Source organism: Lysinibacillus sp. GJ-1, from assembly GCF_021166035.1.
In the GTDB taxonomy this organism is placed as follows: domain Bacteria; phylum Bacillota; class Bacilli; order Bacillales_A; family Planococcaceae; genus Lysinibacillus; species Lysinibacillus sphaericus.
In genome coordinates this window covers 1,038,085-1,095,755 of record NZ_CP088912.1, presented here as the reverse complement: position 1 = coordinate 1,095,755, position 57,671 = coordinate 1,038,085, and the positions used below count along the sequence as shown (strand labels likewise).

Sequence of the window (57,671 nt, the reverse complement as noted above, 5' to 3'; positions counted from 1 at the left end):
AATTTGTACAGCTAATGTACGAATATATGTGCCTTTGCTACATGAAATCCTTACAGGGAATGTAATTTCATGCCCTTCGTAAATTTCCTTATCATCAAGTAACTCTAACGCATAAATGGTCACCTGTCTTGTCGGTCTTTCCACCGTTTCGCCTTTACGAGCATATTCATATAGCCGTTTCCCATTGACTTTAACAGCTGAAAACATCGGTGGTGTCTGATTAATAACACCCGTTAAGGAAGCTAAGACATCCAGCAACTCGGCACGCGTAAACGCCTTATTTGTAGTATCTTCCTTAACCGTTTCCCCTTCTGCATCTTCAGTCGTCGTTGTTCGCCCAATGGAAATAACTGCCTCATAGGTCTTCCCTGCATCCGTTAAATATTCGGCAATACGTGTTGCCTGTCCGATACAGATGGGCAGAACCCCTTCTACTCCTGGATCTAAAGTGCCCGTATGGCCAACTTTTTTTGTTCGCAATATTTTTCGTAATTTAAAGACGCAATCATGACTCGTCATGCCACGTTCTTTCCAAAGCGGTAAAATACCGTTCATCTAAATCCCCCTTTTAGTACCATCACATGAAAAAAGCCTGCCTGCATGAAGATGCATGTGGCAGACTTTTACTGTTGTTATTCTTTGTGTAAACCACGTAGTAATGAATCAATGCGGTTACCATACTCAATCGATGAGTCAAATTCAAAGATTAATTCTGGTGTTCGACGTAAACGAATACGAGAACCGATTTCAGAACGGATAAAACCAGCAGCTTTTACTAAAGCTTTTAGCGTTTCCTCACGTTCACGTTCATTGCCTAATGATGTAATATAAATTGTCGCTTGTTGTAAATCACCTGTTACATCTACACCAGTAACAGTAACGAAGCCAACACGCGGATCTTTAATTTTACGGCCAATAATATCACCAAGCTCTTTTTTCATTTGCTCAGCAACACGGTTTGAGCGTAGAGACATAATTAGTCACCTCTATTTCGATGTTCAGCTATTTGCGTTAAGCGAATGACTATGTCAATAAAAGGTTTTAAACAAACCTAACACTTTCATTGACAATAACCATCCTAAATCTTACAAATAACCTTTGCTGCTTATAAATAGTCTCGCCACACATTAAGTTGTTCCCAAGACGGATTTGACTGCAAATAATGAAGGGCGTGATTGATTTCACGCTCTGCTGCGTCCTTCGAGGAAGAAACAGCAACAAGCGCTAATTTCGTACGCTGCCATACATTTTGATGGTCAATTTCGGCAATGGATACATTAAACTTCTGTTTTGTGCGCGTAATCATACGCTGTAATACAGCGCGTTTTTCCTTTAACGAATGGGCAGTTTGGATAATAAATTCTACCTCAACGTATACAATCATTATGCACGTTTAACTTCTTCCATAATGTAGGCTTCAATGATGTCGCCTTCTTTAATGTCATTGAAGTTTGTAATCGTAATACCACATTCGTATCCTCTTGCTACTTCTTTTACTTCATCTTTGAAACGTTTTAATGTATCTAATTCGCCTTCGAAGATTACCACGTTGTCACGAATTACACGGACACCAGAATCACGTGTTACTTTACCTTCTGTTACGTAAGAACCTGCGATTGTACCAACTTTAGATACTTTAATTGTTTGACGAACTTCCGCTTGACCGATGATTTTTTCTTCAAATTCTGGGTCTAGCATACCTTTCATCGCTTGCTCAATTTCTTCAATTACTTTATAAATAACGCGGTGTAGACGAATATCTACGCCTTCTTCCTCTGCTGCACGTTTTGCATTTGTATCTGGTCGTACGTTGAAACCAATTACGATTGCATTCGATGCTGCGGCAAGAGAAATATCTGATTCTGTAATTGCGCCAGCGCCAGTATGAATAATTTTCACATTTACGCCTTCTACATCAATTTTCATTAATGAAGCAGCCATTGCTTCTACAGTACCTTGAACGTCAGCTTTAACGATTAAGTTTAACTCTTTCATTTCGCCTTGACTCATTTGTTCAAATAAGTTATCAAGCGTGACACGTTGTTTTTCAGAACGTTGTGCTTGAATAGCTGTCATTGCACGAGTTTCACCAACTTGACGAGCTGTTTTTTCGTCTTCGAAGACAACGAAGCGGTCCCCAGCTTGCGGTACATCGTTTAAACCTGTAATTTCGACTGGTGTAGATGGACCAGCTTCTTTTACGCGACGCCCTTTATCGTTAACCATTGCACGAACACGGCCATAAGCGTGACCAACTACGATTGGATCACCAACTTTTAATGTACCGTCTTGTACTAATAGTGTTGCAACAGAACCACGGCCTTTATCAAGCTGTGCTTCAATTACAGTACCAAGTGCTAAACGATCTGGATTTGCTTTTAGCTCTCCCACTTCGGCAACAAGTAATACCATTTCTAGCAATGTATCAATACCTTCACCTTTTAATGCTGAAATTGGCACGAAAATCGTATCGCCACCCCAAGCTTCAGGTACTAAACCATGCTCAGTTAATTCTTGCATTACACGATCAGGGTTTGCTGAAGGTTTATCCATTTTGTTGACAGCAACAATAATTGGCACTTCTGCAGCTTTTGCATGGTTAATGGCTTCAACTGTTTGAGGCATCACACCGTCGTCAGCTGCTACTACTAGAATTGTTAAGTCCGTTACTTTTGCACCGCGTGCACGCATTGTTGTAAATGCAGCGTGCCCTGGTGTATCAAGGAACGTAATCTTTTTGTCGCCTTCTGTTACTTGGTAAGCACCGATATGCTGTGTAATACCACCAGCTTCTCCAGCTGTCACTTTTGTATGACGAATTGAGTCAAGTAAAGTCGTTTTACCGTGGTCAACGTGACCCATAATTGTTACTACAGGTGGACGTTCTGATAATTCAGCTTCATTGACTTCTTCTGTTTGCTCGAAGTGAGTTTCTAAATCCGTAATATCTACACGGATTTCTTCTTCAACTTCTACACCGTAGTCTGCGCAAATTAATTCAATTGCATCCTTATCTAATTCTTGGTTAATTGTTGCCATTACGCCAAGCATAAATAATTTTTTAATGATTTCAGATGGTTCACGATATAATTTTTTTGCTAATTCTGCTACTGAAAGCGACTCAACAAAAGTAATTTTTTCTGGTAGTTCTTTTTGTTTAATTGGTAATGTTGGTTGATGCGTTTTTGGATGACGGCGTTTACCACCGTGGATTCCTGGTTTTGGACGTTGGTTGTATCCACCACCGCCTCTGCGATTATTATTATTATTGTTATTATTATTATTTTGTGTCATATTTCTATTTTGATTACCTTTAGTATTCTTAGATTTTTCGTTAGACGAATTTGAGTTTTGTTGCGTATTATAATGATTTGCTTTCGGCGTCGATGTAGCAGATTGCTGCTTTTGTCCATCTTGCTTTTTCACCGATTGCTGTGGTTTTTGTTGTCCATTCGCTTGCGAACGTTGTGTTACATTTTGAGTAGCTTGCCTTGCCTCTCTTTTCTCTGTCGGTGCTTTAAATGATTGATTTAACTTTGCCACAGTATCTTTTTCCAACATAGACATATGGTTCGTTACACTCACATTTAATTTACTTAGCGCTTCAATAACCTCTTTACTCGATTTATTCACTTGTTTGGCATATTCATGAACTCTGATTTTGGTCATCTGCTCACCCCCGATTATTTTTCGTTGAGTAGACTAGACAATTTACTTGCAAAACCTTTATCGGTAATAGCTAAAGCCACACGGGCTTCCTTACCTGTAGCATGTCCTAGATCATAACGATCGCCAATTACATGATACTCAACGTTGTAATAAGTGCATTTATCTTGAATTTTTTTACTAGAGTTTTTAGAAGCGTCGTTTGCAAGCAGTACAAGCTTAGCATTACCATTGCGGACTTCCTTTACTACTAACTCTTCTCCTGAAATAACTTTACGAGCTCTTGCAGCTATACCAAGCAAATTAAACACTGCTTGATTGGTCATAAAATGGCATCCCTACGAATGAGCAACAGTAGCTCTTCGTATATCTCTTCAGGAATTTTTGCATCAAGTTGGTGCCCTAAAACATTTTTCTTACGCGCGATGTCAACCGCCTGTTCAGACTTTGAAACATAAGCACCTCGTCCAGGCTTTTTCCCTGAAACATCTACGCTAACCTCGCCCTCTTTCGAGCGTACAACACGAATCATTGCTTTTTTTGGTAGCATTTCTCCAGTAGCTACACATTTTCGAAGTGGTACTTTTTTATTAACCGCCATAAGAATCACCTTTCCTCTCTGAAGCTTCGTAAGAGGTGGACCAGCCATAACCAAAACGCAAAGGTAGAATTTTGTGATTTGAACATTGCGGAGTACAATCCCGTCTCTCAACATTCAAGACCTTCGCCACAGTTCCTGGCTTTATTCAGTCGGCCCAGGACGCCCACTGAATAAAGCCAGGTGACCAGTCACACGGGCTTTCTTACTTATTCTTCGTCGTCTTGATATAAGTCAACTGTAGCTTCTTCGTAGTCACTATCATCAGCAGGTACGAAAGTGCTTGTTGCAGATGGATAAATCCCTAACTCACGTGCATCTGTTTCACTTTTAATATCGATTTTCCATCCAGTTAATTTTGCAGCTAAACGAGCATTTTGACCACGTTTACCAATTGCAAGAGATAATTGGTAATCTGGTACTACAACAGTTGTTGATTTTTCTTCTTCATTTACTTGCACATCTAAAACTTTTGATGGGCTTAATGCATTTGCTACAAATACAACAGGGTCTTCTGACCATTCAACGATATCAATTTTTTCACCATTTAATTCATTGACAATTGTTTGAACACGTGCACCTTTCGCACCTACACATGAGCCTACAGGATCAACTTCTTCGTTATGTGCATGGACTGAAATTTTAGAACGGTCTCCCGCTTCACGAGCAATTGACTTGATTTCTACAATGCCTTCATAAATTTCAGGCACTTCCATCTCAAATAATCGACGTAATAAGCCTGGATGTGTTCGTGAAACGATTACTTGTGGACCACGTGTCGTACGTTCAACCTTTGTAATATATACTTTAATACGATCATGTGGATGATACGTTTCACCTTGGATTTGTTCATTTTGTGGTAATGCAGCTTCTACTTTACCAAGACCCACGTAAATATTTCGCGCATCTAAACGCTCAACTACACCCGTTACAATGTCATCTTCACGATCTACGTATTGCTCATAAATTAAGCCACGTTCTGCTTCACGTACACGTTGAGTAACGACTTGCTTCGCTGTTTGTGCAGCGATACGCCCAAAATTACGAGGCGTTACTTCCTGTTCAACAATATCTTCTAATTGGTAAGCTGGGTTGATGGCCTTCGCATCTTCTAAAGCAATTTGTAAACGGTCATCTTCTACTTCTTCAACAACATCTTTACGTGAAAATACACGAATTGAGCCTTTGTCTAAGTTTAAGTCAACACGAACATTTTGAGCTTGGTTAAAGTTGCGTTTGTAAGCTGTAACTAATGCTGCCTCTATCGCTTCGATTAACACATCTCTTGAAATTCCTTTTTGTTCTTCCAGCGCCGTTAGCGCATCTAACAAATCACTACTCATTTTATTTTCACTCCTAAATATGCATTATGCTGAAAAATCGATGGCAAGTCGTGCCAAAGCGATTTTTTCCTGTTCAATTGTTACTGTAATTTTGCGTGTTTTAATAGGTACTTCCATCACTAATGTATGTTCATCGTATGACGTTAAGTAGCCTTGGAATTCCTTCATGTCCTTAATGGGCTCATAGGTTTTCACATAAATAAATTTGCCAACGGCTTTTTTAAAATCAGTATCTTTTTTTAATGGACGTTCTGCACCTGGTGAAGATACCTCTAAATAATAATTTTGTGTAATAGGATCTTTTTCATCCAACAGTAAACAAAGTCGTTCACTAACTTGAGCACATTGGCCAATGTCAATTCCACCCTCAGGTGTATCTACATAAACACGTAAAAACCAGTTACGTCCTTCTTTCACAAACTCAACATTCACCAACTCAAGATTTAACTCTTCGACAATCGGTGTAGCAAGTTCTTCAATTAAAGATGGTACTTTGCTCATTGTTTCCTCCTGCATTTTCAATTTCAGGCGTAATAAAACAGAAATTCCACCAGTAATGTTGGTGAAATTTGACGGTCTTACCTGCTGTTAGTCTAAAAAATTTGTTTTGCTTCGGTATAACAACAGAAAAGAGCGGGAATGCCCCACTCTTTTGCTGGAAAACTATCAACAAATTATTACCATAAGGATAGCACAATTTACGTCACAATGCAAACTTCCTTATTTTAGACATTAGAAGAGCGATAACTGGTTCGCATCAGGCATACCTTCTAAACAACCTAATTGATCCATATACTCAATTAATGTTTTCGATACACGTCCACGTTGCTGTAAATCTTCTTTGGATAAGAACTCGCCATTTTCACGTGCCGCTACAATGGTTTTGGCAACGTTCGTGCCGAGTCCAGGAATCGCATCGAATGGCGGTATTAAAGAATTGCCATCAATAATAAACTCACTAGCCTGTGAACGATATAAGTCCACCTTTTGGAAGCTCATGCCACGCTCGCACATCTCCAGTGCAAGTTCCATTACTGTCAGTAAGTTTTTCTCTTTCGTCGAAGCATCTAAGCCCTTCATATTAATTTCATCGATTCTTGCACGAATCATTTGGGAACCTTGCGTCATCGCGATTAAATCAAAATCATCTGCCCTTACGGTAAAGTAGGCAGCATAATACAAGATTGGGAAATGCACTTTAAACCAAGCAATACGTACTGCCATTAAAACGTAAGCAGCGGCATGGGCTTTAGGGAACATGTATTTAATCTTTTTACATGATTCGATATACCAAGCAGGCACTTTATTTGCTAACATCTCTGCTTCAAATTCCTCTGATAAGCCCTTCCCTTTACGCACAGACTCCATAATTTTAAACGCTAGAGATGGTTCAAGCCCTTGGTAAATTAAATACACCATAATGTCATCGCGACAGCCGATTACTTCTTTTAATACACATGTACCATTTTGTATCAGCTCCTGTGCATTACCAAGCCATACGTCTGTTCCGTGTGATAGACCAGAAATTTGCACAAGCTCCGAAAATGTTGATGGTTTCGTATCTTCTAGCATTTGGCGAACAAATCGAGTACCAAATTCCGGAATGCCTAGTGTTCCGGTCTTACACCCAATTTGCTTTTCTGTCACACCTAGCGATTCAGGTGAACTAAAAATTTTCATAACAACCGGATCATCGGTTGGAATTGTTTTCGGATCAATGCCAGATAGATCTTGTAACATACGAATAACAGTCGGATCATCGTGTCCAAGAATATCGAGTTTTAAAATATTGTCATGAATGGAGTGGAAATCAAAGTGTGTTGTTCGCCACTCCGAATCTTGTGCATCCGCTGGGAACTGCACTGGTGAGAAATCATAAATATCCATATAATCTGGTACAACGATAATCCCACCTGGATGTTGACCTGTTGTTCGTTTAACACCTGTACAACCCTGTACTAAACGGTCTACTTCAGCACCTCGGAAATGAAGGTTATTGTCGCTCGCATAGCCTTTAACGTAACCATATGCTGTTTTCTCTGCAACAGTACCGATTGTTCCAGCACGGAACACATAATCTTCACCAAACAGTACTTTTGTATAGTTGTGGGCTTGCGGTTGGTATTCACCTGAGAAATATGACGATAGGTAAGCATTTGAAGTCATCGCTAGCTTTTCCCCCGTCCCACACCGTGCATGAGGCTTTCACACTCACACGGCGTTCCATCGTTAATATTGTTGAAAGTTAGAGGCTAAGCTTTGGATTTCCTACTTCCGTTCTTAGCCTGTTTAGTTTATTAATTGCTTTTACTTCGAATTTACTAATTATCTTTTGATATTCTTTATTTGTTAGTGGGTCTGAATGATGGATAAGCATATGATATTGCTTGTTGATAATAATTAAATTATCATATTCATCTGTGCCACCAAGAGCTATTGGTTTTCTATGGTGGCAAATTGCTTGATGAGGTGTTAATCTCTCACCTGTAATACCACAACAACCTTTTTGTGCTACATATTTACTTAAGCGGTTATTTTCATACAGAACACTTTTCGATTTATATATTCCTTTACGAAACATTTCAATTTCCCTAACAGACACTTGTTTTAAACCTTTATGAATTGCAAGCCGATCTTTTGCGTTATAAATCGTAAAATCCGGTTTGCGTTGTCCTCGTATATCATGTCGAATTGCTTCAATAGGATATACCAATAATCCATTACTTTTGAATCGAGGATAATTATAGTCTCCATAAAACCTATCAATCACTCCATTTGTTTCTTTTGTTCTCACAAAAATGTTTCTGAACATTAGTGATTTGATATTAGGGTGAACATTATGCCTTATTTCATTAAAGTCTTGCGCTATCCTAGTAGCAATCTTGTAGTAATTTTGCAATCCTAAAATATTTGCATTGAAGTTCATTACCTTTTTTGGAGTAGGATTCTTTCTTAGCTTAATAAGTTGATGTCTAATTACAGTTTGTACCTTTTCTTTTGCTTTTGGGTCCATTTTTGAATTTACAATATAACCCGTTTTCGCATTTCCTTTTGATACCGCTCTAAATCGAATCCCTAAAAAGTCTGTACCGTTTTTCCGCAAGTTTGTAATTTTACTTTTTTCTTCACTTACCTCTAATCCCAATCGTTCTTTTAACCATTTTTCAACAGCTATTTTTATCCTTCGGGCGTTTTCATAGGAATTTGTGAATATTTTAAAATCATCTGCGTACCGAACTAAGTACATTGGTTTTAACTTTGTTTTCTTTAGAGCATCGGTTTTGTTGCGTTTTAGCTTATAAGGTACTTTTGTAGGTTTTGTTTCCCATTGATTCGAAATCCACCAGTCTAACTCGTTCAATACTACATTTGCGAGTAGAGGAGATAAAATTCCACCTTGTGGTGTTCCTTTTGACGGTACTCCTTCACCTAGTATTTCAGCTTTCAGCATCTTCTTAATAATAGCTAATACTTTTTTATCCCGAATGCCAATCGTCCATAATTGTCTCATAAGTTTTTTATGATTTACGTTATCGAAGAAACCTTTGATATCAATATCAATTACAAAGTGTTGATAGCTGTGATTCACCATATGATAACATCTTGCCAATGCATCGTGTGTGCTGCGTTTAGGTCTGAAACCATAACTTTGTGGGTTAAATTTTGCCTCCGTAATTGGTTCTAATACTTGTAAAAACATTTGTTGTATTAGCCTATCTTCAATTGTCGGAATACCTAGAGGTCTCATCTTTCCATTTGGTTTCGGGATAAATAATCGCCTAACAGCATGTGGTACATAATCTTCAAGCCTTCTTCGGACAAGTTTGACTAATTTATCAGCATTCATTTTATTCAAGTGTTTAATTGTGTGTCCATTAGTACCTTTCGTTTTACTACCTGTATTGCTCTTTAGGTTTCGAAAGGCTAATAAAATGTTCTGTTCAGAGATAATTATCTTATAGATATCTGTAAAGTATCGACCACTTTTACTTTCTTTATAAAGAATATCGAAAATCGATTGTAAACCGAAATATTCGTTGTTTCTTAGTTTTTGTATCATTAGGTCAGCCAACTAATCACTCCTTTGACGAAGCTTTCGTTCTCTTTAGTCATACTAGAATCTGACTTTAATGTAGGTTTGTTTTCAACATTAACGACTTGTGCCCTTCCCTCTGAAATGTTTTGTCCTCCGACTTATTGGATATTCAGTCATCTATGGCATTTCTTCACTGGTACTACGGCACTACTGCCACTCCTTTTAAGTAAGTTATAGCTAATAGCCTTTCCTTACACCGTCGTCAGCGGAATGCAATTTCCTCTTACGTTAGGAGCTTCACACGTTCCACTATTTCTATCTGTACATCTTTCCTTAGGTTCCCCCTAAATTCCGCTAGGCCAGCATGTGCCTATAACACACGATGGATTTTCATAACCAAACGCTTACTCATCCACACCTAGAAGTCCTATTTGGACCCCGCAGCATTTCTACTACGTGACATTCACGAAAAGTCAGTCGAGGGTTCGTCCCAGTCATTCTACTGATTCTAACCATAGAAAGTTTATAGACGCCAGACCTATCATTCACAAGATTGCTCTCTTTCCACAGCCGTACTGTTTGGGTGAACTTCAGCCTACTTTAACGAGCTTCATACAAGTTTCAATTTTGCAGTTATTCACTTGCATGTCGTAGCTTCAGCGAGTATGTTTCAGGGCGTTACTCCGTCATTCCATACTTTGAAATAGTAGTTCTACCAAATTGGTGGCTAATCTTTTCAATTAGCAACGTGTCGCACTCAAATCGATATCAGGTACTTTATCTCCTTTAAAACCAAGGAAAGTTTCGAATGGAATATCTTGTCCATCTTTTTTATAAGGTGTGCCACATTCCGTACACTCTTTGTTCGGTAGGTCATAGCCGGAGCTAACAGAACCATCATTGAAAAACTCGGAATGCTTACAATTTGGACAAATATAATGCGGTGGTAACGGGTTTACCTCCGTAATTTCCATAAAGGTTGCCACTAATGAAGAACCAACGGAACCACGAGAACCTACTAAATAGCCATCCGCAAGTGACTTTTTCACAAGCTTTGCAGAAATTAAGTAAATCACACCAAATCCATGCCCTAAAATCGACTTTAGCTCTTTCTCAATACGAGCTTTAACGATTTCTGGTAATTCTTCACCATAGATACGGTGGGCCATCTCATACGTTAAATTGGTTACTTCATCATCAGAACCTTCAATTTTAGGTGTATATAAGTCATCCTTAATCGGCTTTACATCGTCAATCATATCCGCAATTTTTTGCGGGTTTGTAACGACGATTTCTTTTGCAAGATCAGGACCTAAAAAATCGAACTCTTGCAACATCTCGTCCGTCGTGCGAAAATGAACCGCTGGCAGCTTGGATCGATTTAAAATATTGGCGCCACCTTGAGAACCAATCAGTATCTGTCTAAACATAGCATCGTTCGGATCGAGGTAATGAACATTTCCTGTAGCAACTACAGGCTTATCCATCTTCTTGCCAAGTTTCACAAGCTTGCGAATAATATCCTCAATAGTCCATTCATCGCGCACGACATTACGTTCAATTAACGGAGCATATACAGCCTTCGGTTGTACTTCAATATAATCGTAAAACCTTGCGATTTGTTCCGCTTCCTCAGGTGATTTATTCATCATCGTCTCAAACAATTCGCCATTACTACAGCCGGAACCAACTAACAGTCCTTGTCGATATTGTTCCAACGTAGCGCGTGTTACACGAGGGACACGATAGAAAGTTTTTGTATGCGAATGAGACACAAGCTTAAATAGATTTTTTAAACCGTCATTATTAACTGCTAAAATCGTACAATGCATCGGGCGCGCTTTTTTATAGGCATCACCGCCGCCAATATGCTTATTGAAATCATCGTGATATTTAATGCCGAGTTCATCCGCTTCTTTTAACAGATGCAATAATAAGTAACCTGTTGCTTCCGTATCATAAATGGCGCGGTGATGTTGCGTTAATTCAATGCCGAATTTTTTACATAATGTATTTAAACGATGATTTTTCATCGTAGGATGGAGCAAACGAGCAAGTTCTAGAGTATCGATTACTGGGTGAATCGTATCTTCTAGACCGTATTTTTTATAACCAGTATAGAGGAAGCCCATATCAAAAGAGGCATTGTGTGCCACTACGATTGCGTCTTCTATAAAGGCATGGAACTCATGAATCACTTGCTCCACTTCTGGCGCATTGCGAACCATCTCATCTGTGATGCCGGTCAATTCGATTGTTGTTGCAGACAATGCATGATGTGGATTTGCAAAACTTTCGTATTTGTCAATCACATGTCCGCCTTTAATTTTTACTGCTGCAAGCTCTATGATTGTATCGTAAGCAGTAGAAAGCCCTGTCGTTTCGACGTCAAACACCACATAGGTCGCATCGTCTAATGCACGATGCTCAGAAGCATACGCAATCGGTACACCGTCATCGACTAAATTAGCTTCTAAACCGTAAATTATTTTTATGCCATGTTTTTTGCCCGCACTATAAGCCTCTGGGAACGACTGCACGACCGCATGATCCGTTATCGCAATCGCTGGATGACCCCATTTCGCCGCTTGAGCCACTAACCTATCTACCGGTGTAACTGCATCCATTTGACTCATCGGTGTGTGCAAATGGAGCTCTACTCGTTTTTCACCTTCTGGCGCCTTGTCTTGTCGTGTTTCTTTTTTAATTTCATTAATATCATTTGCCATCACAATTAAATCACGAATAAAGGTATCGGTTTGAACCGAGCCACGTACTTTCACCCACATACCCTTTTTCAAATGCTGCATCAATTCCGCATCATCGTTATCCCGTGAGAACATTTTTACAACAATTGAATCCGTATAGTCCGTAATTTTAATTTGTAGAAGTGAGCGTCCACTTTTTAACTCTTTAATTTCGGTATCGAACACAAACCCTTCAATAATAACACGACGTTCCTCTTCCACTATGCGCTTAATTTCCATAATTTCATCGTCTTTAATTTGCATACCGAGCTGAAATGGACGATCACCGAGGGCTGCCAATGCCGGATTATCCTTTTTGTCCTGTTCACGTTTTTGGAAGTCTTGCATTGCTTGTTGAGCCATCGCTGCTTCTTCTAAACGTTTTTGCTCGATAAAAGCTTCTTGGGCTTCACGCATTTCTTCTGTTTCCTCTTGCAGCATAAAATCAAAGGCAATTTGCGGAAATCCAAATTGACTGTAACTAAGAGCTAGCTTTTCCGCATATTTCGTTTTCAGCATCATCAGTTCCATTTCCTGCACGCAGGATAACGTAATTTTTTGCCCATTCCACATCGGTATTTGCGATACAAGGCAATTTTTTAAGGTTGGTGCCATATCGTCGATTTGCTCAACAATGGTTAACCAATACGCTTGAATCAGCTCTTCCGTAACATTTTTTTCAACTGTTTCAAAAGTTGTTTCGATTTGGGCTATAGCAGCGAATTTTTCAGCTAGATGTGTACGAAATAGTTGATATAACGGAAATGGAAGTATGCCACGTAATTTAATATTAAAATGCCAGAGTCTATTTTTTTTATGCACAGTAAGACGGGCTAATTCGCCTTCTTCAAAAAAGGACATATAAACATCTTCTGTTAACTCTAGTTGTTGCAAGAGCATTTGAAATCTTTGTCTTGCTTCTTGTTGCTGTTCCAATCAATGACACCTACTTTCACTTTAATGGGCAAGAGTCTCTAATCACCACTTGCTCATTGTTATCTAGCAAATACTTTTTCAACTATGATGCAAAAAATTCGCTCCCTTTCCACGGGCTATTCCAGCAAGCCTCACTTTGCTTTTATAGCAGTGAGATTTGCTTGGTTTCCCGTAGGAGTGTCGCGAATTCGTTTGCTTGTCCTCATTCATCTTCCAAAAGATGTTACTAGTAAGAACATCTATATCTTTTGGCTATTATGTTACCAAAGGATATTAATTTTTGCGGAAAAATTCATTTAAACGATCAATGACTTCTTCTTTTTTCCATTCAAATGTTTCACCTGTTTGACGGAATTTCACTTCGACAACACCTTCTGTTGCCTTTTTACCGACTGTTACACGAACTGGTAAACCTATTAAATCTGCATCTGCAAACTTAACACCTGCACGTTCCGCACGATCATCTAATAGTACATCATAGCGATATGATTTTAATAAGCCATATAACTCATTTGCTAATGAAACTTGTGTTTCATCTTTCGTATTAACAGGTACAACATGAATGTCATACGGAGCTAGTTGTATTGGCCAAGTAAAACCATTTTCATCTTGGAAATGTTCAGCTACGGCAGCTAAAATACGTGACACACCAATACCATAGCAACCCATAATAAACGGCTGTGCCTTTCCTTGCTCATCTAAAAATGTTCCATTCATTTTTTCAGAATAGGTAGTACCTAATTTGAAAATATGACCAACCTCGATACCTTCTGCAAATTTAATGATACCTTGTCCATCAGGAGATGGGTCTCCTACTTGGATAAAACGAATATCCAAGTATTCGTTGACAGCAAAATCTCGCTCTGGGTTAACATTTACTAAGTGGAAGCCGTCGTCATTAGCACCCGCTACCCCGTTACGAATTGATTTAATTGCATGATCTGCGACAACTTTGACTTCTACCGGTAATTTTACAGGGCCGATTGAACCTACGCCACAGCCTAGCAATTGACGAATAGCTACTTCGTCAGCAAGTTCTACAGAACCAGCATCTAGCGCATTTTTCAGTTTAATATCGTTAATTTCGTGATCGCCACGAGCAAGGACTACCACTAATTCGCCATCAACATTAAATACTAATGATTTAATAACATTTGAAGGTGCTACTTGTAAAAATGCAGATACTTCTTCAATTGTTTTTTGATCTGGTGTTGCTACTTTTTCAAGATCTTTTAATGCTTCATTGGCTGGTTGATATTCTACAGTGACTTCTGCCATCTCAATGTTTGCCGCATAATCGGATGTATCAGAGTATGCAATTGTATCTTCCCCAATTTCAGAAAGTACCATAAATTCATGTGTACCTTTACCACCAATTGAACCAGCATCGGCAATAACTGCACGATAGTTTAAACCAAGACGCGAGAAAATATTAGAGTAAGCGCGGTACATATCCTCATATGTTTCATCTAGGCTTTCCCGTGAAGCATGGAAAGAATAAGCATCTTTCATAATAAACTCTCTTCCTCGTAATAAGCCAAAACGCGGGCGTTTTTCATCGCGGAATTTAGTTTGAATTTGATAGAGTGTTAATGGTAATTTTTTATATGATTTAATTTCATCACGTACTAAAGTTGTAATGACCTCTTCATGTGTTGGTCCTAAGGCAAAGTCACGATCGTGGCGATCTTTTAATCGCATTAGTTCTGGACCGTATTTTTCCCAACGGCCGGATTCTTGCCATAATTCAGCAGATTGCAATGCAGGCATTAATAATTCGATAGAATTGATGGCTTCCATCTCTTCGCGAATAATATTTTCGATTTTTGTTAACACACGTTTTGCAAGCGGTAAATACGAATATACCCCACTTGTATTTTGACGAATAAACCCTGCACGTAATAATTGCTTATGTGATTTTACATCTGCATCAGCAGGTACTTCACGTAGCGTTGGGATAAATGTTTTACTTTGCTTCATTCAGTGTTCCACCTTTTTAATAAATAAATTTATACTCTAATTAGCATAAACAAATTTAGCTTTGAACGCAATGTTTCAAAATAATTGCGCTCAAAGCTATTTTACATTTTATTTTCACTTTAGCCTAACTTTGTTTCGATGTTACGTTATAAACAGTCACGCATCATCTAAATATTGGAAATATAAAAGCCAATTGTCATTACGTACTTGCTAGAAGAAGAAACGTTGGATATCGTTCCACGTTACAACCACCATTAATATCATCAGCAAGACGATACCTACAAAGTGCACCATTCCTTCTTTTTGACGATCAATTGGTTTGCCTCTTAAAGCCTCATAGCCAAAGAACAATAATCGGCCACCATCTAATGCTGGAAGAGGTAATAGGTTCATAATACCAAGGTTGATACTTAGCATAGCAGCAAAATTGATTAGGGCGAAAATGCCATATGTCGCCACTTCTTCCGTTGTTTTATAAATCCCTACAGGTCCTGATAATGCATCAATAGTAAATTGTCCTGTAATAAGCATACCTAGTAATTCAAAGATTTTAACCGTCATATTATACGTTTCTTGAGCTCCGTATACCACTGCTTTTAATGGGTTATAAACACGCGGACTTTCATACTTCACACCAATTTGTCCAAACGTCTCGCCTTTCTGCTTCACTGCTTTCACTGTCATATTGAGGTTTTCGATTTGCCCACCACGCTCAACCGTTACATTGATTTCTTGATTCGGGCGATTCTGTACAATGGCAGCTAAATCTTGCCACTTTTCAACTGCTTGTCCATCAATCGAAGTCACCTTATCCCCTGCAAGCATCCCAGCTTGTGCTGCTGGATCATTTGCTACCACTTCTGTAATAATCGGCTCGTATGTTGGTACACCGTTTATTAAACCAATAAGCAAATAGATGAAAAAGGCTAATATAAAGTTAAATAATGGTCCTGCAAAAATGGTCATTGCACGTTGCCCAACGGTTTTTGCGTTAAATTGACGATCATATGGCGCGATTACGGTTTCTCTGCCATTTTCTACAACAACACAATCTCTTGCAACACTGTAACGAACTAAATTTTCTTCCTCATCATAGCCTTCAATAAATAATTCTCGTTCTAAATCAGCTCGTTCCACCTCTAAAAATAATAAATCTGGTAATTGTCTATTATTTTGATTGAAGATAATTTTTTTGGCGATATTATCTTCATCGACAATAAGCCCTACACGGTAGCCAGGCTGTAATTCAATACCATCCATATCTTCGCCTGCCATGCGGACATATCCACCTATTGGCAATAAACGGACTGTATAAATTGTTTCCCCATGCGTCTTGCCATAAATTTTCGGACCCATACCGATTGCAAATTCACGCACCATAATTCCTGCACGCTTTGCAAATAGGAAGTGACCAAGTTCATGGAAGAACACGAGCAAGCCAAATATTAAAATAAATGCAATGGCTGTTTGCATAATACCCCACCTTTAAAAGCGAATAGTTAACGAAAGCTTCCTGTCGTTATTTTACCATGTCTAACACTATTTTTCTTGTTTCTCTGTCCACATGTAAAATTGTTTGCAAATCTGGCACGGAGACATTATTGTGTGCCTGCATGATCCGTTCAATTATTGCATCAATTTCAAGGAACGTTATTTTCCCTTGTAAAAATGCTGCAACTGCCGCTTCATTCGCAGCATTCATTGCCGTTAAAATGGTACCGCCTGTACGCCCTGCTTCGAATGCTAAGCGCAACGCAGGATACCGTTCAAAATCCATTTCTTTAAAATGCAGTTGACCAATTTGCGCTAAATTAAGACGTTGTCCATTTTGGAGCGGCATACGATCTGGATAGCTTAATGCATATTGGATTGGGACACGCATGTCCGGCGTACCAAGCTGAGCTATTACGCTAGTATCATGATACTCAACAAGAGAGTGAATAATACTTTCTCTGTGTAAAAGTACATCAATTTTATCATAAGGCATATCAAATAAAACATGTGCTTCGATTACTTCAAGCCCTTTATTCATCATAGTAGCTGAATCTATCGTAATTTTTGCACCCATTGACCAGTTCGGATGATTAAGTGCATCGGCAACCGTAACATGTTTTAACTCTTCACGTGTTTTGTCGCGGAAACTTCCTCCAGAAGCTGTAATGATTAAACGCTCAATATTTTTCGGGTTTTCGCCATTCATCGATTGGAAAATAGCCGAATGCTCACTATCCACTGGTAAAATTGTAGCATTGTATTTTTTTGCCTCTGCCATAACTAAATGACCTGCTGTGACAAGCGTCTCTTTATTGGCAATCGCAATTGTTTTGCCCATACGAATAGCAGCTAGTGTCGATTCAAGACCAACGCTACCGAGCACTGCATTCACGAGCACCGTCGATTCAGGATGTGTAGCAACCTCTACAAGCCCTTTTGCACCAAATGTAAAGTGTACTTGCGGGTAGTCTTTTGCGAGAATAAGTGCATCTTCCTCAAGCTGAACCGATACCAGTTCAGGCTTTAAAGTCTCTATCATTTCACGTGTTTTTTCTATGTTTTTTCCTGAAGAAAACGCTACAAGATGAAATGCATCACGTTGTTCTTTTAAAATATCATAGGTTTGCCAACCGATAGAACCAGTTGCACCCAATAAACTAATTTTTTTCACGACAAAACGTCCCCTTTTTCTATCTAAGCGATCTATTTCATAATTCGCATTTTCATCCATCATTGCGTCCCGATTTTATTCCAAGCTTGCTCGACAAGCAGCTGGCGTCGCCCTTTGGTGAGTATGTCGAGCTATTTACGGCTCGCTTTTCAAAGTGAGGTCGCCCGCCTTGCGCCCATCGATGACGCTTCCTAACAAGGTCTTACATACTTAGCTACCGAATAAATGTAAAAAATGCAGTAGTGGCACGACAAATAATAAACTGTCAAAGCGGTCTAGAATCCCGCCATGTCCTGGTAAAATATTGCCTGAATCTTTTACGTCAAAATGGCGCTTGATAGCTGATTCCACTAAATCGCCCATCTGACCAATTATCGAAGCAAAAATCGTGATCACAATAAGTGAAACATAACCGTTAGCAAATGGATAAATCGCTTGCATAGCTATAGCAAAAATAACCGCTATAACAATCCCACCAACAAAGCCTTCAATCGTTTTCTTCGGTGATATTTCAGGCCAAAGCTTATTTTTACCTAGTTTTCTACCTACAAAATAGGCTCCTGAATCTGTTGTCCAAACAACAAGTAAACAATATACAACAAATTCAAGACCATAGTTTCGCGTTTCGATTAAATAATGGAAACCTAATCCTACATAAAACGCCCCAAGCAAAATAAAGCCAACTTCATCAAATGTAATTTTATTTTTTACGAGGACTACATAAATAAGTAACAGCATGACCAGTCCGTAAATAACCATTAGAACCGATGAATAGCCGATTGCATGTACTACCTCATTTGCCCAATCTTTTGGTATGACAAGCATAATAAGCGTTAGTAACCCGATCATACCAGGTACTGAAAAAATCGAAATACCTTTCATCTTCAGTATTTCATAAAAGCCTACAACAGCCATTGCTAGTACAAGTAGTGTAAATGGCACCTTTCCATAAATAACAAATGGAATAAACAGTGCCGCGGCAATGATTGCTGTGATGATTCGTTGTTTCAAGATGTTTCTTCTCCCTTCAACCCACCGTAACGGCGATTACGTTTTTGATAGTTTTCCACCGCTTCCAGAAAGTTTTCCTCGCTAAAATCTGGCCACAATGTATCTGTAAACCAAAATTCTGTGTAGGCGAGCTGCCATAACATAAAGTTACTTAATCGTACTTCACCACTTGTACGAATGAGTAAGTCTGGCTCTGGTAGATGAGCTGTCATTAAATGAGCTGTCATACATTCCTCATTTATGTCTTGTATAGTTAATTGACCGTCCTGTACTTTTTGAAGCATCGTTTTCATGGCACTTACCATTTCTGAACGACTACCATAATTTAAAGCAAAGTTTAAAATTAACCCTGTATTATGCTTCGTCTCTTCCATTGCCTCATACAATGCTTTTTGTGTATGTGCTGGCAAGAGTGACGGATCTCCAATCATTTCAACTCGCACATTGCGCTCCATCATTTCCGGTAAAAAAGATCCTAAAAATTCTACAGGTAGACGCATCAGAAAATCGACTTCAGGCTTTGGCCTTTTCCAATTTTCTGTAGAGAACGCATACACTGTTAATACTTTTATGCCAAGATCAGATGCAAATCTAGTTACCTTCCGTACCGTCTTCATACCTTCATGGTGCCCAGCAACACGTGGCATGGCACGTTTTTAGCCCAACGTCCATTTCCGTCCATAATAATCGCTACATGGGCAGGAATCGGCTCGCTTTTCGCAAGGGCAACACGTTCCTCCAATGATAGTGTATCCATATTTACTTGTTTACCTAATAGCTTCTTAAACATGCTAACTCCCCCACTACAACTAATCGGACGTATACTAACCTATCATAACAAACAAAAGTGCTTTTTGTCTTTTTTTTCCCTCTAATTGACTATGTATGAACTAGCTTATTTTAGAACAACACACATCTCAAAGAAAAATCTTGTCTTGCTACATTCAGCAACTGCTAATAAGCCAGAACAATGTAATTCGTATACTACGTGTAAACGAGTTAACCATTACGGCTCGTAGAGAGCAGGTGAAAATTGTAACACCGATAAGAAATGAATACTTTTACAATAAAAGAGAAAAGACGTCCTGTTATGTATAGGACGCCTTCATCTCATCAAAAAGTTCCATCATAGAAATGCAAAGCGCCTGCTTACACTTCTAGAATTTCTTTTTCTTTTTCTTTCGCTACTTGGTCTACTTTCACGATGAACTCATCTGTTAATTTTTGAATATCGTCACCGTATCCACGTAAATCGTCTTCTGTGATTTCGCCTGCTTTTTCAAGTTTTTTAAGATCATCATTAGCATCACGACGAACATTACGTACTGCGATTTTTGCATCTTCAGCTTCTTTTTTCACTTGTTTTACAAGGTCTTTACGACGTTCTTCTGTTAACGCTGGAATCATTAAACGAATAACAGAACCATCATTTGTCGGTGTAATACCGATATCTGACTTCATAATCGCTTTTTCAATTTCACCTAAAATGGATTTATCATAAGGTGTAATCACGAGTAAACGAGCTTCTGGTACTGCAACACCTGCAAGTTGATTGATTGGTGTTGGCGCACCATAGTACTCTACAGAAATACGGTCTAGTAGAGATGCGTTTGCACGGCCTGCTCGGATCGATGCTAATTCACGTGAAAAAGCAGCAATTGATTTGTTCATTTTTTCTTTCGCTTGGTCTAATACTTGTTTAGTCATTGTGCATTCCTCCTAACAACAGTTCCAATTTTCTCGCCCAGTACGGCACGTTTAATATTACCTTGCTCCGTAATTGAGAAGACAATTAACGGAATATCGTTATCCATACATAAAGTTGAAGCAGTTGAATCCATTACTTGTAACCCTTGCTGAATAACGTCTAAGTATGTGAGTGTATCATATTTGATAGCAGTAGTATCGACCTTTGGATCTGCAGAATAGACACCATCTACATTATTTTTCGCCATTAAAATCGCATCTGCGTCAATTTCCGCTGCACGTAATGCAGCTGTTGTATCTGTAGAGAAGAACGGGTTACCTGTACCTGCAGCAAAAATAACTACGCGTTTTTTCTCTAAATGACGAACTGCTTTACGACGAATATATGGCTCTGCTACTTGTGTCATCACAATAGAAGATTGCACGCGTGTTTCGATACCTAATTTTTCAAGAGCATCTTGTAATGCTAATGAATTCATAACCGTTGCTAGCATACCCATATAGTCAGCTGCTGCACGATCCATGCCCATTTCACTACCGATTTTCCCACGCCATATATTACCGCCACCTACAACTACAGCAACTTCTACATCAAGATCTACTACTTCCTTCACTTCTTCAGCAACAGACTTGATAATTTTTGGTGATAAACCGAAGCCAGCCTCTCCTGCTAACGCTTCACCACTTAGTTTAATAACTACTCGTTTATATTGTGGCACACTCATTGTAAACCTCCGTCAGACATTTATTTAAAACTTTTCTTTTCCTTTTCCATTATAGTATATCTAACAATAATTTCTAGTTGTGAATAATGGTAATAGAAAATTAATCCTTTTTTAGCTCATCTCGGAAAAATAGGGAACACGTTATGTTGTGTTCCCCATTTTTGTCTAGAAAATCTAGTTATTATTTGATTAGGATCAAATGCAAGCCAATCCATCAACTGAACTAGTCTACAAATTAGTTACCTTTAACTTGGTTCATTACTTCTTCAGCAAAGTTATCTTCGCGTTTTTCGATACCTTCACCAACAGCGTAGCGTACAAAACCAGTTACATTACCGCCAGTTGAAGCAACGAAGTCACGAACTTTTTGATCTGAATTTTTAACGAATGATTGGTCAAGTAAGCATACGTCTTCGAAGTATTTACCAAGACGACCTTCAACCATTTTTGCAACGATGTTTTCTGGTTTACCTTCGTTAAGTGCTTGTTCAGTTAACACTTTACGCTCACGGTCAACTTCTTCAGCAGAAACTTCTTCACGAGAAACGTAAGTTGGGTTAATCGCTGCGATATGCATAGCGATATCTTTAGCAGCAGAAGCATCTGTAGAACCTTCTAAAGATACTAATACACCAATACGGCCACCCATGTGTAGGTAAGAACCGAAAGCATCTGCATCAGTTTTTGTTTTTACTTCAAAACGACGAAGTGTAATTTTTTCACCGATAGTTGCTACAGCTGTTGAAATTTGGTCAGCGATTTTTACGCCTTCTGCATTTTCAAGCTCTACTGCAGCTTCTACTGATGCTGGTTTAGCAGCAAGTAATTGCTCAGCTAAAGAAGAAACTAATACTTGGAATTTATCGTTTTTCGCAACGAAGTCAGTTTCAGCGTTTACTTCAAGAATAATTGCTTCGTTACCTTTTTCTAAAATATAAGTTGTACCTTCTGCAGCGATACGGTCAGCTTTTTTAGCAGCTGAAGAAAGACCTTTTTCACGTAGGAAATCGATTGCAGCTTCTAAATCACCATCAGTTTGTACTAACGCTTTTTTACAATCCATCATACCAGCGCCAGTTTTTTCGCGTAATTCTTTTACTAATTGTGCAGTAATGTTTGCCATTTAGTGTTGCCTCCTCAAATTGGTTAAACTATTTATAGTGGTAGGTTCTAAAAAAGGTGATAAGGGTTCTGAGCCACTTATCACCTTTTTGTAAACGTGAATTACTCAGCAGCAGCTTCAGTAGCTGGAGCTTCTTCTTCACCTTGTTTTGACTCGATTAAAGCGTCAGCCATTTTAGCAGTTAAAAGTTTAACAGCGCGAATAGCATCGTCATTAGCAGGGATAACATAGTCGATTTCATCTGGATCACAGTTAGTATCAACAATACCTACTAGAGGGATGTTTAATTTACGAGCTTCAGCAACAGCGATACGTTCTTTGCGTGGGTCAACCACGAACATAACGTCTGGAAGATCGTGCATATCACGGATACCGCCTAAGAATTTAACTAGACGTTCGTGTTCTTTTTTAAGTTGGATTACTTCTTTTTTAGGTAGAACTTCAAAAGTTCCTTCTTCTTCCATTTTTTCGATAGCTTTCATACGTGCAACACGTTTTTGAATTGTACCGAAGTTAGTAAGAGTACCACCTAACCAACGTTGGTTGATATAGTAGTTGCCTGAACGTTCAGCTTCGTCTTTGATCGCTTCTTGTGCTTGTTTTTTCGTACCAACGAAAAGAACTTTACCACCGTCTTGACCAACTTGACGCATGAAGTCATAAGCTTCCTCTAATTTTTTAACAGTTTTTTGTAAGTCGATGATGTAGATCCCGTTACGCTCAACGAAGATAAATTTCTTCATTTTTGGGTTCCAACGACGAGTTTGGTGACCGAAATGTACACCAGCTTCAAGTAATTGTTTCATAGAAATTACTGACATGTGAATTTCCTCCTAGAATGTTTGGTTTTTTTCCTCCGCATTTATCACTTGCAACAAGCTACCCTAATCTTAGAGCACCACTTACTGCATCAAAATGCGTGTGTAGTAATAACACCATTTGCTACTATATCACAGCTTTATGGCATTCGCAACTGTTTTAGCTATGAAATTTCAATAAAAGCTCGATTTCTGTCTTTCCTTTTTGCAGCTTTTTCGCAATTTCTTCAGCAGTTTTTCCTTGCTCAGCCATTTGGACAATTTGTTGTTCCATCGTTAACGGCTTTGATTCTTCTTTTGGTAAACTATCAACCTTTGGCGCAGCCGTTTGCACAGCCGTCGTTCCTCCCTGTTGTTGACGAGAATAGGCATTCGCTACGATATTTTTCGGCATTAAAATACGTGGCTCACTATTAGCTGTCACTGCCTTCATCTCACCATCGGTTTGTGACAAAGGCTGTCCTTGACTTTTAGGCACAGCTATTGGTTGTGCCTGTTGTCCAGTATCAGGTGTCATAGTAGGTTTTGGTACCACTTGCAACGCTTGAATTAGACGATTATTTTCATCCTTCATTTCAGCTAAATAGAGGCTAATCGTATCATCCATTTCTCGCATTAAGCGTTCCTGCTTTACTTCTAAATCTTTGAATTTCGCTAATTTCGTATTTAATATAATAATGAAATAAAATGATAGTAGCTGCAAAACAAAGAGAACAGCAATTAATATGGTTGTCATAGTAAACTCCTATCCACTAAAGTCCACGAAATTACCTTTGAACGGATGCTGAGCCTGTTTTTCTGGTTTTTCGTTATGGTTCTTTTTCTTTTTACGCGTTCCTTTTATATACTCGCCACCCGCTTCTTCCTCTTCGCTAATCTCCGTCATACCTTCTGAAGTATTTACAGCTTTTTGCTTGCGCTCTAATTCCTTTTTTAACGCTTCATTTGCATGTACTTGTTGAGCTAAAGTTTGTTGTTGTGCCTGATCTGCCATTTTACCCGCTTCAAACGTTTTTGGAATAGCTATTTGTAATTCGACACCTTTTAAACTCATTAAAATTCCTCCCTCAACAATCCGTTAGATACTATACATTAATCATTTCATTGGACAATAGCTTTCGCAACTTAAATAATGCTTTTGAGTGAATTTGAGAAATACGTGATGTTGACAATTCGAGCATTTCACCTATTTCAGTTAGTGTCAACTCTTCTGTATAAAATAAACTCAGTACGAGCTGCTCTTTATCATTAAGCTTTTGTATATTTACCGCTAAATCATCGAGTAACTCCGATTTTATTACGACTTGCTCTGGAGTCTTTGTCGTATCATCACGGATTACAAAGGACTTCCCCTCTGCTTCTTCCTGATCTTGTTGCTCATTGATGGAGAGTACATTTGAGAAGAAATGCTCCTGCACCGTTTGGTATACGTCTTCCACAGGTAACTCCATATGCTGTGCAAGCTCCTCAGGCGTCACATGGCGCATTAACTGTTGTTCTAATTGTTCAATCTTGGCATCCATCTTTTTGCTTTTCTCGTGCAGAACGAGGTAGCCAATCCTCTTTACGCAAGCCATCGATTATAGCGCCTCTCACCCTAAAAGAAGCATATGTATCAAACTTTAAGTCTCGATTTATATCAAATTTATTTAAAGCATCAAATAGACCTAGCATGCCTAAGCTTGTTAAATCGTCACGCGATACGCTCTTAGGTAAACCTGCACCAATTCGCTGCACATGGTAAGTCACAAGAGAAGTATATTTTTTTATTAATAAATCACCCGCATCAGGATCACGTTCATTCACCCATCGATTCCACAGCTTTTGTTCATCGTTTAGAATTGGTTGTGTCATAAAATCCACCTCTCTACTTTGCGCCTGTTTGCACGGACTTTTTGCGCTTTCCTCTCAAATGCTCCAAGGCGCCAATAGTTCTGTCGCTTTGTTAACGCTGTACGCTTGAAAATTAAAAAACATACACATGTCTATCAAAAAGAGACTCACTTATCACATTTTGAGTATTTTGCTTACAATGACTGACAGATTTAGATACAAACCTATGCCATTCTTTCCTTTTATTATAACAACATTCGACTATAATTTCATATGATTCTCTAACACTATTCTATTATTAATAGCTGTTCTATTTTAGGCAGAAGAAAACTGCCTCCAATAATTAGACGACAGCTAACATTAGAGGCAGTTTAAAGTGTTCTGGCTTATGCATTTACTTGTTGTTCATCTTCACGATGCATCATCGTTCGAACGGCTTGTGCAATATCTTCTGTGCTTTCGTCTTGAAACTCAACCGTTGAATTTGTCGTAGAAGTTTCTTTCCCCTTCTCATCGACGACAGAAGCACTATTTTCTTCTAGTCCACTGTCATCTTCCGACGGGTCGGCAGTTGGTGTAAATAACACATACGCAATTAAAAACCTTACGATATACATGACAAAAAATACGATAATTGCTGCTACAAATGAACCGATGATAATACGTAATGGTGTATAGGGCTGTTGCAGTGTCATAAAGAAATAAAGGGAAAAGGCAATCAATGCCCCCCATAGGTTATAAAAAATAGAACCAAACATTATATTTCACTCACTCCTTGGTTAACCGTTCGAATATGTAACATCGACGTAGCAGGGTTAAATTCAATTGTTCGACCGCTATTACCGCCCGTATTTTCGGCTACTAAAGGAATTCCATGACGTTTTAATTCAAACTTTACAGCCTCCACATTACGAGGACCGATGCGCATTGAATCTTTGTCGGACGTAAATTGAAACATTTGCGCACCCCCCGCAATTTTTGCCTTCAGTTTAAATTTTTGAACACCCTCTAGCTTTAATAAATCAATCATAGCTGAAATGCCCGTATCTGCAAATTTCGCTACATTTATTGACTCTGCTCTACCTAAACTTGAATCTGGTAGCATGACATGTATTAAACCAGCTATTTTCTTTGACTCATCGTATAAAATAACGCCTACACAAGAACCAAGTCCTGAAGTTCTAATCGTGTTCGGAAATTTCGCTACATCCATTTGAGCAATTCCAACTTTTATTACTTGTCCATTATTATTGTTGTTAAGCATAGGCTATGAAACTCCCAATGCTTTAAAAATAGCATCAAAAGAATCTGGATCAGGCAGTAAGAAGAAATGTCCCCTAACTGTTTCATGATCCTCCACACCGTCTTCAAAAATGGATGTATTAATTACGATGACATTATCACTCACATGCGATAATTCAATTAAGCCAATACTAATAATAGCACCAAACATATCTACACTTAGACCAGGCACAGTTGGATAAATTTTTAAATTTGTAAAATCTGATAACGCGGATAAATATGAACCAGATAAAATATTCCCCATTTCCTGCATGGCAGATAAACCTAACTCCGAAACAGGTGGGTTTTTAAAGTCGAATGATTCATCCTGTATTAGACGTCGGATAAAGCGATTAGCTTGTTCAATCGGAAGTATGAAAAACATGCTTCCTTCAGCATCTCCCTCAATGCGTAAAAAAATCCCAACTACAACGTTTTCAGAACCACCAGCAAGCTCCATCATGTCATTAAACGACACCATTTCAACCTTCGGGACACGCATATCGATTTTTTTACCAAGTAAATTGGAAAGAGCTGTTGCAGCATGGGCAGCTCCAATATTTCCAATTTCCTTTAATACGTCTAAATGTAGTGATGTAATCTTTTGATTAAGTGTCATAATCGAATCCCTACTTTAGTGGATTTAATACTTTCTCTAAATGTAATAATATTAATAATCGTTTACCTATTTTGGCTACGCCAGAAATAAACTCTTCTTCAAGAGATCCTACTACCTCTGGTTGAGGTTCGATTGAGCTTGCTGGAATATCCAACACATCGTTCGCTGAATCTACAACAAAGCCTACTTCCATGTCTTCTAAAGAGATAATGATAATACGAGTCGTTTCTTCGTGCTCAGAGATTGGTAATTCAAAACGTTCGCGTAAATCAATAATTGGTGTTACGACACCTCGTAAATTGATGACACCTTTTACATATTTCTCTGTTTTAGGTACACGTGTAATATGCATCAGTTTCTCGATACCTTGGACGTGTGATACTGGAATCGCATATTCCTTATCTGCTAATTGGAAGACAATTACTTTAATATTTTCTTGTTCAACTGCATTTGTCATAGTAAACACCTCTCTTATTCATTCACCTTATTTTATAAGTGCATTGCAATCCACAATTAGGGCTACTTTACCATTACCTAAAATTGTTGCACCTGAAATTGCAAAGATATTCGTTAAGTAGTTTCCTAATGATTTCAGTACAATTTCTTGTTGGTCAATGAATGAATCGACAACTAAACCAGCAAGTTTCTCGCCTTTACGAACAATTACTACTGAATGGAATTCATCATCTTGTAGCTCTTTACGAGGTACTTCGAAGATTTCTTCTAAGAATACAAGTGGAACCACTTTACCACGGAAGTCAATCACCTTTTGGTTATGTGCATTCATAATATCTGATGAACGGATAATCGATGTTTCAATAATTGATGATAGTGGTATCGCATAAATTTCTTTTTCTATTTCCACAAGCATTACCGAAATAATAGATAATGTTAACGGCAATTGAATGGAGAAAATAGAGCCTACATCTTGTGTAGATTCAATCGAAATGTTACCACCTAACGATTCAATCGTTGTTTTGACAACGTCTAGCCCTACACCACGACCTGATACATCTGAAATAACATCTGCCGTTGAGAAACCAGAAGCTAAAATAAGCTCATTAATTTGATTGTCTGACATAGCAAGAGATTGTTCACGCGTAACAACTCCTTTTGAAATCGCTTTTGCCAACACCTTTTCACGATTAATGCCAGCCCCATCATCTTCAATTTCAATAAAGACATAGTTACCACTGTGATAAGCACGTAACACCACTGTGCCTTCTTCTGGCTTTCCTTTTGCACGGCGTGCAGTAGGGTTTTCAATGCCATGATCGACAGAGTTACGGATTAAGTGAACGAGTGGGTCTCCAATTTCATCGATTACTGTTCGATCAAGCTCTGTTTCTGCGCCAATAATCTCAAGGTTTATTTTCTTATTAAGATCACGAGATAGCTGACGAATCATTTTAGGGAAGCGGTTGAATACAGTTTCCACAGGTACCATTCGCATTGTTAAAATAATCGTTTGTAGGTCACCCATAACACGGCTCATTCGTTCAACAGTTTCGTTTAACTCCCCATGATTCACTTCAGTTGCAATGGATTGTAAACGTCCACGATCAATCACAAGCTCCTCAAATAGATTCATTAAAATATCCAGACGTTCGATATTTACGCGAATCGTTTTGTTTCCTACAGGTGCATGACTTTTATCTGCTTTGGCAGGTGTTGATTTTGCTGGTGCAGGCTTAGCCGGAGCTTCAACTGGTGTATCTACTACCTCTACTGGCGTTGTTGCTGTAGCCGTTGCTGTAGCGGCTACCTCTTTATTTGCTTCATATTGTTTTTCACTGAATTGCTCTTGATTAATCTTTGCAACATTTACTTCATCAACTTCAGAAACCTTCATTAACTTCTTCTGCATATCTTCTGCTGATTCTTTTGTTACGAACGCTACATAAAATTGTTGATCGAATTGTTCATCTTCAAGCTTCTCAACAGATGGCGTTGATTTAATAACATCACCATCTTTTTCAAGAATCTCGAATACCATAAATACACGTGCTGCTTTTAATAGACAATCTTCACGCAGTCTTACTGAAATTTCAAAAGCATTAAATCCTTGTTCCGCAGATTGCGTAATAACTGTTTGCTCGAAGCTATCATATTCTAGTACGCTTGGTACTTCAGGTATAGCTACAGTAGCTACTACTTCTGGAAGAGCTTCCTCACCAGATTCAATGCGCTTTAACTGTGCGACAGTGGAAGAAACATCTCTTTTACCGTCTCCGCCATTAGCAATATCCATTACCATTTCTTCTAAATGATCCACAGATTCAAATACAATATCTAAAATTTCTGGTGACACATGAATTTTTTCATTTCGAATTGCATCTAGGACATTTTCCATTTTATGCGTTAAATCTGCTAAGTCTTCGAAGCCCATAGTCGCTGACATACCTTTTAATGTATGAGCCGAACGGAAAATTTCTCCTACGATAGCCAAATCATCTGGGTTTTTTTCTAGTTCTAATAAATGCTCACTACAAGCTTGTAAATGCTCTTTACTTTCTTCGATAAACATCTCTAAATATTGATTGACTTCCATTAAGAGGACACCCCTTTTAAGGCAAATATTTCATAATTGTTTGTGCAATATCATCTACATCAGCGACTTCATCGACAAGCTGCGTTTCCACCGCAGCTTTCGGCATACCATACACTATGCAAGTTTCTGCTGACTCTGCAATAGCAACTACATTTCCGGTATTTTTTAATGCTTTCAGTCCCTTCGAACCGTCATAGCCCATACCCGTCATAATGACTGCTACCTTATCAAAATCTTTAAATTGACTTACATCTTCAAACATCACATCTACAGATGGGCGATGACCAGAACGTGGTGGTTCGTGATTATCTAAAACGATGCCAAATGAGGTACCAACTTTTCTTAACCTTAAATGGTATCCTCCTGGGGCGATATAGGCCACGCCATTTTGTAAAATATCGCCTTGCTCTGCTTCTTTTACCGTAATCTCGCTCAATTGGTCTAAGCGGGAAGCCAGCGATTTTGTAAAGCCCGCTGGCATATGTTGAACAATAAGAATTGGCGCTTGAATTGTTTTCGGAATTTTAGTAATTACTTCTTGTAGTGCACGCGGTCCACCAGTAGATGTCCCAATCAACACAATTTTTTTACTAACTTTACTCCATTCAATATGTCCCTTAATGACATTCGTACCTGTTGCGTTCACATTGACTGGAGGGGTAGCTTTACGTTCCTTCGACAATTCTTTTCTTATTGAAGTAGGCGATACAATTGGTTCTTGTTGTCTTTTGCTAATTGATGGTTTTTTCAATTTAGAAATAGGTACCAACGAAGCTTGTTCAACTTTATGGACAAGCTCAGATTGGATTTTATGTAAATCAAGAGAAATTGTTCCGCTAGGTTTCGCAACAAAATCAACCGCTCCATACTCGATTGCAGTTAGTGCATTTTCAGCCCCTCGCTGGGTTGTACTCGAAAGCATGACGACAGGCACTGGACAAATTGTCATAATCTCATTTAATGCATCGAGTCCATTCATTTCAGGCATTTCAATATCCATTGTCACGACTGTTGGTTTTAATGTTTGGATTTTCTTAATCGCATCTTTTCCATTTCGTGCTGTTCCAACTACTTCAACCCTCGAGTTTCCAACAAAAAAGTCACTAATTAGCTTTCTCATAAAAGCAGAATCATCAACGACTAAAAGCTTGCTTTTATGTACAAAGTCCAATTAATCACGCCCTTTCGAAAAAATACTTCTAAGTTTAGATAAGAATTTACTTGCTGACTGTTCATGTGCATGCACTTCCTCCATACGTTGTTCCATAAACCGAGCCACTATCAGTTGAAGTGTTTTAGAAATAAGTGCTTCTGGATATGCGATTGAAAATGGTACTTGCTCGCGCACAGCATTACGTACAACAGGGTCCTCAGGTAAGGAGCCTAATACTATAACCTCTTTGTCTAGAAATCGTTTCATCGTAAGCTTTAAACGTTCAATCGTTTCGATCCCTTCTTCTTTAGAAAAAGCACGATTACAAAGTAAATAAAATTGCTTATCCATATCGCGAACATGAATATATTTCATCATCGAATAAGCATCTGTAATAGAGGTTGGTTCAGCTGTTGTAATCACTATAATTTCATCAATAGATGTTAATAACTCTAATGACCATTTTGTCGCGCCAGCTCCCATATCAAATAGAATATAGTCGAAGTTTTTTTGGAGTTGTTCAAAAGCATGAATCAGTCTTTCAAACATTGCCTCCGACCATTCCAGCACACTCGACATGCCAGAGCCACCAGCAATACATTGTAAACCATGTGGCCCTTCAAATATTACCTCATCTAGTGATTTATTTCCTTCTAAGTAATCTTTTAAACTATAAGAAACATTTTTTCCAATTAATATATTGATATTCCCCATCCCAATATCCATATCTACAATTGCTACTTTTTTGTCCTTACTCGCTAAATTAATTGCAAAGTTCATTGAAAAGTTACTCTTACCAACTCCACCCTTACCGCTTACAACGGCAATTGTTTTACCTAATTCACCTTGCCGCTTCAGCATTTTCAAGCGTAATGTTTCTGCTTGATCTCTCATTTTTCTTCACCTTGGAAAAACATATTAAGCACTGCTTCTAAATCAGCTTCTTCAATATCTTCTGGTACTTCTTGACCATTGGTATAGTAAGCAAGTCCTTTATTATATTTAATCATTAAATTAATCATTGTGCCAATAGAATTTGTTTCATCAATCTTCGTAAAAATAAATTTTTCAATTGGCACACTTTTAAATTGCTCAATAATATTGGTCATATCCTTTTCTTTTGCCGTCATAGCAAGTACTAGAAAGGATTCAGCTTGATCATCAAACTTAATAAGGCGTTGTAGATCGTCTACATATTTTGCTTCCTTATAATTGCGGACGGCAGTATCGATAAAGACTAAATCTAAATGGGACAATCGTTGCACAGCTTGCTCGTAATCTGTCGAATTATAAGCAATTTCAACAGGTGCTTGTAATAGGCCGGCATACGTTTTTAACTGCTCAATGGCAGCAATTCGGTATGTATCAGTAGTAATAAAGCCTATTTTTTTCTTTTTCTCTAGAACCGCTCGAGCTGCCATTTTAGCAATTGTCGTTGTCTTGCCGACACCCGTTGGTCCTAGCACATTAATATATTTACGTTCATAGGATAGGCCACCAATCGGCAAACCTTCTAGTTTTTTACGCAGCAAGTTTTTTGTAATTAGCTTGCATTGTGAAAAATTGATTTCTGAAGCTTCTTTGAAATGCACAAAAAGCTCATCACCAATCGTTGTGATGAGCTCCTCATTTAGCTCTTGCTGTCTTAAGTATTCAATGAAGGATAAGAGTTCATCGGGATATTGAGCTTGGGTAGCCTTCTTGTGCATTGATTGCATTAACGATTTTAAATCTGCAATTTCCTTCCTCAGTTCTTCAGACATACCTGACTCATCTTGCAAAGTTATTTCTTGCGTAGGCTGAGCATGTTGAATTTTAGCTTGCACAGCATTTGTAATCTCTAGTAAACTAGCATTTTCTTTTTTAACAGGAATCATAGGCATACTTGCAGGTGTTGGAGCCGTATTGCTTGGCTCCATCGTGTCAATCCCTGCAACAACCTCAAAGCTCTTCTTTTTAACAAGCCCAAAAAGTTTCTTTGTTACGACTACTTTTGAATTCAAAATGACAGCGTCGTCGCCTAAATCAGCACGCACAAGCTTCATTGCTTCTGGTATGGAAGATGCATAATATTTTTTCATTTTCATTCAACATTCACCACCCCAACACTTTGAATTTCAATAGAAGCATCAAGTTCATTATAAGATAGTACCGGAATCTGCGGGAAATAGCGTTCTGTCAGCTGACGTAAATACATACGAACTGCCGGAGAGCATAAAATAATAGCAGATTGTTCCATAAATGACACACGCTCTACCTCTGATGCAATGGTCTCTAGCACCGTTTGAGAATCTTGAGGATCCATTGCTAAATAATTGCCGTGATCCGTTTGCTGAATGCTATCTGCAATCATTTTCTCTACTTTACCCGATACAGTAATGACTTTCAATGATGAGCTGTCTCCTACATATTGAGAGGTAATTTGACGAGCTAATGACTGACGCACATACTCTGTTAATATATCGGTATCACTTGTTAGTTTTGCATAGTCTGCTAATGTTTCGAAAATAATCGGCAAGTTACGGACAGAAACATTTTCTCGAAGAAGCTTGCCCAATACTTTTTGGATTTCTCCAGTAGATAATGGTGTGGGTGTTAATTCTTCGACTAAAATTGGATGTGTTTCACGTAAATGGTCAATTAATTGTTTCGTTTCCTGACGTCCTAATAATTCATGCGCATTTGCTCGAATCATTTCTGTTAAGTGTGTTGACACAACACTTGGTGGATCAACAACCGTATAACCAGACATCTCAGCGTCCTCTTTCACTTGCTCTGTAATCCATTTAGCAGGAAGACCAAATGACGGTTCAACAGTATCAATACCCTCGATTGAATCATCATCTCCTGGGCTCATCGCTAAATAATGATCGAGTAGAAGCTCCCCACGAGCCATTTCATTACCTTTAATTTTTATGCGGTATTCATTTGGCTGAAGTTGAATATTATCACGAATACGAACAACTGGAATGACAATCCCTAGTTCCAATGCTAGTTGGCGTCGAATCATGATAACGCGATCTAATAAGTCCCCACCTTGGGCTGCATCTACTAGTGGAATTAAGCCATAGCCAAATTCAAATTCAATTGGGTCCACATTTAATAAATTCACAACATTTTCAGGGCTCTTCATGCCGTCTGTTGCCACTTCTTCCTCAATTTCAAGTAATTCTTCCTCATCCTCTGGTTTCTTACGTTCCATCATGTAAGCACCTGCAACAAGTGAAATACCAATTGGTAACGTTACCCAGTTAGGAATTGGCGTGAATAAACCAAGTAAAATAATAGTACCCCCAGCAACATAAAGAAGCTTTGCTTGAGCGAATAGTTGTCCTGTAATATCTTCTCCTAGACTTCCTTTAGAGGATGCGCGTGTTACTACAATCCCTGTTGCTGTTGAAATAAGAAGTGCAGGGATTTGTGATACAATACCATCACCAACCGTTAGCTTTGAGAAATGGGTTGCTGCTTCCGCAAATGGTAAGCCCATTTGTACAACACCAATAATAATACCAAATAATAAGTTGATAATTACCATCACCATGGAGGCAATTGCATCCCCTTTTACGAATTTCGTAGCACCATCCATCGCTCCGTAGAAATCCGCTTCTCCCGATACTTTGTCACGTCGTTCACGTGCTTCTCGCTCAGATATTACACCTGCGTTTAAATCAGCATCAATACTCATTTGTTTACCGGGCATCGCATCGAGTGTGAAACGAGCAGCTACTTCTGCAACACGTTCCGCCCCTTTTGTAATAACGATAAACTGAATCAATACAAGAATTAAAAACACTACTAAACCTACGAGAACATTCCCGCCAACTACGAAATCCCCGAAGGTTTCAACAACTGATCCAGCATCTCCATTTGCTAAAATTGCACGCGTTGTGGAAACACTTAAGCCGAGTCGAAACAGGGTTAACAGAAGAATAACGGAAGGGAAAATAGAGAAATCTAACGCTTCCTTCATACTCATTGCTGTTAAAAGTACTATTAATCCTAACGTAATATTAATGACGATTAAGAAACTTAGCATCCACGGAGGAAGAGGGATGATGAGCATCGCAACGATTAAAATAACCGCACCTAAAACCCCTATATCGCGAACCTTCATTTGTGTCCCTCCTACATAAAAGCTTTAAATTTTCCGCTTAATACGATAAACATAAGCGAGTACTTCTGCTATTGCTTTGAAAAATTGTTCTGGTACTGAATCGCCTATTTCTACCTGATCATACATGGCTCTGGCTAATGGTCTGTTTTCTACCATTATGACATCATGTTCTTTCGCAATCAGTTTAATTTTTTGAGCAACAAAGTCTGTCCCCTTCGCCACTACGCGAGGGGCATCCATACTGTCCTCATCATACTTTAGAGCGATCGCATAGTGAGTTGGGTTAGTGATTACGACATCAGCATTTGGCACTTCTGACATCATTCGACGCATTGCCATTTCACGCTGACGTTGCTTGATTTTTGATTTAATCAGCGGGTCACCCTCACTATTTTTATATTCATCTTTAATATCTTGCTTAGACATTTTTAGATTTTTTTCATACTCATGTTTTTGATACATCCAGTCCAATAAGGATACACATAGTAACACAAGAGAAGCCGCGATCCCCATAATGCCAACAAGTTTACCAACTGTAACAAGGGTCACCCACGGACTTTTAAATGATAGTGCTAAAACTTCATGTAAATTTGACCATATGATAATTGTTGTTACTCCACCAATAAAGGAAATCTTTAAGATTGACTTTATAAGCTCAACAATGGCTTTTACAGAAAAGATTTTTTTTAAGCCTTTAATTGGATCCATCTTTTTTAAATCAAATTTCATCGGCTCTAATGTGAATAAGAAACCAAATTGTAGAAAATTACCTGCTAAGGCTCCTACAAACGCAATTGCCATTATTGGAACAATGACATAAGCCATTTGTACTAATGTTTCGGTAAATAGATGCATGACACTGTCAATCGTAAGTGTTTCTACACGTACGTTATGGATAAATGTTTGCCTAAAAAAGCTAACAGATCGTCTCGCAATGATCCTGCAAAGAATAATAGAAAGATAAACACCATGAGCATCACAATCGCACTGGATATGTCCTGACTCTTAACGACCTGCCCTTTTTTTCTAGCATCTTGTCGTTTTTTAGGTGTCGCCTTTTCCGTTTTTTCACCTGCAAAAAACTGTAAATCTAAATCCAGTAGTAGCAACATCTTATCCACCACCTAATATCGCCATTAAATCGCGCATTCCATAAATCATAATCGTAATCAACTTTTGAATGACTTGTATCATAACCGCCATCATTGTGAAGAGCACTAAAAAACTGACACCAATTTTAATTGGGAATCCAACCACAAAGATATTTAATTGTGGCACCGTTTTTGCCGTTATACCAAGTGCTAAATCCACTAAAAATAACGTTGCTACAACAGGTGCTGCCATTTGAAACGCAATAGCAAAGACGGCAGTAAAGGTTGTCATGACAAACTGGATATAATCATCTTGCGCGAAATTAGGAAATCCCTGATCTATAGGTAAAAACTGATAACTATAGAAAATTCCATCTAGAATCATATGATGGCCATCAATTGCCAATAAGAACAGCAATGCCAATGTATTGAAAAATTGACCGATTAATGGACTTTGCGCCCCTGTTTGTGGGTCGATAATATTGGCAATGGCAAATCCCATTTGGAAATCTATAAAGCTTCCGGCAATTTGAATTGCCGACATGATGATATAGCCTATTAGACCTAATAACAATCCAATAACAGCTTCTTTCATCACTAAAAGTATGTAATCACCATTAAAAAGAAATGGCTCTACGTCTATTGTATAATACATCATCCAAGCTAAAACGAATGCGAGGGAAATTCGTACTTTCTGCGGAATCGTCCTATATGAAAAGAAAGGTACCGTAACAAAAAAAGCTGTTACGCGCACTAGTACTAATAAGAATACCGTTATTTGAGGGACTAGTTCATTCATGTACTCACCCTATATAACGCGTTAAATTCTCAAAAATGTCTCTCGCATAGCTCGTAACTTGTGATAACATCCACGGACCAAAGAAAACGATGGCCACTAATACTGCGACGATTTTTGGAACGAATGCTAATGTTTGCTCTTGAATCGAAGTTGTTGCTTGAAATATACTTACCGCTAAACCAGAGATTAAAGCAACTAATAATAGCGGTCCGCTTGTTAGAAGGATAATCATAATGGCACGCTCTGCTATTGAAATAACCATTTCACCTGTCATACTGTATCATCCCCTAAAAACTTTGTAGTAATGATTTCATTACGAGGTACCAGCCATCGACGAGTACAAATAATAAAATCTTAAACGGCAATGAAATCATAACCGGTGGTAACATCATCATCCCCATCGACATTAATGTACTTGCGACAATCATATCGATTACAAGGAATGGAATAAATATCATAAAACCAATTTGGAAAGCAGTTTTAATTTCACTGAGTGCAAAAGCAGGTACGAGCATAGTAAGTGGAATTTCCTCTACAGATGCTGGCTTTTCTGCCTTATTATATTGTAAAAACAAATCTAAATCTTTTTGCCTTGTATGCTTACTCATAAACTCTTTAAACGGCACACTTGCCTTCTCATATGCTTCTTCTAGCCCAATTTCTTCAGCAAATAGTGGCTGTAATGCCTCTTTATTGACCTCTTGAAATGTAGGAGCCATGATAAAGAAGGTTAAAAATAAGGCAAGTCCAACAATAACCTGATTAGGAGGCATTTGTTGTGTCGCCAACGCTGTACGTACAAATGAGAGCACAATGACAATCCGCGCAAATGATGTCATTAAAATTAAAATGCTCGGGGCAAGTGACAATACAGTTAATAATAAAAGGAGCTTAATAGAAGTTGAGACATTGGTTGGGTCGCTGTTGGAAAAATAATTGACTATATCATTCATTTATCATCATTCTCCTTTTGCTTCCATCTCTCTAATTCTTCACTACGCTCCTGTTTAATTTCAGAGATTTTTTTTTCAAAAAGTTCACCAAACGAATCTTGTTGTGTGCTTGTTGATGAATTTTGTTTATTTTTTCTCTTAAACTTAGAAATTACTTCTGCTATATAAGGTGATGTTGCCGCAAATTCCTGTTTTTCGTTATAGAGCGCTAACAGCTCTTCAACTTCTTGCGGATCGGTAATTTCTCGAATCAGTTGGACATCTTCACCGACACCAACCAAATAAATCGTTTTACCTATTTGCAACAGTTGAACAGACTTTTGTGCCCCTAACGATAAACCGCCTAAATTTTGTACCATTTGATTTCGTTGAAAAGTTAAATTTCTTTTATTTAAAAACTTCATCAACCCATAAAATAAAGCTACAACAAAAATAAGCGCCAAAACCATTTTTATGTATTCCCATGCAGAAACATCTCCAGCTGCTGAAACAACTGTATCTTCTTTCGCAGCTGGGTCTGAATTTTCCTTACATTCCTCTGGTTTTTTCATACAATACTCAATACTATTTGTATCGGTATCTGCATGAACAGAAACTGTTGGTGGATACACAAATAGGAAGGTTACAAGAAATGCGAAAATCATCGTGACACGAAATGATTTTAACATTTGCATGAAATCATCCTAGTGCTTTTTGAATCGCTTCAATTACACGATCAGCTTGGAAAGGCTTAACAATGAAGTCTTTCGCGCCAGCTTGAATTGCATCGATTACCATTGCTTGTTGTCCCATTGCTGAACACATGATTACTGTTGCGCTTGGATCAGTACCTTTAATCGCTTTAAGAGCCGCAATACCATCCATTTCAGGCATTGTAATATCCATTGTTACTAAATCTGGCTTTAACTCGTTGTATTTTTCAACAGCCTGTAGACCATCGGCAGCTTCCCCTACAACTTCAAATCCGTTTTTGGATAAAATATCCTTGATCATCATGCGCATAAATGCAGCATCGTCTACAATCAAAATTCTTTTAGACATGGTTAACTCCTCCAATTGAAACTATCTTAAATTATTTAAACGCTCTGCTTGACTTAAAACATCTGTAATGCGGACACCGAAGTTTTCGTCAATAACAACCACTTCGCCTTTGGCAATTAGACGACTATTTACTAGAATATCAACTGGTTCCCCTGCTAATTTATCTAATTCTATAATCGATCCACTAGCTAGTTCTAAAATCTCTTTAACAGAACGTTTCGTACGTCCTAACTCTACAGTAACTTGCAATGGAATATCAAGTAGCATATTTAAATTTCTAGCCTCAGATTGAGAGATTACATTTGGATCAAAGCTAGCAAACTGTGCTTGCTGAACATTTACAGGTTGAACTGGTCTTTGTTGCATCTGAATTTGTTGTTGTTCTTGATACATTGGTGGTTGCTCTTGATACATCGGCTGTTGCACTGGTGCAGCCGGTTGTTGATATGCCGGTTGCTGTGCTGGTGGCGGTGTATGTTGAACTGGTGGTGGCGCAATAGGCGCTTCCGGTGCAATGGTAACTGCAACTGGCTCTGCAATCGCCTCCGTTTCACCTAATAATGATTTGACAATATTTTGACTAAACTTCAGTGGCAATAATTGCATTAAGTTCGAATCAATTAAATTACCGATACGTAATCGGAATGAAACTTTTACTAGTAAATCGTCTTCCGGAATATTGTCTCGACCTTCATTTTTAGAAATATTCATTAGATCGATTGTCGGTGGTGAAATATCCACCTTTTTGTTGAATACTGTCGACATGGATGTTGCCGCAGAACCCATCATTTGATTCATCGCTTCTTGTACTGCACTTAGCTGAATTTCACCTAGGTCAGGCTTAGGGTTTAAACCGTCCCCACCTAACATTAAATCGGCTATAATGGCAGCATCTGATTGTTTAATAACAAGTAAATTCATACCTGTTAAACCAATCGTATATTCTACCTGTACGGCTACATACGGATGAGGAAATTCCTCTTCTAACTTATTACGGTTAATCATTGAAATACTAGGGGTAGTAATATCTACTTTTTGTCCTAATAACGCAGAAAGAGCAGTAGCTGAACTACCAAAAGATATATTGCCGACTTCACCGAGTGCATCTTGAGCAAACGAATCAAGGTAATCCTCTACTCTTACCTCATTTTGTTCTTCTTTTGTAGAAGCTTCGCTGTCGTTCATTCTATCGTCCAACGTTTCGCCCCTTAATAACGCTTCAATTTCTTCTTGGGAGAGCATTTCATCACTCATCTTCGTCTCCTCCTTTCAAAGGGTCGATAATCTGGATTGCTAATTTTTTACCCTGTTTGCCAGGTTGTACTGTGAATTTAGGTAATGTACCTACTTTCAGCAGCAGTGGATCATCAATTTTTTGTTCTAATTGAATAACATCACCGACTTGCATCATTAAGAAGTCTTCAATGGTGATGTCGCTAATGCCTAACTCAACAGAAAGAGGCAATTGAGCTTGTTTTACACGTGTTTCAAGCATTTTTGTTTGCTCTGGTGACATCTCTTTTGTATTAGTTTGCATCCAATAGCGAACAGATAGATTTGGTACAATTGGCTCTAAAACAACATGCGGAATACAAATATTAATCATACCGCTTGTCTCACCAATAATCGTATTTAATGAAATGACGACTACCGTTTCATTTGGTGAAATCATTTGTAAAAACTGAGGATTTACCTCAAGCTCTACTAAAATTGGGTCGATTTCAGCAACATTTTCCCATGCTTCGCGTAAATTGTCGAATGAGCGTTCAAAGAGATTTGTCATAATTTTTGTTTCAATTTCTGTTAAGTTATCAACATTACTATGACTTGCTCCACTACCACCCATTAAACGATCTAACATCGAATAAGCAATGTTTGGGTTTATTTCCATCAATATATTACCATCAAGTGGTGGCACTTCAAACACATTAATGAGCGTCATATTCGGAATTGAACGAACAAACTCTTCAAAGGGTATTTGGTCTACTGATGCTACTGTAATTTGTACATAGCTTCTTAACTGTGCAGAAAAGAAGGTAGTCAGTAGTCGTGCAAAATTCTCATGTATTCGGGTCAAACTTCGGATTTGATCTTTTGAGAAGCGCAACGCTCGCTTAAAGTCATAAACTTTAACCTTTCGCCCCTCGTCCTCTTTTTTAATGTCATCCGCTGACATTTCTCCGGTCGAGATTGCGGATAGTAGCGCATCGATCTCAGATTGGGATAACACATCTCCTGCCATTTGCCCACCTCCATTTCAAGCAGTTTCTAATTTTTATTGAAAGATGTAGGAGGTAATATATACTTGTTGAATTTCTCCCTCTTGCATCAATTCATTTAACTGTGTTTTTATTGCCTTTTCAAACATTATTTTACCTTGCTTGCCATCTAAATCTTTTTGTTCCATTTCTGAAAGCTCTTGAATAATTAAATTATTCGTTTGGAAATCACGCTTCTTTAACTCTTCTGCAGCGTCCTTGCTAGTAGTTTGGATTTTTAGCGTCATGCGCACAACCCTTTTATCAGCAAGATTGGTCATAATTTCAGGAACATCAACAGAGGCTTCTACAATATCGTCTATTGATGGTTCAAGTGATGCTGCCGGCTTATTGAATTGAGTAAATAATACAAACGCAATAACGCCAATAAGTATAATCGCCACTAGTACGATGATAATCATCGTTAACACTTTATTATTCTTCATCTTCTTCACCTCGTAGATGCGGGTTTGATAGTACTTGTATATTGTTATAAAAAGCTGTTGCCTTTTGTCGCACCTCATCTTCACTCTGTAACACAATAATTTTTGTTCCTGTTGTTAAAGTAATAGTCGTATCTGGGAAAGATTCGACTGTTTCTATGTATAAAGCATTTAGTGTAAATGCTTTGCCATTTAGTCGTGTTAGTTCAATCATTGAAATAGGGCCGGTCTAGCGCAAGAGCCGGCCCGACCCTCCCTCATATTGAAAATTATGTTTTATAGCTCGAACGCCATCTACGCATAACCTCTTGTGACATCATCCAAAGCTCTACTAAATTATTAGCAGCTATTTGGTTGCATACTTAAAGGCTTAAAAACTATGATATAGCAGCTTTCGAAACTAGAAGTAACTAATTTCTAAACTATCGTTTTAAGTTAACTAACTCTTGAAGAACCTCATCTGATGTAGTGATAATACGCGTATTTGCTTGGAAGCCACGTTGCGCTACAATCATTTCAGTAAATTCTTCAGATAAGTCGACGTTGGACATTTCAAGTGCCCCTGCCGTAATTGACCCCATACCTGCTACTGTAGCAACTTGTCCATAAGGTGCTCCAGAGTTAGCAGTTGCTTGGAAGTAGTTACTTCCTACCTTTTCAAGACCACCAGCATTAGGGAATTTAACCATAACAATTTGACCTGCATATTGTCTATATCCATTTGCATCCACATATTCAACCGTTCCATCTTGACCGATACTTATAGATTTAGCAGTTGTTGGGATTTTAATTGGATTGTTATCATCAAAAGTAAAAGTATCGTTTTCTCCAAGTAAATCCTCCGTTATACCATTCAGTGGACTTCCATTTTTATCTGCTTCGGCATTACTTTCAGTTGAGTCTGTTTCATACAATGTATCATTGGCATGACCCACTAAATATTTCCCTTCTGCATTCACTAAATAACCTGCATTATCCATGTAGAAGTTACCTGCACGTGTGTAAACAACGTTTGTATAGCCTTCTGCAACACCATCCGTATTTGACACCGAGTCGGCTACCATAAAGAAGCCTTCACCTTGAACAGCAAGGTCCAATGGGCGGTCTGTCGTTTGACGTGAGCCAGAACCGTGAACTGTATCAATTGCTGCAAGTGTTGAACCAAGACCTACTTGTAAAGGGTTTGTACCACCACGAGTAGTTGTTGCAGCTGAAGCACCTGCGCTCGTTTGAGATAAGATGTCTTTGAAAATCACGCGACCTTTTTTAAATCCATACGTGTTTACATTTGCAATATTATTGCCAATAACATCTAGCTTTGTTTGGAAGTTTTTAAGACCTGAAATACCTGAATACATAGAACGTAACATAAGTTGTCGTTCTCCCTTCATTTTTGAATTGTGCGCCTCTGTCAGTCAGCAACACATAGGCTTCCTTACTAAAGAAGGTCCAGCCTTAAAGCACGATTGTGCCATCAATATTAGTAAACAGTTGTTGCTTTGCTTCCGTGCGATCCATTGCTGTAATAACAGTAGCATTTTTAGCACTGACAATTAAAGCTGCTTGATCCATCAAGACTAATGGTTGTTTGACACCTTTGGAATGTGCCTCAAATACCTTGTCAGATACAACCTGCCATTCCTGTTCAGTAATCGCGATATTACGCTCTTTAATGCGTTCATGAGCATGCTTACTGACTTTTAGCTCCTGTTGATTCGTCGCCTCATGTAAATGCGCACTAAACGATTGCTGTGTATTGGTAGGTGTAGGTTGCTTTTGGCGAATAGTAGGATACAATGGGACACGATGAATTGAAAATTTATCCATCTTTCTCCACCACCTTTATTCGCTAATTACTGTAAATTCTTTCCCTGCTAGTTTTTTGCCATTTGCTAATTCATAATAAATAATGCCATCTTTATTAGATACAGAAGTGATTCTACCTTGTGCATCTTGTTCCCCGTCTTTGTACGTAACATTTTTGCCGATTAGCATACTCGCTTGTACAAGCGGTGATTCAGTTGATGTATTGTTTTCACCTGTGCTCGTTTCTTTATTACCAAGAATAGCAGAGATGTTTCCTGGGAATATTTCCTTGCCATCTGCTAATACAAACACGGCTTCCCCATCAACAAATTTTAAAGATTGGATAACGCCTGAGCCTTCTATTACAATCGGCTTTTTATCTTCATCCACTTCTTTTGAGATTTCATGCCATTTTACTTCTTTGCCAACAAATGATGTATAGTTCATAAGCTGTGATTGTTGTTGAGACATCAGCAATGATTCCATCGCCTTTGTCATATTTTGCATTTGTTCTAAAGACGAGAACTGTGCCATTTGAGCAATAAATTCTCGGTCATCCATAGGATTTGTTGGATCTTGATGTTGTAATTGTGTAATTAATAACTTTAAAAATGCATCTTTACCGAGCTCACTGCTACCTGTTTGTTTAGTTGGGGCACTATAGTTTGAATAGTAAAGATCATTTGAAATTTTCGTTTCAGCCACTGTTTACACCTCCTCAATTTCTAAATAATCATGGAAGGACATACTCTCTTCGTTATCCTCATTTTGTTGCTCTTGTTCTTCTTGCTGTTGTCGCTTAAAGAAGTTGTTAAAGAAGTGTTGATCTCGCTGTTGTCTATCAGCATCCTGCAACGACTGTGCAATATCTAGTCGCTCCACTTGGATATTTTGCTGAACAAACGCTTGCTTTAAATGATGTGCTTGACTGTCAAGCAGTTCACGCCCGTGCGCAGTAGATGCTAGTAGACGCGCAGTTAAAACACCGTCATTTTGGACAAGCTCGATTCGAATTGTACCAAGATTTTCAGGATATAATTTTAATGTTAAACGTGTAATCCCTTGCGCATTAGAAATTTGAGCTTTATTGATGATTGCCTGCATTTCTTTCAGTAATGCTTCCGATTGAGCTGGCTTAGCTGTTGGCAAAGTTACTTGGAATGTATCTGCTTTTGTTTGTACTGTATTCGCTGTCACCATTTCATTAGAATTTGTATCGCTTTGTTTCGTCACTTGTACTTGCTGAATGACTTGTTGGAAACCTTGCAACGGCAATGTAACAGTTGTTTTTGTGGTAACTTGTTGCGCAGTTTGAATCGTTTCAATTTGCGTTTGCACCGTTGTTAAAAATTGTTGAACGTTTGACAAACTATTTTCTTGAGACATTGTTAAATCTGCTTTTTGTCCAACTAATTGTGTTAGTTTTAATACTTGAAGTAGCGTTGTTGCCTCCTCGGGCGTTACTTGTCCTTCACCTTGTAAAGCAGCTACTAACTGCGTCTGTACCACAGGTGCTTGAGCGTCTACTAAAGTTAGTAGCTCCCATACATCACTCGCTTGCTGTTCTTCCCCTAGAAGTTGTTGAACCAATTTCTGAATTTGCTCTTTATCTACATTCAATGCAGCCATTAAATTGTCTAAATTCAACATTTCATCCATAGCTACTGCTTTGCCATCTTCCCCTATTTGAAGCATTAACAAGCCTTCGTCGTGCGGGATCTCTAACAAATCTAACAATTCCTCGATAGATTGAGTATTTAATAATTCCTCTAGTTCAGCTAACTTATCGCCATCTTGTGTTTCACTGCTTTGTGATATGTTATTTTGCTGGTTCGTTGAAGCTACTACTTGACCAAATACAGATCCAAATTTTGATACTTTATCTTGAGCTGTTCCTGCATTTGTTTTTACTTCAGCATTACTAGCTGACACAGCTTTCGGTGAAGCAGTATTTACTTTAGAAGCCGTCATATTCATCATTGCAATATTCATGTTTTCACCTCCTTTTCAATTGTTTTTTTATTGTTTAGCCATCAGTTCAGTATATTTCGCAGCATCTTGTGGTTCCATTTTCTCTAAAATAGCAGCTAACTTATCAGGTTTTAAACTTGATAAAATGCGCAATGCCTGTGCATCGCTCATTTTTATTAGCACCGGTGCTGCTGCTTTAGGTGACATCTTATCAAAAGTAGACAAAATATCATTGAAATCACGTTTCACATCATCTTGTTCTCTATTTAATTTTTCTATTTCAAACAGTAATTTCTCTTGTTCTGTCAACAATTTTTCTTTCTCAGTTGTCGTGTCATCTAATTTTTTTTGCAATTGAGCTATTTCGGCTTCTTTTTCTTGTATTTCTGCCTGTAAACTTACAACTTTGGAATCATCAATTACAACAGCATCTTTCGCTTGTTGTGCCTCTGATTCAACAAAAGGTAAGCTACTTACTGCCTTTTTTCCTAAATCAAAGACGTTCGTATTCATTAACGTTGCTACAACAAGTAACACCGCGACTACAAACATAACAGGTATTAATATCCAGATAAAAAACTTTTGGAAACCTCCTGATTTACGTGGTGGCTGTTGTACTTCTAATTCAGTTTTAATACGGTTTTCTTTTTTCGCCATGAAATCACCTGATTTCTTTCTTGAAATACGTAAGTGAAGAAATTTCATCTAAAAATATGCTCTCGATGCGATCTTGTTCTTGTTGAAATGACTTATAATCTTTTTCACGCATTTTTTCAAATTTACGTACTTCCAAGTTTTTTTCTAATAGTTTTTCTTCGTACCAATTCATTTTAGAACGTGCCTGTACAACCTTTTGTTGTACGTCGGCAATAGTCTTTTCAAGGCTATCAATAAAACGAGCATAGTGATGAATTTCTTCTATTGATGATCCTACAACTAAACGTTCTTGCTGAAATTCTATTAAATTCTCTTTCTTTTTCAGCAAGTCATACAACTTTGTTGCAACCTCTTCAAAAGAACGAACAGCTTCTTTATAGGCAATTTCAGTTTCATTTTTTTCTTGTTCTCGAATGGTTAACACTTTTTCAAAACGATACATATAACTAACCAACCTACTTGCCACCACCGTTCGATAATGTAATCAACTCATTCATACTTTCCTCAAGCGTCACCTTATCTAAATACCCTTGCTTTAAATAAGCCGTAATAAGCGGTTCATAATAAATGGCCTCATCAATCTCTTTAGATGTCCCACGTTTATAGGCACCGATATTAATTAAGTCCTCAGATTTGTCATATGTATAATAAAGCTCACGTAAACGCTCGGCCGCTTTTTTATGCGCTGGCTCTGCCACATGATTCATTAAACGACTGACGCTTTTCAGCACATTAATAGCAGGGTATTGGCCCTTATTGGCAAGGTTTCGGTCAAGTACAATATGTCCGTCTAAAATACCTCGCACTGTATCAGCTATAGGCTCGTTCATATCATCACCATCAACTAGTACCGTGTAAAAGGCAGTAATCGAACCTTTTTCATTTGTCCCCGTACGCTCTAATAACTTTGGTAAAATCGCAAATACAGATGGCGTATAACCTTTTTGAGCAGGGGGCTCTCCTGTTGCAAGCCCTATTTCCCGCTGTGCCATTGCAACACGCGTTACGGAATCCATCATCAACATGACATTTAAGCCACGATTTCTAAAGTACTCGGCAATAGCTGTTGCAGTAAACGCTCCTTTAATACGCATTAGTGCTGGTTGGTCTGACGTAGCTGCCACAACAATTGAGCGGCTTAACCCCTCAGATCCTAAATCTCTTTCAATAAATTCGCGCACCTCACGGCCACGCTCTCCAACTAACGCAATGACATTTAAATCCGCTTGTGTATTGCGTGCAATCATGCCTAGTAATGTACTTTTACCTACCCCAGAGCCGGCGAAGATACCTACACGTTGTCCGTTACCGACAGTTAACATACCATCAATTGCTTTTACTCCAACCTCAAGTCTTTCATTAATTGGCGGACGAGTAAGGGGATTGGGTGGATCTTGTTCTGTAGGAACAGACATTAATCCTTTCGGTAACAAAGTACCATCAATAGGATTCCCCATTGAATCTAGAACCTTCCCAATTAACTCTGGTCCCACTTTAATTTCAAGCGGCGCCCCTGTTCCCTCTACTAAGCAACCAATCGATATTTCTCGAAGCGAAGTATAAGGCATCAAAACAACAATTTCATCTTTGAAGCCAACAACTTCTGCCAAAATGATTTGATGGCCTTTTTTCGACGTTTCAACATGAATTTTACACACATCACCGATGGAACTATCGGGACCTCGCGACTCAATCATTAAGCCGACAACTCTCGTTACTCTACCAAACTTTTTGAAAGTCGGTATATTTGGAATTTGTTCGATTAATTGAGCCGTTTTCATGTCGATCATTCCTTACTTTCTAATATTTCATGTAGCTTGATTCTTAATTCATTTAATTGCTCGTCAATACTAACAACTATCCGACCATAATTTGTTTCGATATAGCAATCTGTTTCATTTGCAAAATCTTCGTTAACAAAAATCATAAATGGTACGTCTGTTGGGAACATTTCGGCCAACTCATCACGATTAGATGTAATTAAGCCATAATATGTAGGAGAAACGTAGATTTTAATTTCCTTCATTTCTCTCGCTTCTTTAAGACCTCTACGAACAATGGATAGATATAATTCATCGTTTTGCTCTAATGAAGTCCCTATAATACGTTCTGCAGCAGTTAAACCTAGTTCTAAAATAATTGCTTCTTGATCTTCGATATATTTTTTCGCATTTTCCCCAGCTTGTACAATGATTTCATTCGCTGTTTGAAGGGATTGCGCCATTGCTTCCGTGGCTCTGTTTGTACCATCCTCATAGCCTTGACCATACCCTTCATCATACGCTTCTTGTACACGATTTGGGCGTTCTTCTTCCCAGCTTTGTTTCATATGCTCAATTTCTTGGAAGTGCATTTGCATCTCTTGTTCAAAGGCTTGTCGTGCCGCTTGAATTTCAGCTCGAGCCTCTGCAAGTAAACGATCACGTTCGGCAAATACATCTTCCATTGTCATTTGATGATGGGATGTTTCATCTGTTTCCATTTCGGGTATATCAAACATATCACGTATTTGTATCTTCTTTACATTATCGCCATTGGACTGTGTGTATACAGAACGGATGATTCTAGACAATGACGTCATCTCCTCCACCACGTGCAATAATAATCTCACCAGCATCCTCTAAGCGACGAATAACAGCAACAATTCGCGATTGAGCTTCTTCTACGTCACGCAAACGAACTGGCCCCATAATTTCCATTTCTTCTTTGAAAGTATCTGCCATTCGTTGTGACATATTTCGGAAGATAATATCTTTTACTTCTTCGCTTGACACTTTCATTGAAAGGAGTAAATCTTCGTTTTCACAATCACGGATAACACGCTGAATCGAACGGTTATCAAGCGTAACAATATCTTCGAATACAAACATGCGTTTTTTGATTTCTTCTGCAAGCTCTGGGTCTTGAATTTCGAGTGCATCGAGAATCGTTTTTTCTGTTTGTCGGTCTACACCATTTAATACTTCAACGACTGCGTCGATACCACCAGTTTCTGTGTAGTCTTGCGTCACAGTTGAAGATAGTTTACGTTCTAAGACAGACTCAATTTCACTAATTACTTCTGGTGAAGTTGACTCCATCATCGCAATACGTTTAGCTATATCAGCTTGTACTTCTTGTGGTAATGAAGATAAAATAACACCCGCTTGTCCTGCTTCTAAATACGAGAGAATAAGGGCAATTGTTTGTGGATGTTCATTTTGAATAAAGTTAAAAATTTGTGCAGGATCTGCTCTACGTGCAAAGTCGAATGGGCGCACTTGTAAAGAAGAAGTCAAACGATTAATGATTGTTTGAGCTTGTTCAATACCTAGTGCTTTCTCTAATACCGTCTTCGCGTAGCCAATACCGCCTTGTGTAATATAATCTTGCGCAAGTGCAATATTGTGGAATTCTTCAATAATTTCTTCTTTTACATTTGCTTCTACTTTTTTAACACTTGAAATTTCTAACGTTAAACGTTCAATTTCTTCCTCAGTTAAATGTTTATAGACAGAAGCTGAAACCTCATACCTAATGAAATTAACAAGAGTGCGTTTTGTTTTCCGGTTAATTCCTTATCTTTCTTGGACACAGCAGAACCTCCTAGTTAGTCTTCCGCAATCCAACTACGCAGTAACTTTGCAAAATCATCAGGCTTTTCTTTCGCCATTTTTTCAAGTTGCTTACGACGCATTGTAGCTTCCGTTTCAATTTCTTCATTAATATCATCAATCATCAATTCTTCTTGTTCTTCTAGGATACTTAACTCTTCTTCTTCCTTCGCACGTTTACGTGAACGGATAATAAAGAATGCAAGTAATAGAATAACAGCTAGTAAAATACCTCCAACTACCCAAACCCACCATGGGATAACAGGTGTTTCATCAGCAGTATCAGCTACCTTACCATTTAACGGTTGGACAGAAACAGCCACTTTTTCATCAATTTGCTCTTGAGTAAGTACCGCTGCTACATCCTTTGAAATTGTTGTACGAACAATTGTACTTAAAATTTTCTCAATGTCTTGTTGTACACCATCAGGTAATGATGCAGCGTCTGTAGCTGTAGGTGGTTCAACAATTACTTGGATGCCAATATCTTGAATTTTATATGGTGCTTCTTGAATATCTTTACGAATACGGTTGACGTCATTATTAATAGTTTCTTCCGTACGTTCATAATCACCATTTCCTGTTGCACCCTCATTGTATGTTGTGAAATTATCTGTAGTTGTTTCAGCCTCAGGTGTACCCATTGCTGCATTACCAGTACCAGAATATTGCTCTGTAATACGTTGGGCGCTAATCGCAATCCCTTCCATATTCTCTTCATCAACTGGTGTCACTAAGTTCTCTTCACGATTTTCCTTTTTAAAGTCAATGTCTGTTGTAACAGAAACAATTACTTTATCTTGTCCCATCAGTGTTCCTAGCATATTTTGCACTTGACGTTGTAGGTCACGTTCAACCAATTTCTTCATTTGTAATTGACCTTCAGCTGTTGTTGTCGATGTACCATCTGTTGTTGCAGCATTTAAATCAAAGTACTCTGAGAATTGATTCGAGATCACAATGTTATCAGTTTTTAAATTCGGAATACTTTTTGAAACTAAGTTGTACATTGTTGCAATTTGTTGTTCTGTAAACTTATAGCCAGGATCTGTATTCAATACAATGGATGCAGTCGCATCTTCTTTTACATCCTGTATGAAAACTCCTTCTTCAGGAAGAGTGATCATCACTTTTGCATCTTTTACGCCCTCTAGATTTTTGATTAGCTTAGCAATTTCTGTTTCAGTTGCGGCTTTTTTCAATAAATTGAATTCATTGTCCGTCATACCGAAGCCAGAACTATTAGCAAAAGAGTAATCGATTGTTCCAGTCTGAGGATATCCTTCTGATGCTAGTTGCACCAATAAAGAGTCAACCTGTTCTTGAGGCACTAATATAGATGTGCCTCCTGGGGCAATTTCATATTTTACACCTTGAGAATCCAATGCTTCTTTTACTTGCCCAATTTCTCTTGTGGATAAATCTTTATAGAGCGGAACATATGTAGTTTTTGTTGCAAAAAACGTAATGATGGCTGCAAGTGCTATCACACCTACTACAGAACTAAGCATTACTATTTTTTGTGTTTTACTCCGACTTTTCCAAAATTGGCTGGTGTCGGTTTTTATTTTCGTCAATCGTTCATTCATTATGAATCCTCCGGTTATAGTGAATAACCTAGCAATCAATAATTCGCGATAACAGTGGAATCTCATGGAAGTATTGAATATAAAATGTATCGTTCCATGAGAAGCCTAATTAATTGGATTGGTGTCTTTCTTCACCAACGCAATTTAATTAGACACTCATTCGCATTATTTCTTGGTAAGCTTCAATCACCTTATTGCGAACTTCAATTGTTGCGTTTAATGTAATGCTCGCCTTTTGAGATGCAATCATTACTTCGTGCAACTCCACATCTCCACCAGTTATTAGCTTTTGTGTAAATTTATCAGAAGTGATTTGCTGATCATTCACTTTCGCTATTGCCTCTTTTAACGAATTCGCAAAGCTTTGTTGCGCTTCGTAAGGTGTCGTTTTTAGTTTATTTGTTTCATTTACAACCTGAGTAGGTGTCATTAGTGAAACGGACGAAATTGCCATTATGTATCCATCCTTTCTTTATGTTTATTTACCAATCTCCAACGCCTTTGTCAGCATGGACTTATTTGCATTTAAAACTGTTATGTTCGCCTCGTATGAACGAGTAGCAGACATTAAATCTACCATTTCTTTTAACGGGTCAACATTTGGCATGTTGACATAGCCTTCTGCATTTGCATCCGGATGTGTCGGATCATACACTAATTTGAAAGGTGTTTCTGTATCTTCCTTAATTTGCGATACTTTTACGCCATTCCCCACGCCACCTTTAGCATTTTTTCCGAGTGCAACATTAAGAAACTTTGAAAATTGCCCTTCCTGCGCGGAAAAAGTGACAGACTTCCGGCGGTATGGCTCCCATTCCCCATTTACTTGTTTAGCACGAGTTGTATCCATGTTTGCCATATTGGAAGAAATAACATCCATGCGCAACCTTTGTGCTGTTAAAGCAGAGGCAGTGGTATTCATTCCATGAAATATAGACATTTATTACTTACCTCCTTTAATAACTGTATTGAGTGTATTTAACTTACCATTTACACGGTCGATTAAAGCATTGTAGTAGATTTGATTTTCTGCTAATTTCGTTTGTTCAGCATCCATATCTACAGCATTTCCGTTATTTCGATATCGTAAGCCGTCAACATTATGGACACCTGGTGTCGATTGTCTTATTTCGAAATCATAATGTCTACTATCTGTGCGATATGCCGAAATAGAAATTTGTTTCTCTTTCTCCAACATATCCTTAAAACTTACACTTTTCGCCTTATAATTTGGTGTATCGACATTCGCAATGTTATTTGCGATTGTTTTATGATTCAAAGTTGCATAGGAAAGTCCGTTTTCCAGGCTACTAATAGTTCCTCCAAATAAGTTCAAAACCATTCACCTCATTTTAATTCAATCTATGTACTTCTTATTTTATCCAATAATACAATTGTAATTAAGATGATACGTAGTGTCTATTGTCTTTTGTCATTTTTTAATAGTAGATACGCCCTATTTTTTCAGAAGTTTAACCGGGACAAATATGCCCCATCCCTTGGGGCACTAAGCGTCGATGCGTTTCGTCTTATTTCTAGTTATTTTACACTATTTCGACAGTGTTTACTGTATTAGTATCAATTATCTCCCTGTTTATTACTAGACAGGGTTGGATATAAATGACAAATTGTGATTTTTCGGTAAAAAAAAGTCCCTTTTTACTATTTTTAATATGATTATATAAGTAACCTTCTAGAAATGTAATTATGAAAATTTTCGCACATCGACAAAAAAGGCTATTGAAATGCATACCCCATTGTCAGATGTACTATCTTCAAACTGAGTACTTTTCAGTTGCTTCTCTGAAAAATTCTTTATATGTAAAGATTGAATTAAGCGGAAATTAGCAAGTTATTCTCGGATAAGCATTAATTCTTTGCTTAACGGATTTTAATTGTCCCTTTGTTTTGCTAAAGCTACCTCCCCTTTTCCACAATAAACAGACCTTAGGATGCAGTTATTGCACTTACAGAAGATGGATTTTAAATTTCCCTACTAAAAAAGCCCTACCATATTTTTCCCTATTAAAAATACAAGATTGGTACCATTCACAAAAATGACACATATACCATTTGTTGAGATACCATTTGCACGTAAGAAAAGCTAAGTAAGGCTTAACATATTAACAATGTATATAGTTGAGATAACTAAAACAACACTTAGTTACAGTGAAAAGCTCCCTCAAAATCATTTGAGGGAGCTTTTTTAATTATTTCATTTTAATTTCAGCAAGTGCATTTAAGAACTTATCGTTTAATACTTTAATGTAAGTTCCCTTCATACCTAGAGAGCGTGATTCAATGACACCCGCAGATTCTAGTTTACGTAATGCATTGACGATTACAGAACGTGTTATACCTACGCGGTCAGCAATTTTTGAAGCAACTAATAAACCTTCGTTACCATCTAGCTCTTCAAAAATATGTTCAATCGCTTCTAATTCACTATATGAAAGTGAGTTAATCGCCATTTGTACAACAGCTTTGCTACGCGCTTCTTCTTCAATCTCTTCTGATTTCTCACGTAAAATTTCCATACCTACTACTGTTGCGCCGTACTCAGCTAAAATTAAATCATCATCTTCAAATTGAGCTGATAAACGGGCTAAAATTAAAGTACCTAAACGTTCACCGCCACCAACGATTGGAACGATTGTTGTTAAAGCGCTTTGGAATAAATCTTTATTTTCTACAGGGAACGCAGTATGTTCATTGTTTATATCTAGGTTTGAAGATGTTTCAGAAATTGTAAATAAGCTATGTGTATATTCTTCTGGGAATTGACGCTCTTCGAACATTTTTTTCATACGCTCATTTTCAATTTGTTGGTGAATTGAAATACCTAAAAGCTTACCTTTACGGCTCACAATATAAACGTTGCTGTCAATAATATCACCTAGTGTGTCAGCCATTTCTTTAAAGTTTACCGGCTTACCTGCAGATGCTTGGAGCATCGAGTTAATTTTACGTGTTTTTTCTAATAAGTTCATTATGTGTTCCTCCTATAAATAATCCATACCGTATTTATTTAATATTCTAAAGTTTTTTACAATTGAATGATACTAACAAGCCTTGCCTACAGTATAAACTGTGACAAATCTTTGTTTTTTACAATACCCGCTAGCTTCTGGTCAACATAAGCAGCTGTTATTTCAATTTGCGCCGGTGCTATTTCAGAAGCTTCAAACGATAATTCTTCTAACAAGCGTTCTAAAATTGTATGCAAACGACGTGCACCAATATTATCGGTTTCTTGGTTAACCTCTGTAGCAATTTCTGCAATTCGTTCAATTGCATTTTCTGCAAAATCGATTGCTACACCTTCTGTTTCTAACAATGCTTTATATTGCAAAATAAGTGATTGATCTGGTTCCTTTAAAATACGAACAAAATCTTGCTTCGTTAATTTTTCTAATTCAACACGGATAGGGAATCGCCCCTGTAATTCTGGAATCAAATCGGATGGCTTTGACATATGGAAAGCACCTGCTGCAATGAAAAGCATGTAGTCTGTTTTGACCGCCCCATACTTTGTCGTCACAGTAGAACCTTCGACAATCGGCAAGATATCGCGCTGAACACCCTCGCGTGAAACACTGGCAGAAGAGTTCGTGTCTTTGCTTGCGATTTTATCGATTTCATCAATAAATATAATCCCAGATTGTTCTGCTCTAGCAATCGCTTCTTGTGACACCTCATCTGCGTCAATCAGCTTATTTGCTTCCTCTATAGTTAAAATACGACGTGCATCTTTTACTTGCACTCTGCGTTTTTTCTGTTTTTTAGGCATTAAGCTAGACAACATGTCTTGCATCCCACTATTTGCAGACATATCCATTCCTGTTCCTTGCAATGCATCAAAAATCGACGGACTTTGCTCCGTTACTTCAACTGTAACCCACTCATTTTCTAATTTGCCATTGCGTAAATCAATTGCGATTTGCGCACGTTTTGAGCGCACTTCCGTTTCTTCAGAAGATGTATCATCATGCGTTTGTTGTTCTTTGCCACCAAATAACATTTCAAACGGATTTTGCATAGCCTGTTTTTTACGTAAAGAAGGGACAAGTAATTTTACAATGGCTTCATTTGCCAATTCTTCCGCTTGCTCCTTCACAGACTCCATCATCTCTTCCTTCACTAGACGATGAGCAGCCTCTACAACATCGCGTACCATTGACTCCACATCGCGTCCAACGTAGCCCACTTCTGTAAATTTCGTTGCTTCAACTTTCACGAATGGTGCATTCGTAAGCTTTGCAATTCTTCTTGCAATTTCAGTTTTCCCAACTCCAGTTGGTCCAATCATTAAAATATTTTTTGGAATAACCTCAGCCTTCATATCATCCGCTAGAAGAGAACGACGATAACGATTTCGTAATGCAATAGCTACCGCTCTTTTCGCCTCATTTTGCCCTACGATAAAACGATCCAAATGCTCAGTAATTTGTCTTGGCGTTAAGTTTTGTGGTGTCATTAGTTAAGTGCCTCCACGATAATATTATGGTTTGTAAATACACAAATTTCAGCGGCAGTTTCTAACGCTGCCTCCGCAATCTCTCGGGCAGTCATTGTTTCACCTGCATATTTTTTTAGAGCTCGACCTGCTGATAATGCATAATTCCCACCAGAACCAATTGCTAAAATACCATCGTCTGGTTCGATCACTTCTCCCGTACCAGATACAAGGAGTAGTGTACTTTTATCCATTACAAGTAACATCGCTTCTAATTGGCGTAGCATTTTATCACCGCGCCATTGTTTTGCTACTTCTACAGCAGCCCGCTGTAAATTCCCATTATATTCGTTTAATTTCGCTTCAAACATTTCAAAAAGTGTAAATGCATCAGCTACCGACCCCGCAAAGCCTGCCAGCACCTGACCATTAAACAGACGTCTGACCTTCCTTGCAGTTCCTTTCATGACAACCGCATTGCCAAGTGTCACTTGACCATCGCCAGCCATAGCGCACCCGCCGTTATGATGTACCGCAAATATCGTAGTCGCATGGATTTGTCCCATTTGCCTTCCTCCTTAGCCTCTATTATGCCCTTGGATGGGCATTCATATATGTTTGACGAAGATGCTCATTTGTTACATGCGTATAAACCTGTGTTGAAGTTAAATGCGCGTGGCCCAGTAACTCCTGCACCGTCCGTAAATCCGCGCCATGATTCAGTAAATGTGTAGCAAAAGTATGGCGAAGCATATGTGGGTATATTTTCGTATGGAGTGAGGTCTTGTCAATCATTTCATTTAAAATATGACGTACCCCTCGTGGTGTAAGTTCCCCACCACGCATGTTGACAAATAATTGCTCATGATTTGTTTGTTTCATCAAACGTGGACGAGCCTGCTCTATGTAGTGCTGTATAGCCACACTCGCAAATTGACCAAATGGTATAATACGTTCTTTTCTTCCTTTACCCATTACCCGAACAATAGAATAACGGAAATCTATATCCCCTACCATAATGGATGTGAGCTCACTCACACGAATGCCCGTTGCATATAATAACTCTAAAATCGCCATATTGCGCAACGATTTCAAATCATCGCCTACATTCGCATCAAAAAGCTGCATTAATTCTTGTTCGTAAAAAAAACTTGGTAAACGTGATTCTTTTTTCGGATGATAGAGCGATCGAAAAGCGCCATCATCCAAGCCGTGCTGTTTATTTAGAAAGCGAAAAAAGGAGCGGATTGATGAAATCTTCCTTGATACAGAAGTTCTTGCTTTCTTTTCATCGTACAACTTCGTTACATATAGACGTGCATGTATATACTCAACACTAGCTAAATCATTAACGCCTTCTGCCTGTAAAAACGCTAAAAAATCCAGTAGGTCTGATTCATATTCTCGCACAGTATGAACAGAGAAGTTTTTTTCTACCTGGATGTAAAGCATAAACTGTTCAAGTGCTTCTTGGGACGAAACTAACATGAAAGATTCACCACCAATGAATTATTCGTAACCTTCTCTCATTACTATTACCAACAAATTCAAATGGTAAAACAATTGCGGCCATCTAAATCAATTTGTTGCTTTAGTAATCTTTAAAAAACATACATATTGACACTATACCTATCTTCGTAATATAGCAAGTGAAAATGGTTATATTTTGAGAAAATCTCTATACAAAATAATAAAATACGTGTAAATAAGCATTTTGTCTACATAAAAGAAAAAGCCTCTAAGAGTATATCAACTTTTAGAGGCTTTTGGCAATTAAATTGTTTGTGAATTCACAAAATTTCGAATTGTGCTCATTGCACGTGCAGCATGCATTTCTGCACGTTCTGGTTTTGAACGACGTCCAGGTGGTAATTCAGGGAATATGCCAAAGTTGACATTCATCGGTTGGAAGTTTTTCGATTGTGCTTCTGTTATATAACGCGCCATACTTCCTAATGCCGTTTCGAATGGGAAAATAATTGGTTCTTGTCCCAATGCTAAACGTGCCGCATTAATGCCAGCAATTAAACCGCTTCCTGCTGATTCTACATAACCTTCTACACCCGTCATTTGACCAGCAAAGAAAATATTTTTTTGTTCACGTA

54 protein-coding genes and 6 pseudogenes (2 of these 60 only partly in view) are annotated in these 57,671 nt (G+C 38.2%); all 60 read right to left on the bottom strand.

The features are described 5' to 3' along the window. On the bottom strand, positions 1-555 hold the 5' portion of the coding sequence (truB, locus tag LO754_RS05050) for a tRNA pseudouridine(55) synthase TruB (RefSeq protein ID WP_229388778.1). It extends 357 nt beyond the left edge of the window; the window shows 555 of its 912 coding nt (coding positions 1-555); its start codon is at positions 553-555; the stop codon falls past the left edge of the window. A gap of 77 nt (positions 556-632) precedes the next feature. Continuing rightward, entirely contained in the window at positions 633-974 is a 342-nt protein-coding gene (gene rbfA / locus LO754_RS05045; protein ID WP_024361990.1) for a 30S ribosome-binding factor RbfA, read from the bottom strand. A 131-nt stretch (positions 975-1,105) separates the two neighbouring features. Next, positions 1,106-1,384: a DUF503 domain-containing protein gene (locus LO754_RS05040; protein ID WP_024361991.1), complete on the bottom strand. Its 279-nt coding sequence runs from the start codon at positions 1,382-1,384 to the stop codon at positions 1,106-1,108. Then, positions 1,384-3,669: a translation initiation factor IF-2 gene (gene infB, locus LO754_RS05035; protein WP_025218810.1), complete on the bottom strand. Its 2,286-nt coding sequence runs from the start codon at positions 3,667-3,669 to the stop codon at positions 1,384-1,386. Before infB ends, LO754_RS05040 begins: the two co-directional genes overlap by 1 nt. Before the next feature lie 14 nt (positions 3,670-3,683). Next, entirely contained in the window at positions 3,684-3,992 is a 309-nt protein-coding gene (locus LO754_RS05030; protein ID WP_024361993.1) for a YlxQ family RNA-binding protein, read from the bottom strand. Then, positions 3,989-4,267 (bottom strand): RNase P modulator RnpM, encoded by a 279-nt coding sequence (gene rnpM, locus LO754_RS05025; protein WP_231785710.1) that lies wholly within the window; start codon positions 4,265-4,267, stop codon positions 3,989-3,991. Before rnpM ends, LO754_RS05030 begins: the two co-directional genes overlap by 4 nt. Positions 4,268-4,473: 206 nt before the next feature. Beyond that, a complete protein-coding gene (gene nusA, locus LO754_RS05020) occupies positions 4,474-5,607 on the bottom strand; it encodes a transcription termination factor NusA (protein WP_024361995.1) in 1,134 nt (377 codons plus the stop codon). 24 nt (positions 5,608-5,631) lie between these two features. Continuing rightward, entirely contained in the window at positions 5,632-6,108 is a 477-nt protein-coding gene (rimP, locus tag LO754_RS05015; RefSeq protein WP_024361996.1) for a ribosome maturation factor RimP, read from the bottom strand. Positions 6,109-6,339: 231 nt separating this feature from the next. Further along, positions 6,340-7,743 (bottom strand): annotated as a pseudogene (locus LO754_RS05010) (PolC-type DNA polymerase III); the annotation flags it as partial. A 109-nt stretch (positions 7,744-7,852) separates the two neighbouring features. Further along, complete coding sequence (gene ltrA, locus LO754_RS05005; protein WP_231785709.1) at positions 7,853-9,679, bottom strand: group II intron reverse transcriptase/maturase; 1,827 nt, start codon at positions 9,677-9,679, stop codon at positions 7,853-7,855. Positions 9,680-10,398: 719 nt separating this feature from the next. Next, a pseudogene (locus tag LO754_RS05000) lies at positions 10,399-13,326 on the bottom strand (PolC-type DNA polymerase III); the annotation flags it as partial. 273 nt (positions 13,327-13,599) lie between these two features. Further along, the gene (locus tag LO754_RS04995; RefSeq protein WP_108029528.1) at positions 13,600-15,306 is read right to left on the bottom strand and encodes a proline--tRNA ligase; all 1,707 of its coding nucleotides are present in this window, start codon (positions 15,304-15,306) and stop codon (positions 13,600-13,602) included. Positions 15,307-15,516: 210 nt separating this feature from the next. Further along, positions 15,517-16,779 carry an RIP metalloprotease RseP gene (gene rseP, locus LO754_RS04990; protein WP_024361999.1) on the bottom strand — a complete coding sequence of 421 codons (1,263 nt, stop codon included), beginning with the start codon at positions 16,777-16,779 and terminating at the stop codon, positions 15,517-15,519. Between the two features lie 46 nt (positions 16,780-16,825). Further along, on the bottom strand, positions 16,826-17,971 hold the full coding sequence (gene dxr / locus LO754_RS04985; protein WP_024362000.1) for a 1-deoxy-D-xylulose-5-phosphate reductoisomerase: 1,146 nt from the start codon (positions 17,969-17,971) through the stop codon (positions 16,826-16,828). A gap of 210 nt (positions 17,972-18,181) precedes the next feature. After that, positions 18,182-18,982, bottom strand: a complete 801-nt coding sequence (locus LO754_RS04980; RefSeq protein ID WP_025218804.1) for a phosphatidate cytidylyltransferase — start codon at positions 18,980-18,982, stop codon at positions 18,182-18,184. Continuing rightward, positions 18,979-19,772: pseudogene (gene uppS / locus LO754_RS04975) on the bottom strand (undecaprenyl pyrophosphate synthase). Before uppS ends, LO754_RS04980 begins: the two are co-directional and overlap by 4 nt. Before the next feature lie 359 nt (positions 19,773-20,131). Further along, the gene (gene frr / locus LO754_RS04970; protein WP_024362003.1) at positions 20,132-20,689 is read right to left on the bottom strand and encodes a ribosome recycling factor; all 558 of its coding nucleotides are present in this window, start codon (positions 20,687-20,689) and stop codon (positions 20,132-20,134) included. Further along, complete coding sequence (pyrH, locus tag LO754_RS04965; RefSeq protein ID WP_024362004.1) at positions 20,686-21,414, bottom strand: UMP kinase; 729 nt, start codon at positions 21,412-21,414, stop codon at positions 20,686-20,688. The genes frr and pyrH overlap by 4 nt, the downstream gene beginning before the upstream one ends. Positions 21,415-21,649: 235 nt before the next feature. Continuing rightward, positions 21,650-22,537 (bottom strand): translation elongation factor Ts, encoded by an 888-nt coding sequence (gene tsf / locus LO754_RS04960; protein ID WP_069510104.1) that lies wholly within the window; start codon positions 22,535-22,537, stop codon positions 21,650-21,652. A gap of 101 nt (positions 22,538-22,638) precedes the next feature. Further along, positions 22,639-23,358, bottom strand: coding sequence for a 30S ribosomal protein S2 (gene rpsB, locus LO754_RS04955; protein WP_024362006.1), 720 nt, complete (start codon positions 23,356-23,358; stop codon positions 22,639-22,641). A gap of 157 nt (positions 23,359-23,515) precedes the next feature. Further along, positions 23,516-24,091: a DUF6115 domain-containing protein gene (locus LO754_RS04950; RefSeq protein ID WP_024362007.1), complete on the bottom strand. Its 576-nt coding sequence runs from the start codon at positions 24,089-24,091 to the stop codon at positions 23,516-23,518. 9 nt (positions 24,092-24,100) lie between these two features. Further along, positions 24,101-24,409 (bottom strand): hypothetical protein, encoded by a 309-nt coding sequence (locus LO754_RS04945; RefSeq protein WP_024362008.1) that lies wholly within the window; start codon positions 24,407-24,409, stop codon positions 24,101-24,103. A 31-nt stretch (positions 24,410-24,440) separates the two neighbouring features. Next, positions 24,441-25,209 (bottom strand): annotated as a pseudogene (locus tag LO754_RS04940) (FliA/WhiG family RNA polymerase sigma factor). A gap of 365 nt (positions 25,210-25,574) precedes the next feature. After that, positions 25,575-25,946: a hypothetical protein gene (locus LO754_RS04935; RefSeq protein WP_024362010.1), complete on the bottom strand. Its 372-nt coding sequence runs from the start codon at positions 25,944-25,946 to the stop codon at positions 25,575-25,577. Then, positions 25,946-26,452 (bottom strand): chemotaxis protein CheD, encoded by a 507-nt coding sequence (locus LO754_RS04930; RefSeq protein WP_024362011.1) that lies wholly within the window; start codon positions 26,450-26,452, stop codon positions 25,946-25,948. The genes LO754_RS04935 and LO754_RS04930 overlap by 1 nt, the downstream gene beginning before the upstream one ends. Positions 26,453-26,455: 3 nt before the next feature. After that, complete coding sequence (locus LO754_RS04925) at positions 26,456-27,088, bottom strand: chemotaxis protein CheC (RefSeq protein WP_024362012.1); 633 nt, start codon at positions 27,086-27,088, stop codon at positions 26,456-26,458. Positions 27,089-27,098: 10 nt separating this feature from the next. Then, positions 27,099-27,545, bottom strand: coding sequence for a chemotaxis protein CheW (locus tag LO754_RS04920; RefSeq protein WP_024362013.1), 447 nt, complete (start codon positions 27,543-27,545; stop codon positions 27,099-27,101). Between the two features lie 27 nt (positions 27,546-27,572). Beyond that, positions 27,573-29,639: a chemotaxis protein CheA gene (locus LO754_RS04915; RefSeq protein WP_231785708.1), complete on the bottom strand. Its 2,067-nt coding sequence runs from the start codon at positions 29,637-29,639 to the stop codon at positions 27,573-27,575. Positions 29,640-29,655: 16 nt separating this feature from the next. After that, a complete protein-coding gene (locus LO754_RS04910) occupies positions 29,656-30,810 on the bottom strand; it encodes a protein-glutamate methylesterase/protein-glutamine glutaminase (RefSeq protein ID WP_255702609.1) in 1,155 nt (384 codons plus the stop codon). Then, positions 30,811-31,686 (bottom strand): MinD/ParA family protein, encoded by an 876-nt coding sequence (locus LO754_RS04905; protein WP_024362016.1) that lies wholly within the window; start codon positions 31,684-31,686, stop codon positions 30,811-30,813. Continuing rightward, positions 31,683-32,879 (bottom strand): flagellar biosynthesis GTPase FlhF, encoded by a 1,197-nt coding sequence (gene flhF, locus LO754_RS04900; RefSeq protein WP_231785707.1) that lies wholly within the window; start codon positions 32,877-32,879, stop codon positions 31,683-31,685. The genes LO754_RS04905 and flhF overlap by 4 nt, the downstream gene beginning before the upstream one ends. Then, positions 32,876-34,909 (bottom strand): flagellar biosynthesis protein FlhA, encoded by a 2,034-nt coding sequence (gene flhA, locus LO754_RS04895; protein WP_024362018.1) that lies wholly within the window; start codon positions 34,907-34,909, stop codon positions 32,876-32,878. The genes flhF and flhA overlap by 4 nt, the downstream gene beginning before the upstream one ends. Positions 34,910-34,933: 24 nt before the next feature. Beyond that, positions 34,934-36,021, bottom strand: a pseudogene (flhB, locus tag LO754_RS04890) (flagellar biosynthesis protein FlhB). Position 36,022: 1 nt separating this feature from the next. Next, positions 36,023-36,799 (bottom strand): flagellar biosynthetic protein FliR, encoded by a 777-nt coding sequence (fliR, locus tag LO754_RS04885; RefSeq protein WP_024362020.1) that lies wholly within the window; start codon positions 36,797-36,799, stop codon positions 36,023-36,025. Between the two features lie 4 nt (positions 36,800-36,803). After that, complete coding sequence (gene fliQ / locus LO754_RS04880; RefSeq protein ID WP_024362021.1) at positions 36,804-37,073, bottom strand: flagellar biosynthesis protein FliQ; 270 nt, start codon at positions 37,071-37,073, stop codon at positions 36,804-36,806. Between the two features lie 13 nt (positions 37,074-37,086). Next, positions 37,087-37,752, bottom strand: coding sequence for a flagellar type III secretion system pore protein FliP (gene fliP, locus LO754_RS04875; protein ID WP_024362022.1), 666 nt, complete (start codon positions 37,750-37,752; stop codon positions 37,087-37,089). Then, positions 37,749-38,420 (bottom strand): flagellar biosynthetic protein FliO, encoded by a 672-nt coding sequence (locus LO754_RS04870; RefSeq protein WP_227665413.1) that lies wholly within the window; start codon positions 38,418-38,420, stop codon positions 37,749-37,751. Before LO754_RS04870 ends, fliP begins: the two co-directional genes overlap by 4 nt. Before the next feature lie 10 nt (positions 38,421-38,430). Next, positions 38,431-38,793 (bottom strand): response regulator, encoded by a 363-nt coding sequence (locus LO754_RS04865; RefSeq protein ID WP_004269288.1) that lies wholly within the window; start codon positions 38,791-38,793, stop codon positions 38,431-38,433. A 21-nt stretch (positions 38,794-38,814) separates the two neighbouring features. Continuing rightward, positions 38,815-40,047, bottom strand: a complete 1,233-nt coding sequence (gene fliY / locus LO754_RS04860; RefSeq protein ID WP_231785706.1) for a flagellar motor switch phosphatase FliY — start codon at positions 40,045-40,047, stop codon at positions 38,815-38,817. Beyond that, positions 40,040-41,035 (bottom strand): flagellar motor switch protein FliM, encoded by a 996-nt coding sequence (fliM, locus tag LO754_RS04855; RefSeq protein WP_024362025.1) that lies wholly within the window; start codon positions 41,033-41,035, stop codon positions 40,040-40,042. The genes fliY and fliM overlap by 8 nt, the downstream gene beginning before the upstream one ends. A gap of 33 nt (positions 41,036-41,068) precedes the next feature. Beyond that, entirely contained in the window at positions 41,069-41,497 is a 429-nt protein-coding gene (fliL, locus tag LO754_RS04850) for a flagellar basal body-associated protein FliL (RefSeq protein ID WP_024362026.1), read from the bottom strand. Beyond that, positions 41,487-41,708: a flagellar FlbD family protein gene (locus LO754_RS04845; RefSeq protein WP_024362027.1), complete on the bottom strand. Its 222-nt coding sequence runs from the start codon at positions 41,706-41,708 to the stop codon at positions 41,487-41,489. The genes fliL and LO754_RS04845 overlap by 11 nt, the downstream gene beginning before the upstream one ends. Before the next feature lie 208 nt (positions 41,709-41,916). Beyond that, a complete protein-coding gene (flgG, locus tag LO754_RS04840) occupies positions 41,917-42,864 on the bottom strand; it encodes a flagellar basal body rod protein FlgG (protein WP_231785705.1) in 948 nt (315 codons plus the stop codon). A gap of 85 nt (positions 42,865-42,949) precedes the next feature. Beyond that, positions 42,950-43,321, bottom strand: a complete 372-nt coding sequence (locus tag LO754_RS04835; protein ID WP_024362029.1) for a TIGR02530 family flagellar biosynthesis protein — start codon at positions 43,319-43,321, stop codon at positions 42,950-42,952. A 15-nt stretch (positions 43,322-43,336) separates the two neighbouring features. After that, entirely contained in the window at positions 43,337-44,005 is a 669-nt protein-coding gene (gene flgD / locus LO754_RS04830; RefSeq protein WP_231785704.1) for a flagellar hook assembly protein FlgD, read from the bottom strand. A 3-nt stretch (positions 44,006-44,008) separates the two neighbouring features. Then, on the bottom strand, positions 44,009-45,292 hold the full coding sequence (locus LO754_RS04825; protein WP_231785703.1) for a flagellar hook-length control protein FliK: 1,284 nt from the start codon (positions 45,290-45,292) through the stop codon (positions 44,009-44,011). A gap of 27 nt (positions 45,293-45,319) precedes the next feature. Next, positions 45,320-45,928 carry a MotE family protein gene (locus LO754_RS04820; protein ID WP_024362032.1) on the bottom strand — a complete coding sequence of 203 codons (609 nt, stop codon included), beginning with the start codon at positions 45,926-45,928 and terminating at the stop codon, positions 45,320-45,322. 4 nt (positions 45,929-45,932) lie between these two features. Continuing rightward, on the bottom strand, positions 45,933-46,382 hold the full coding sequence (gene fliJ / locus LO754_RS04815) for a flagellar export protein FliJ (RefSeq protein ID WP_024362033.1): 450 nt from the start codon (positions 46,380-46,382) through the stop codon (positions 45,933-45,935). A 1-nt stretch (position 46,383) separates the two neighbouring features. Then, positions 46,384-47,709 (bottom strand): flagellar protein export ATPase FliI, encoded by a 1,326-nt coding sequence (gene fliI / locus LO754_RS04810; protein WP_231785702.1) that lies wholly within the window; start codon positions 47,707-47,709, stop codon positions 46,384-46,386. Positions 47,710-47,714: 5 nt separating this feature from the next. Next, positions 47,715-48,500, bottom strand: a complete 786-nt coding sequence (fliH, locus tag LO754_RS04805) for a flagellar assembly protein FliH (protein ID WP_024362035.1) — start codon at positions 48,498-48,500, stop codon at positions 47,715-47,717. Next, positions 48,493-49,502 (bottom strand): annotated as a pseudogene (gene fliG, locus LO754_RS04800) (flagellar motor switch protein FliG). Before fliG ends, fliH begins: the two are co-directional and overlap by 8 nt. A 15-nt stretch (positions 49,503-49,517) precedes the next feature. Then, complete coding sequence (gene fliF, locus LO754_RS04795; protein ID WP_105928922.1) at positions 49,518-51,110, bottom strand: flagellar basal-body MS-ring/collar protein FliF; 1,593 nt, start codon at positions 51,108-51,110, stop codon at positions 49,518-49,520. 148 nt (positions 51,111-51,258) lie between these two features. Further along, a complete protein-coding gene (gene fliE / locus LO754_RS04790; RefSeq protein WP_024362037.1) occupies positions 51,259-51,564 on the bottom strand; it encodes a flagellar hook-basal body complex protein FliE in 306 nt (101 codons plus the stop codon). Positions 51,565-51,588: 24 nt separating this feature from the next. Further along, positions 51,589-52,050 (bottom strand): flagellar basal body rod protein FlgC, encoded by a 462-nt coding sequence (flgC, locus tag LO754_RS04785; RefSeq protein WP_024362038.1) that lies wholly within the window; start codon positions 52,048-52,050, stop codon positions 51,589-51,591. Positions 52,051-52,053: 3 nt separating this feature from the next. Further along, positions 52,054-52,446: a flagellar basal body rod protein FlgB gene (gene flgB / locus LO754_RS04780; RefSeq protein WP_024362039.1), complete on the bottom strand. Its 393-nt coding sequence runs from the start codon at positions 52,444-52,446 to the stop codon at positions 52,054-52,056. An 874-nt stretch (positions 52,447-53,320) separates the two neighbouring features. Continuing rightward, positions 53,321-54,100: a GTP-sensing pleiotropic transcriptional regulator CodY gene (codY, locus tag LO754_RS04775; protein WP_024362040.1), complete on the bottom strand. Its 780-nt coding sequence runs from the start codon at positions 54,098-54,100 to the stop codon at positions 53,321-53,323. A gap of 86 nt (positions 54,101-54,186) precedes the next feature. Beyond that, a complete protein-coding gene (gene hslU, locus LO754_RS04770) occupies positions 54,187-55,587 on the bottom strand; it encodes an ATP-dependent protease ATPase subunit HslU (RefSeq protein WP_024362041.1) in 1,401 nt (466 codons plus the stop codon). Beyond that, complete coding sequence (gene hslV / locus LO754_RS04765) at positions 55,587-56,132, bottom strand: ATP-dependent protease subunit HslV (RefSeq protein ID WP_024362042.1); 546 nt, start codon at positions 56,130-56,132, stop codon at positions 55,587-55,589. Before hslV ends, hslU begins: the two co-directional genes overlap by 1 nt. A 22-nt stretch (positions 56,133-56,154) precedes the next feature. After that, positions 56,155-57,054 (bottom strand): tyrosine recombinase XerC, encoded by a 900-nt coding sequence (gene xerC, locus LO754_RS04760; protein ID WP_024362043.1) that lies wholly within the window; start codon positions 57,052-57,054, stop codon positions 56,155-56,157. 285 nt (positions 57,055-57,339) lie between these two features. Beyond that, on the bottom strand, positions 57,340-57,671 hold the final stretch of the coding sequence (trmFO, locus tag LO754_RS04755; protein WP_231785701.1) for an FADH(2)-oxidizing methylenetetrahydrofolate--tRNA-(uracil(54)-C(5))-methyltransferase TrmFO. It continues 982 nt past the right edge of the window; the window shows 332 of its 1,314 coding nt (coding positions 983-1,314); its start codon lies off the right edge, out of view; the stop codon is at positions 57,340-57,342.

Coding starts and splice junctions, on each gene's coding strand:
- fliY (WP_231785706.1), bottom strand. CDS start 40,047: ATGAGTGATGAAATGCTCTCCCAAGAAGAAATTGAAGCGTTATTAAGG.
- LO754_RS04845 (WP_024362027.1), bottom strand. CDS start 41,708: ATGATTGAACTAACACGACTAAATGGCAAAGCATTTACACTAAATGCT.
- LO754_RS04870 (WP_227665413.1), bottom strand. CDS start 38,420: ATGTTAAAATCATTTCGTGTCACGATGATTTTCGCATTTCTTGTAACC.
- fliP (WP_024362022.1), bottom strand. CDS start 37,752: ATGAATGATATAGTCAATTATTTTTCCAACAGCGACCCAACCAATGTC.
- rpsB (WP_024362006.1), bottom strand. CDS start 23,358: ATGTCAGTAATTTCTATGAAACAATTACTTGAAGCTGGTGTACATTTC.
- codY (WP_024362040.1), bottom strand. CDS start 54,100: ATGAACTTATTAGAAAAAACACGTAAAATTAACTCGATGCTCCAAGCA.
- rseP (WP_024361999.1), bottom strand. CDS start 16,779: ATGCAAACAGCCATTGCATTTATTTTAATATTTGGCTTGCTCGTGTTC.
- tsf (WP_069510104.1), bottom strand. CDS start 22,537: ATGGCAAACATTACTGCACAATTAGTAAAAGAATTACGCGAAAAAACT.
- LO754_RS04825 (WP_231785703.1), bottom strand. CDS start 45,292: ATGAATATTGCAATGATGAATATGACGGCTTCTAAAGTAAATACTGCT.
- fliR (WP_024362020.1), bottom strand. CDS start 36,799: ATGAATGAACTAGTCCCTCAAATAACGGTATTCTTATTAGTACTAGTG.
- flhA (WP_024362018.1), bottom strand. CDS start 34,909: ATGAAGGTTCGCGATATAGGGGTTTTAGGTGCGGTTATTTTAATCGTT.
- LO754_RS04930 (WP_024362011.1), bottom strand. CDS start 26,452: ATGCTTAACAACAATAATAATGGACAAGTAATAAAAGTTGGAATTGCT.
- pyrH (WP_024362004.1), bottom strand. CDS start 21,414: ATGAGTGTGCCACAATATAAACGAGTAGTTATTAAACTAAGTGGTGAA.
- flgC (WP_024362038.1), bottom strand. CDS start 52,050: ATGTCTATATTTCATGGAATGAATACCACTGCCTCTGCTTTAACAGCA.
- LO754_RS04920 (WP_024362013.1), bottom strand. CDS start 27,545: ATGACAAATGCAGTTGAACAAGAAAATATTAAAGTAATTGTCTTCCAA.
- LO754_RS04945 (WP_024362008.1), bottom strand. CDS start 24,409: ATGAGTTTAAAAGGTGTCGAATTACAAATAGCTATTCCAAAAACGTTT.
- LO754_RS04935 (WP_024362010.1), bottom strand. CDS start 25,946: ATGTTTGGTTCTATTTTTTATAACCTATGGGGGGCATTGATTGCCTTT.
- LO754_RS04905 (WP_024362016.1), bottom strand. CDS start 31,686: ATGAGAGATCAAGCAGAAACATTACGCTTGAAAATGCTGAAGCGGCAA.
- fliI (WP_231785702.1), bottom strand. CDS start 47,709: ATGAAAACGGCTCAATTAATCGAACAAATTCCAAATATACCGACTTTC.
- flgG (WP_231785705.1), bottom strand. CDS start 42,864: ATGTTACGTTCTATGTATTCAGGTATTTCAGGTCTTAAAAACTTCCAA.
- fliM (WP_024362025.1), bottom strand. CDS start 41,035: ATGGCAGGAGATGTGTTATCCCAATCTGAGATCGATGCGCTACTATCC.
- LO754_RS04950 (WP_024362007.1), bottom strand. CDS start 24,091: ATGACAACCATATTAATTGCTGTTCTCTTTGTTTTGCAGCTACTATCA.
- LO754_RS05040 (WP_024361991.1), bottom strand. CDS start 1,384: ATGATTGTATACGTTGAGGTAGAATTTATTATCCAAACTGCCCATTCG.
- rbfA (WP_024361990.1), bottom strand. CDS start 974: ATGTCTCTACGCTCAAACCGTGTTGCTGAGCAAATGAAAAAAGAGCTT.
- rnpM (WP_231785710.1), bottom strand. CDS start 4,267: ATGGCGGTTAATAAAAAAGTACCACTTCGAAAATGTGTAGCTACTGGA.
- flhF (WP_231785707.1), bottom strand. CDS start 32,879: ATGAAAATGAAAAAATATTATGCATCTTCCATACCAGAAGCAATGAAG.
- hslU (WP_024362041.1), bottom strand. CDS start 55,587: ATGACACCACAAAACTTAACGCCAAGACAAATTACTGAGCATTTGGAT.
- LO754_RS05030 (WP_024361993.1), bottom strand. CDS start 3,992: ATGACCAATCAAGCAGTGTTTAATTTGCTTGGTATAGCTGCAAGAGCT.
- LO754_RS04925 (WP_024362012.1), bottom strand. CDS start 27,088: ATGACACTTAATCAAAAGATTACATCACTACATTTAGACGTATTAAAG.
- frr (WP_024362003.1), bottom strand. CDS start 20,689: ATGACTAAACAAGTATTAGACCAAGCGAAAGAAAAAATGAACAAATCA.
- hslV (WP_024362042.1), bottom strand. CDS start 56,132: ATGGGACAAATCCATGCGACTACGATATTTGCGGTACATCATAACGGC.
- xerC (WP_024362043.1), bottom strand. CDS start 57,054: ATGTTAGTTTCGTCCCAAGAAGCACTTGAACAGTTTATGCTTTACATC.
- LO754_RS04915 (WP_231785708.1), bottom strand. CDS start 29,639: ATGGAAGTCAATCAATATTTAGAGATGTTTATCGAAGAAAGTAAAGAG.
- rimP (WP_024361996.1), bottom strand. CDS start 6,108: ATGAGCAAAGTACCATCTTTAATTGAAGAACTTGCTACACCGATTGTC.
- nusA (WP_024361995.1), bottom strand. CDS start 5,607: ATGAGTAGTGATTTGTTAGATGCGCTAACGGCGCTGGAAGAACAAAAA.
- infB (WP_025218810.1), bottom strand. CDS start 3,669: ATGACCAAAATCAGAGTTCATGAATATGCCAAACAAGTGAATAAATCG.
- LO754_RS04835 (WP_024362029.1), bottom strand. CDS start 43,321: ATGGATAAATTTTCAATTCATCGTGTCCCATTGTATCCTACTATTCGC.
- LO754_RS04995 (WP_108029528.1), bottom strand. CDS start 15,306: ATGAAGCAAAGTAAAACATTTATCCCAACGCTACGTGAAGTACCTGCT.
- fliL (WP_024362026.1), bottom strand. CDS start 41,497: ATGAAGAATAATAAAGTGTTAACGATGATTATCATCGTACTAGTGGCG.
- fliE (WP_024362037.1), bottom strand. CDS start 51,564: ATGGCAATTTCGTCCGTTTCACTAATGACACCTACTCAGGTTGTAAAT.
- LO754_RS04865 (WP_004269288.1), bottom strand. CDS start 38,793: ATGTCTAAAAGAATTTTGATTGTAGACGATGCTGCATTTATGCGCATG.
- LO754_RS04820 (WP_024362032.1), bottom strand. CDS start 45,928: ATGGCGAAAAAAGAAAACCGTATTAAAACTGAATTAGAAGTACAACAG.
- fliF (WP_105928922.1), bottom strand. CDS start 51,110: ATGAATGAACGATTGACGAAAATAAAAACCGACACCAGCCAATTTTGG.
- fliQ (WP_024362021.1), bottom strand. CDS start 37,073: ATGACAGGTGAAATGGTTATTTCAATAGCAGAGCGTGCCATTATGATT.